44 protein-coding genes (1 of these 44 cut by a window edge) are annotated in these 57671 nt (G+C 46.0%); 20 read left to right on the top strand and 24 right to left on the bottom strand.

Annotated elements, in window-relative coordinates:
* The first annotated feature begins 127 nt into the window (after window positions 1-127).
* The 7 genes from H8698_RS02440 (at window position 128) to spoVAD (ending at window position 9947) form a co-directional block, all read left to right on the top strand.
* Entirely contained in the window at window positions 128-1840 is a 1713-nt protein-coding gene (locus tag H8698_RS02440; RefSeq protein ID WP_249311026.1) for an efflux RND transporter periplasmic adaptor subunit, read from the top strand.
* Window positions 1841-1871: 31 nt separating this feature from the next.
* Entirely contained in the window at window positions 1872-2621 is a 750-nt protein-coding gene (locus H8698_RS02445; RefSeq protein WP_249311027.1) for an ABC transporter ATP-binding protein, read from the top strand.
* Window positions 2618-3799 carry an ABC transporter permease gene (locus H8698_RS02450; RefSeq protein WP_249311028.1) on the top strand — a complete coding sequence of 394 codons (1182 nt, stop codon included), beginning with the start codon at window positions 2618-2620 and terminating at the stop codon, window positions 3797-3799. The genes H8698_RS02445 and H8698_RS02450 overlap by 4 nt, the downstream gene beginning before the upstream one ends.
* A gap of 34 nt (window positions 3800-3833) precedes the next feature.
* Window positions 3834-6599 carry an S-layer homology domain-containing protein gene (locus H8698_RS02455; RefSeq protein WP_249311029.1) on the top strand — a complete coding sequence of 922 codons (2766 nt, stop codon included), beginning with the start codon at window positions 3834-3836 and terminating at the stop codon, window positions 6597-6599.
* Window positions 6600-6856: 257 nt separating this feature from the next.
* Entirely contained in the window at window positions 6857-8278 is a 1422-nt protein-coding gene (locus H8698_RS02460; protein WP_249311030.1) for a uracil-xanthine permease family protein, read from the top strand.
* 18 nt (window positions 8279-8296) lie between these two features.
* Window positions 8297-8842, top strand: coding sequence for a bifunctional pyr operon transcriptional regulator/uracil phosphoribosyltransferase PyrR (gene pyrR / locus H8698_RS02465; protein ID WP_249311031.1), 546 nt, complete (start codon window positions 8297-8299; stop codon window positions 8840-8842).
* 97 nt (window positions 8843-8939) lie between these two features.
* Entirely contained in the window at window positions 8940-9947 is a 1008-nt protein-coding gene (spoVAD, locus tag H8698_RS02470; protein ID WP_249311032.1) for a stage V sporulation protein AD, read from the top strand.
* Between the two features lie 9 nt (window positions 9948-9956).
* Here the strand turns inward: spoVAD and H8698_RS02475 are convergent, their stop codons facing one another.
* From H8698_RS02475 to glmM, 4 genes are read right to left on the bottom strand one after another with little or no spacing between them, the layout of a single operon-like run.
* On the bottom strand, window positions 9957-10964 hold the full coding sequence (locus H8698_RS02475; RefSeq protein ID WP_249311033.1) for a hypothetical protein: 1008 nt from the start codon (window positions 10962-10964) through the stop codon (window positions 9957-9959).
* 55 nt (window positions 10965-11019) lie between these two features.
* Window positions 11020-11880: an RNase adapter RapZ gene (rapZ, locus tag H8698_RS02480; protein WP_249311034.1), complete on the bottom strand. Its 861-nt coding sequence runs from the start codon at window positions 11878-11880 to the stop codon at window positions 11020-11022.
* A 22-nt stretch (window positions 11881-11902) separates the two neighbouring features.
* Window positions 11903-13726: a glutamine--fructose-6-phosphate transaminase (isomerizing) gene (gene glmS / locus H8698_RS02485; protein ID WP_249311035.1), complete on the bottom strand. Its 1824-nt coding sequence runs from the start codon at window positions 13724-13726 to the stop codon at window positions 11903-11905.
* A 24-nt stretch (window positions 13727-13750) separates the two neighbouring features.
* A complete protein-coding gene (gene glmM, locus H8698_RS02490) occupies window positions 13751-15103 on the bottom strand; it encodes a phosphoglucosamine mutase (protein ID WP_249311036.1) in 1353 nt (450 codons plus the stop codon).
* Window positions 15104-15245: 142 nt separating this feature from the next.
* Between glmM and H8698_RS02495 the strand changes: the two genes are divergently transcribed.
* The 4 genes from H8698_RS02495 (at window position 15246) to mnmA (ending at window position 18296) form a co-directional block, all read left to right on the top strand.
* Window positions 15246-15512, top strand: a complete 267-nt coding sequence (locus tag H8698_RS02495; protein ID WP_249311037.1) for a YkuS family protein — start codon at window positions 15246-15248, stop codon at window positions 15510-15512.
* A 95-nt stretch (window positions 15513-15607) separates the two neighbouring features.
* On the top strand, window positions 15608-16786 hold the full coding sequence (gene nifS, locus H8698_RS02500; RefSeq protein ID WP_249311038.1) for a cysteine desulfurase NifS: 1179 nt from the start codon (window positions 15608-15610) through the stop codon (window positions 16784-16786).
* Between the two features lie 18 nt (window positions 16787-16804).
* Window positions 16805-17248 (top strand): Fe-S cluster assembly scaffold protein NifU, encoded by a 444-nt coding sequence (gene nifU / locus H8698_RS02505; RefSeq protein WP_249311039.1) that lies wholly within the window; start codon window positions 16805-16807, stop codon window positions 17246-17248.
* Entirely contained in the window at window positions 17220-18296 is a 1077-nt protein-coding gene (gene mnmA, locus H8698_RS02510; RefSeq protein ID WP_249311040.1) for a tRNA 2-thiouridine(34) synthase MnmA, read from the top strand. Before nifU ends, mnmA begins: the two co-directional genes overlap by 29 nt.
* Here mnmA and H8698_RS02515 read toward each other — a convergent pair.
* Window positions 18291-18650 carry a hypothetical protein gene (locus tag H8698_RS02515; RefSeq protein ID WP_249311041.1) on the bottom strand — a complete coding sequence of 120 codons (360 nt, stop codon included), beginning with the start codon at window positions 18648-18650 and terminating at the stop codon, window positions 18291-18293. The two genes, mnmA and H8698_RS02515, sit on opposite strands and share 6 nt — an antisense overlap.
* A gap of 84 nt (window positions 18651-18734) precedes the next feature.
* Here H8698_RS02515 and H8698_RS02520 point away from each other — a divergent pair, with 84 nt between their 5' ends.
* From H8698_RS02520 to H8698_RS02540, 5 genes are all read left to right on the top strand, one after another.
* A complete protein-coding gene (locus H8698_RS02520; RefSeq protein WP_177677937.1) occupies window positions 18735-19286 on the top strand; it encodes an ECF transporter S component in 552 nt (183 codons plus the stop codon).
* A gap of 41 nt (window positions 19287-19327) precedes the next feature.
* Window positions 19328-20278, top strand: a complete 951-nt coding sequence (locus H8698_RS02525) for an L-lactate dehydrogenase (RefSeq protein WP_177677935.1) — start codon at window positions 19328-19330, stop codon at window positions 20276-20278.
* 138 nt (window positions 20279-20416) lie between these two features.
* Complete coding sequence (locus H8698_RS02530; RefSeq protein WP_249311042.1) at window positions 20417-21085, top strand: carboxylesterase family protein; 669 nt, start codon at window positions 20417-20419, stop codon at window positions 21083-21085.
* Window positions 21086-21097: 12 nt separating this feature from the next.
* Window positions 21098-21646 (top strand): NUDIX hydrolase, encoded by a 549-nt coding sequence (locus tag H8698_RS02535; protein ID WP_249311043.1) that lies wholly within the window; start codon window positions 21098-21100, stop codon window positions 21644-21646.
* Between the two features lie 20 nt (window positions 21647-21666).
* On the top strand, window positions 21667-22587 hold the full coding sequence (locus H8698_RS02540) for an aldo/keto reductase (protein WP_249311044.1): 921 nt from the start codon (window positions 21667-21669) through the stop codon (window positions 22585-22587).
* Between the two features lie 54 nt (window positions 22588-22641).
* Here the strand turns inward: H8698_RS02540 and H8698_RS02545 are convergent, their stop codons facing one another.
* The 7 genes from H8698_RS02545 to H8698_RS02575 form a co-directional block, all read right to left on the bottom strand.
* The gene (locus H8698_RS02545; protein WP_249311045.1) at window positions 22642-26154 is read right to left on the bottom strand and encodes an Ig-like domain-containing protein; all 3513 of its coding nucleotides are present in this window, start codon (window positions 26152-26154) and stop codon (window positions 22642-22644) included.
* A gap of 142 nt (window positions 26155-26296) precedes the next feature.
* Window positions 26297-27541 (bottom strand): FAD-dependent oxidoreductase, encoded by a 1245-nt coding sequence (locus tag H8698_RS02550; protein WP_249311046.1) that lies wholly within the window; start codon window positions 27539-27541, stop codon window positions 26297-26299.
* Between the two features lie 91 nt (window positions 27542-27632).
* On the bottom strand, window positions 27633-30011 hold the full coding sequence (locus tag H8698_RS02555) for a hypothetical protein (RefSeq protein ID WP_249311047.1): 2379 nt from the start codon (window positions 30009-30011) through the stop codon (window positions 27633-27635).
* Between the two features lie 19 nt (window positions 30012-30030).
* Entirely contained in the window at window positions 30031-34260 is a 4230-nt protein-coding gene (locus tag H8698_RS02560; protein ID WP_249311048.1) for an S-layer homology domain-containing protein, read from the bottom strand.
* Window positions 34261-36027: an S-layer homology domain-containing protein gene (locus H8698_RS02565; RefSeq protein ID WP_249311049.1), complete on the bottom strand. Its 1767-nt coding sequence runs from the start codon at window positions 36025-36027 to the stop codon at window positions 34261-34263.
* A gap of 25 nt (window positions 36028-36052) precedes the next feature.
* Window positions 36053-38884: an S-layer homology domain-containing protein gene (locus tag H8698_RS02570; protein WP_249311050.1), complete on the bottom strand. Its 2832-nt coding sequence runs from the start codon at window positions 38882-38884 to the stop codon at window positions 36053-36055.
* Window positions 38885-38917: 33 nt separating this feature from the next.
* Entirely contained in the window at window positions 38918-40996 is a 2079-nt protein-coding gene (locus H8698_RS02575; protein ID WP_249311051.1) for a hypothetical protein, read from the bottom strand.
* Window positions 40997-41179: 183 nt separating this feature from the next.
* On the opposite strand from H8698_RS02575, the gene H8698_RS02580 reads away from it, so the two are divergent.
* From H8698_RS02580 to H8698_RS02595, 4 genes are all read left to right on the top strand, one after another.
* Complete coding sequence (locus H8698_RS02580) at window positions 41180-42037, top strand: helix-turn-helix domain-containing protein (protein WP_249311053.1); 858 nt, start codon at window positions 41180-41182, stop codon at window positions 42035-42037.
* 98 nt (window positions 42038-42135) lie between these two features.
* A complete protein-coding gene (locus H8698_RS02585; RefSeq protein ID WP_249311054.1) occupies window positions 42136-42510 on the top strand; it encodes a GntR family transcriptional regulator in 375 nt (124 codons plus the stop codon).
* A 3-nt stretch (window positions 42511-42513) separates the two neighbouring features.
* Window positions 42514-43362, top strand: a complete 849-nt coding sequence (locus H8698_RS02590; RefSeq protein ID WP_249311055.1) for an ABC transporter ATP-binding protein — start codon at window positions 42514-42516, stop codon at window positions 43360-43362.
* The gene (locus H8698_RS02595; protein ID WP_249311056.1) at window positions 43359-43967 is read left to right on the top strand and encodes an ABC-2 transporter permease; all 609 of its coding nucleotides are present in this window, start codon (window positions 43359-43361) and stop codon (window positions 43965-43967) included. Before H8698_RS02590 ends, H8698_RS02595 begins: the two co-directional genes overlap by 4 nt.
* Window positions 43968-44012: 45 nt before the next feature.
* On the opposite strand, the gene H8698_RS02600 is transcribed toward H8698_RS02595, so the two are convergent.
* The 12 genes from H8698_RS02600 to mfd form a co-directional block, all read right to left on the bottom strand.
* Window positions 44013-44963, bottom strand: coding sequence for a ribose-phosphate diphosphokinase (locus H8698_RS02600; RefSeq protein ID WP_249311057.1), 951 nt, complete (start codon window positions 44961-44963; stop codon window positions 44013-44015).
* A gap of 43 nt (window positions 44964-45006) precedes the next feature.
* Window positions 45007-45651 (bottom strand): UDP-N-acetylglucosamine diphosphorylase, encoded by a 645-nt coding sequence (locus H8698_RS02605; protein ID WP_249311058.1) that lies wholly within the window; start codon window positions 45649-45651, stop codon window positions 45007-45009.
* An 18-nt stretch (window positions 45652-45669) separates the two neighbouring features.
* The gene (locus H8698_RS02610; protein ID WP_249311059.1) at window positions 45670-46671 is read right to left on the bottom strand and encodes an ATP-binding protein; all 1002 of its coding nucleotides are present in this window, start codon (window positions 46669-46671) and stop codon (window positions 45670-45672) included.
* Window positions 46661-47644 (bottom strand): DnaD domain-containing protein, encoded by a 984-nt coding sequence (locus H8698_RS02615; protein ID WP_249311060.1) that lies wholly within the window; start codon window positions 47642-47644, stop codon window positions 46661-46663. Before H8698_RS02615 ends, H8698_RS02610 begins: the two co-directional genes overlap by 11 nt.
* Before the next feature lie 177 nt (window positions 47645-47821).
* Window positions 47822-48085, bottom strand: a complete 264-nt coding sequence (rpsO, locus tag H8698_RS02620) for a 30S ribosomal protein S15 (RefSeq protein ID WP_177678448.1) — start codon at window positions 48083-48085, stop codon at window positions 47822-47824.
* Between the two features lie 175 nt (window positions 48086-48260).
* A complete protein-coding gene (locus H8698_RS02625; protein WP_249311061.1) occupies window positions 48261-49052 on the bottom strand; it encodes a tocopherol cyclase family protein in 792 nt (263 codons plus the stop codon).
* Entirely contained in the window at window positions 49045-50352 is a 1308-nt protein-coding gene (locus H8698_RS02630) for an FAD-dependent oxidoreductase (protein WP_249311062.1), read from the bottom strand. The genes H8698_RS02625 and H8698_RS02630 overlap by 8 nt, the downstream gene beginning before the upstream one ends.
* Window positions 50349-52265, bottom strand: coding sequence for a thioredoxin domain-containing protein (locus H8698_RS02635; protein WP_249311063.1), 1917 nt, complete (start codon window positions 52263-52265; stop codon window positions 50349-50351). The genes H8698_RS02630 and H8698_RS02635 overlap by 4 nt, the downstream gene beginning before the upstream one ends.
* Window positions 52266-52416: 151 nt before the next feature.
* Window positions 52417-54246 carry a WG repeat-containing protein gene (locus tag H8698_RS02640; RefSeq protein WP_249311064.1) on the bottom strand — a complete coding sequence of 610 codons (1830 nt, stop codon included), beginning with the start codon at window positions 54244-54246 and terminating at the stop codon, window positions 52417-52419.
* 305 nt (window positions 54247-54551) lie between these two features.
* Window positions 54552-54719: a hypothetical protein gene (locus H8698_RS02645; RefSeq protein ID WP_249311065.1), complete on the bottom strand. Its 168-nt coding sequence runs from the start codon at window positions 54717-54719 to the stop codon at window positions 54552-54554.
* A gap of 119 nt (window positions 54720-54838) precedes the next feature.
* On the bottom strand, window positions 54839-55930 hold the full coding sequence (locus H8698_RS02650; RefSeq protein ID WP_249311066.1) for a peptidylprolyl isomerase: 1092 nt from the start codon (window positions 55928-55930) through the stop codon (window positions 54839-54841).
* Between the two features lie 43 nt (window positions 55931-55973).
* Window positions 55974-57671, bottom strand: partial view of a transcription-repair coupling factor gene (gene mfd / locus H8698_RS02655; RefSeq protein ID WP_249311067.1) — the 3' portion only. Its footprint extends 1626 nt past the window's final position; the window shows 1698 of its 3324 coding nt (coding positions 1627-3324); its start codon lies off the right edge, out of view — the gene reads right to left on this strand; it ends in the stop codon at window positions 55974-55976.

Below are 57671 nucleotides of genomic sequence, written 5' to 3' on the forward strand. Positions count from 1 at the left end.
ATAAGTAAGGTTGTAAATCGCTGTTAAACAATTGTAATATTTATAATTTGTTCACAGCTTAGACTTATTTTCATTGTATAATGTTAAATAAGTAACGAATTCTATCAGGCAGAAAGGACTGTATGTAATGAAACTAAAAGCAAATTTAAAGAAGTTCAGGCCGAAAAAATGGATGGTCGTGACGGCGGTTATTGTTATCATCTGTGTTGCGGTTGGAATTTTCTTTTCTGCTTTTCGAAAAAATAAAGCCAAGGACGCGATGTCACAACTGTCAAACGAATCGTCGGTTTCCCGCCAGAGCATTGTTTCCTCTATCACCGGTACCGCGGTGGTGAAGCCCAAAGACCAATATTCCATCACCTCTTTGGTGAACGGCGACATTCTGTCTGCCAGCTTTGAGCAGGGCGACATGGTAAACGAAGGCGACGTGCTTTACCGCATTGACGCATCAGACGCGGAAAACAGCATTGAGAGCGCCAACATCGCCGTTGAGCGTTCGCAAAATAATTACAGCAAGGCTGTGGCAGACCAAAGCGATTTAACGGTGAAATCGGACGTATCCGGCATAATTAAAAAGCTTTACATAAAAAAGGGAGACTCGGTGAACGCAGGCGCGCAGATTGCAGACATTTATGACGACTCTGTGCTGCTGCTCACCATACCCTTTAATGAGTCGGACATTCCTCAGCTGTTTCACGGTGCAAACGCTACCGTGCGCATTTCTGGAACCAGCGATACGCTGTCCGGCACAGTAAAAGAAATTAAAGGCGCCAGCTATGCCAAGGCCGGCAATATGCTGGTGCGTGACGTGGTAATCCGGGTAGAAAACCCCGGCACCCTGATGGTGACAGACACCGCTGTTGCCTCCATTGGCAGCATATCCTGCAACGACTCCGGCACGTTTGAATATGTTACGGAAAAAACTGTTACCGCAAAGGCATCGGGCGACGTATCAAAGCTTTACGTCAGCGAAGGCGGCAAGGTGAAGGCCGGCGGCACAATCGCACAGTTATCCAGCGACACGGTTTCTGAGAATATTAAAAGCAACGCTTTGTCGCTGAAAGAATCCCAGCTTTCTAAGAAAAACGCACAGAAAAAACTGGAGGACTACACCATCACCGCGCCCATTTCCGGCACGGTGGTTGAGAAAAATGTGAAAGCCGGCGACAAGTTAGACAATTCCAACGCCTCCACTGTGATGGCGGTGATTTACGACATGTCCAGCTTAGAGTTTGAGCTTGCAGTGGATGAACTGGACATTAAAAATGTTGCGCTGGACCAAGATGTTACCATTACCTCCGACGCATTGGAAAACAAAACCTATCATGGCAAAGTAACCAACGTGAGCGTCAGCGGTACAACTGAAAACGGCGTAACCACCTATCCTGTCACCGTTGAAATTTTAGACTTCGACGACCAGCTCCTTCCCGGCATGAACATTGACGTTGAAATTGAAACGTCCCGGGCGGAAAATGTGCTCTCTGTTCCTGTTGCGGCAGTAAACCGCGGAAATACGGTTTATGTGAAAGGCGAAAAGACAGATGAAAACGACCGCGCGCCAGAGGGCTTTAAAACGGTGAAGGTTGAAACAGGCGTTTATAACGACGAGCTGATTGAAGTCACCTCGGGACTTTCTGAAGGCGACGTGGTTTACGTTCCCCAGCAGGCCTCCAAGGCCTTCAGCATGGAAGACATGATGGGCGGCATGGGTGGTCCTGGCGGAATGACAATGGACGGCCCGTCCGGCGGAATGGGCGGCGGTCCCTCCGGAGGCGGCTCGTCCGGCGGAGGTTCCGGCTCTGGCAGGAGCGGAGGCGCAGGCGGCGGAGGTATGCGCTAAATGAACCCTGCCGAAAGGAGATTTTCTTAACATGGAGAAACCATTGGTTGAATTTAAAGACATTTATAAAATATATGTAATGGGCGACCAGGAGGTCCGCGCCATTGACGGCGTTTCGTTTTCTGTTTATCCCGGCGAGTTCTTGGCCATTATCGGCCAGTCGGGCAGCGGCAAATCTACCTGCATGAATATCATCGGCTGTTTGGATGTGCCCACCACCGGCACCTACCTGTTAAACGGAACGGACGTTAGCAAATTAAATGACAACCAGCTTGCGGAAATCCGGAACGAAATGCTGGGCTTTATCTTCCAGCAGTATAACCTTTTGCCCAAGCTGAATGTGTTAGACAATGTAAAGCTTCCGCTCATGTATAAGGGCCTCAAGGAGAGCGAGCAAACAAAACGTGCCATGGAAGCCTTAGAGCGTGTGGGACTGGCAGACAAATATCACCACAAGCCCTCGCAGCTTTCCGGAGGTCAGCAGCAGCGTGTTTCCATTGCCCGCGCCCTGGCAGGCTCGCCCTCGGTGATTTTGGCCGACGAACCCACCGGCGCGTTAGACTCTAAAACCAGCAAAGAAGTTATGGCATTTTTAAAGGAATTGAACGAGCAGGGCAACACCATTATTCTAATTACCCACGACAATTCCATTGCGGCTACCGCGAAACGCGTTATAAGGATTCACGACGGCAAAATTATTTACGACGGTGAAGCGGAAAACGACGAAATTATCCGTTCCACGGTGTTTGCCCAGCTGAAAAAGGAGGCGGCCGCAGTATGAAGCTAACAAAAACCATGCAGCTGGCCATATCCAGCATTGTGTCGAACAAAATGCGGTCTTTCCTTACCATGCTGGGCATTATCATCGGCGTTGGAGCGGTTATCATTTTAGTCAGCATTATGGACGGCGTAACCGGGCAGGTAACCGACGTGTTTGAAAGTATTGGCATGAACAACATCTCTGTTTCCATCACCTCAAGGGGCAGTACACGGCAGATTTCGCCGGACGACCTGTATGAAATGGTGGACGAACATCAGGATTTGTTTACCTATGTGTCCCCCAACGTGTCGTTAAACGCCACGGTAAAGTCGCCCACAGCTTCAGATAACACCAGGGCCAGCGTAACTGGTGTGGACGAAACCTATGATAAAATTAACACCCTTACCGTAGAACAGGGGCGTTTTCTGCAGTATGTGGACGTGAGCAAAATGCTTAAGGTCTGCGTTATCGGTACCTATTATGAACATGAATATTATGAAAAAGGCAAAGCGCTGGGAGAGACCATGAAAATTAACGGCGAGCCTTACACCATTGTTGGTGTTTTAGAGGAAAAGGCAGACTCTGAGGAAGGTTCTTCCGACCAGTGCATTTACATTCCTTACACCAACGCCTCGAAAATGTCTTGGAACTCCACCATCGGCAGCTACACCATTATGGCGGCCGACACAAATCGGATTACCGAGGCAAAGACAATTTTAGAGCAGACGCTGACAAAAATTTTAGGAAGCAGCGATTTTTATAACATTATTTCCACAAAAGAAATTTTAGACGAAATGACCACCATTACCAACACCATGAAAATGGCCTTGGTGTGCATTGCGGGCATCTCCCTGCTGGTAGGCGGTATTGGAATTATGAACATTATGCTGGTGTCAGTAACCGAGCGTACCAAAGAAATTGGTATTCGCAAATCTCTGGGCGCAAAGAAAAAGCACATTATGCAGCAGTTTGTATTTGAAGCGGGAACGGTGAGCGGCATTGGCGGCGTAATTGGAATTGTAGTTGGAATTTTGCTTTCCTCTGCCGCCGGCAAGCTGTTAGACATTACGGTCACTCCCTCTGTGAGCGCAATTGTCGTTGCGTTTACCGTTTCGGTTGCAATCGGCGTAATTTTCGGGTTCCTGCCTGCGAAAAATGCGGCAAACTTAAACCCCATCGACGCCTTAAGGTTTGAATAACAATTGGCTTTTTTGATAGAAAGGATTGATGAATTTGAAAAAAATAGCTTCTGTAGTGCTTGCAGCGTTGCTGATTACAAGCGGTTTCGGCGCACTGCCGGTTTTCGCCGCCCCAGCTTATTCCGACAATGTTGCTCCGCTGCTTGCCGAGCTGAAAATTATGCAGGGCGACCCTGATGGGAATTTGCGGCTTGACGCTTTTGTTTCCCGGGCGGAGTGCACAAAAATTGCAGTTGCGGCCTCAAAATTCCGGGACACCGTGGCCACAGGCAGCAAAACGTCGCCTTTTAAAGACGTATCTGCCGACCACTGGGCCGCACCTTACATCACCGTAGCGGTGAAAAACGGGCTTTGCAAGGGATATTTAGACGCAACGTTTAAGCCCTCCGACACCGTGACCTATGAAGAGGCATTAACCATGTTCCTTCGGGTTTTGGGCTATTCAGAAGAGGATTTTGGCGCATCCTGGCCGGATGGTCAAATTGGCCTTTCCCAAAATATTGGCCTGAGTGACTCTCTCTCAAAATCGGCCGGGCAAGAGCTCACCCGCCGGGACGTAATGATCATTGCCTATAATCTGTTAAACACGCCGGCAAAGGGTTCAGGCAGCGATTACATATCAGAGTTCGACCGGGCAATTACCGATGACGTTGTGTTGATTGCCTCAAACAGGGAGGACTCTTCCGTAAGTGCGGGCAAGGTGTTAACCTCCGCCGGAACGTTTAAAATTACAGACGATTTTGACTTTAATAACATTGGAAAACGCGGCAGTATTACGGTTCGGAACAACGACACTTTGGTTTCGTTTATCCCGGGCGAGCAAATAACGGAAGAATATATCGTCAGCGGCACAATGGGATCGGATATTCTGTTCGACGGCAATATTTTAGATGTGGACGAGGGAACGCCGGTATATTTTAAATCCAAAACCTACACCTACGAATCTGTAACCCAGGAAATTGAAGCCGGCGACGTGTGCAAGGTGTTTAAAGACAAAAACAATGAAATTGATTATATTTTATTTACCACAAACCCGAAATCTTCCTCATTAACTACACCCAACACAAAGACCTGCGTTGTCACCTCGGTGCTGGGCGACAAAGTTTTAGGCTACATTGACGAAACCCTTTCCGAGGTAACGCTGAGCCAAACGGTTTCCTACTTTGACGGGGACGACACTTCAAGCTACCAGCAAATTTCCTCAAAAATTAAAGCGGGCGACACTTTGACCCTTCGTTACGACAAAAACAACCAGCTTCAGTATATCATTTATAACCGCGTGGACACCAACACCGACGTGGACAATCCCGAAATAAAGCGCCACATCGTCTACTCCATTTTGGGCAACAGCATTATTACCTATAACAAAGGTGCATTTGACAAGGTAGAGTTCACGGCAGGAACGTTATTTTATGAAGACGACACCCAAACCTCCTACTCCGCTGTCTCACAGAAAATTGCAATGGGCGACGTGCTGAACGTGAAATATAAACAAAACGGCGCAATTGACTATGTTATTTATGAGGAGGGCAACACCATTGGCCCTGTGACGGTAAGCGGCACAAGCTGGTATTCCTCCTTTGGCGTAGATCCTGACAGTACCACCATCATGCGTGACGGTGCGAAGACTGCGCTTTCAGACGTTAAGGTTAACGACATTGCCTACTACTCTAAGGATCTGGATATGATTTTAACCTACAGCAAAAAAGTAACCGGCGTGTATGAATCGGCAACGCCGAATAAGGATACGCCGCAAAGCGTAACCGTTTCTGGAATTACCTATGCGTTAGAGGGCGTTGATGCGTTTACCAAGCTTTCGTCGAACGGCAGCTTTAACTTAGGCGACACGGTAACGCTGCTTTTGGGCAAGTCCGGCGAAGTGGCGGACGTTTTAACGCAGGCGCAGCTATCCGACGAGGTATATGGCTATCTGATTGAAACAGGAACAAAAGAAACCACGGTGAACGGAACCGCCGTTACAAAACCGTTTGTGCGGTTGGTGCTGCCTTCTGGCGAGTCCAGCGAATACATTACCACAAAGGACTATAAATCGCTTTTAAATCAGCCGGTTAAGGTGTCATTTAAAGACGGTAACGCCAGCGTTTCTGTTGTAACGCAACAATCAACCGTTTCGGGACTCTTTACCTGGAACAGCAATACCCGCTCGCTTGGAAACAGCAAACTTGATGCATCTTTAAGCATCATAGAGGTTAGCACAACAAATCCGGGGGATTCAGGCAATGCGGCAAACGTGTTCCCCCAACGGCTTAATGGCTTAAACTTAAACGCAAGCGATATTCTTTACGCAGAAAAAAACTCCGATGGAAAAATTATCGAATTAATACTCCGTGACATCACAGGTGACATGCACGAATACGGCGTTGTTACCTCCGCAAGTAAAAATACGGTTGGTATGTCTGTTTCGGGTTCTTATACTTATCTGTTAAATGGTACCTCAAAATCGCTTTCCACAAATGGCGCGGCCTATACCGTTTCCAGCGGTCAACCAGTGAAAATCAAAACTTCAGAAAATGGTGCGGTTACGGGAATGTCCCCCTTAACTAAGGTGAACGGCAGCAAGGTTACTGATATATCCGGCTCTAATATCAATTTTGGCGGAAAAATTTATAAGATGAGTGACGATATTTCAATTTATACCAAGGACGCCTCTTATAACTACTCCATGCTGACATTGGATGAACTGAAAAATACCTTTGAAAACTACAGTATTTCGCTTTATTGTGATAAGGATGACTCCGTAGGCGGAAGAATTAGAATTATTATTGCAACTCCAAAATAAAAATAACTAAAGTGCCGCGTTTTGCAAGAACGCGGCACTTTTTTCTTTCAAAATTTTACAGAATATACAAAAAAACTTGAAAATTCCTCTTTACATTCGTGCATGTGTGTGATACAATAATTTGGAAATAAAAAAAGGTCTTTAAACGCGATGCGGGACATCGGCAAGACAAAAGGGGAAACGACGGAATTCAACTGCCCTGCCCGCAAACTGCGGACAGGGCTTTTTTATTTAAAATTAAAGGAGAGATGTTTTTTATGTCTAACGAAACACAGACCGGAATTTACGACGCACGCACCCTGGGCAAGGGGAAAATGCTTCTGCTTGGCTTTCAGCACATGCTGGCCATGTTCGGCGCAACGGTTCTGGTGCCGCTTTTAACAGGGCTTGACATTGCAACTACGCTATTAATGGCAGGCTTGGGCACGCTTTTGTTCCACCTGATAACCAAAGGCAAGGTGCCCGCATTTTTAGGGTCGTCTTTTGCGTTTTTGGGCGGCTACGGCGCTGTTGCTCCCCTGGCCGGAAACGGCACCATGACAAATGCACAGCTTTTGCCCTATGCATGCTTGGGCGTTGCGTTTGCAGGTTTGGTTTACTTAATTTTGGCCGCTTTAATTAAAATTGTCGGCATTAAGCGCGTAATGAAATTTTTCCCACCTGTTGTTACCGGGCCAATTATCATCTCCATTGGTTTGGGTCTTGCCGGCAGTGCGGTTACAAACTGCACCACAAACTGGTTAATTGCCTTTATCGCGCTGGCATTGGTTATTGTGTTTAACATTTGGGGCAAAGGCATGGCAAAAATCGTTCCCATTTTAATTGGTGTTTTGGGTTCCTGTGCCATTGCCGCCATTTTAGCGCTCACATTAGGCGAAACCATTACAGGGGCAGACGGAAACGCTTATATTACACTGTTTGGAAATCCCAAACTGCAGTTGTTCTCTGTTTCCGCATTAGACCAGCTGAAAAACGCGCCGTGGATTGGAATTCCTGTAAAATGGCACAACACCGTGTTCGGCGGCATTGACTGGAGCAACTCCTCTTTAGTTATCAGCTCTGTGATTGCAATTGTTCCAATATCGCTTGCAACCATGATGGAGCACATCGGTGACATTTCAGCAATCTCCTCCACCGTTGGCACAAACTTCATTGCAAAACCGGGACTGCACAGAACCTTAACGGGCGACGGCCTGGCAACCACTCTTTCCGCCCTGTTCGGCGGTCCTGCCAACACCACCTATGGTGAAAACACCGGCGTTTTAGCGCTCTCGAAGGTTTACGACCCGCGGGTTATCCGCCTGGCAGCAATCTTTGCAGTGATTCTTTCTTTCTCGCCTAAGTTTGCAGCGCTAGTCAGCGTAATTCCCACGGCGGTTATTGGCGGCATTTCCTTTGTACTTTACGGCATGATTTCTGCAATCGGTGTTCGTAACGTTGTAGAAAACAAGGTTGACTTTACCAAGAGCCGTAACCTAATCGTTGCCGCTATTATTTTAGTTTCCGCATTGGGACTGGGCACCGTAACATTCATGATCGGCAAGCTCACCATTTCCCTTTCGGCCCTGGCGGTTGCCTCCATTGCCGGCATTGTGTTAAACGCGATTCTCCCTGGCAAAGACTATGTGTTTGGCGACACACCCGATGAAACGGAAACCGGCGTTAATTTTGAACTTTAATTATTTTGGAGGCCCGCTATGAAGCTGAAATCCCTTCTTTTTGACGAAAAGGCTGTCAGCCGCGCCATTATGCGCATTGCCCACGAAATTGTGGAACGGAACGAGTCGGTAGACAACATGATGTTAGTGGGCATTAAAACCCGGGGCGTGCCTCTTGCTCAGCGGCTTTCGGACTTTATTTATAATAAAATTGAGCCGTCTTTAAAGCTGCCCGTGGGCACGCTGGACATTACCTTTTACCGGGATGACCTGACCAAAATTAAGGAGCGCGGCCCTGTGGTGTCGGACAGCGCTATTCCCGAAAGCATTGAGGGTAAAACGGTAATTTTGGTGGACGATGTGATTTTTACCGGCAGAACAGTGCGTGCCGCATTAGACGCGCTGATTGCTTTTGGCCGGCCTGCAAAAATCCAGCTCGCAGAGATGGTTGACCGCGGGCACCGGGAGGTTCCCATCCGCGCAGACTATGTGGGCAAAAACATTCCCACTTCGAAAAATGAGGTAATTCGAGTTAAGCTTGCGGAAACTGACGGGGTTGACGCCATTGAAATTTGTGAACTTTAAAAAAATAAAAAAGAAACGCAGCAAAATTTTGCTGCGTTTCTTTTTTTGCCGCATAATTTCAATAAAAACACGAAAAATATCCCTGAGGTGTTGCAAATTGAGAACGAAAAAAGAAGGTAACCAAACCGTTGTTTTTGAAAACAGTCCGCATATCATCGCCACAAACGCCATTGCCGGAAGCAAAGAAAGCGAGGGGCCGCTGGGCGGCCAGTTCGACGAAACCGTGTCAGACGACCTGTGGGGCGAAGCCAGCTGGGAAAAAGCAGAGAGCAAATTTATGCAGCAGACCGTTTTGTCTGCCCTGAAAAAAAGCAATCTGCACCCGGCGGACATTGACTATATTTTTGCCGGCGACCTTTTAAACCAGTGCGCCAGCACCAACTATGGAATTCGCGTGTTTTCCATTCCCTTTATCGGGCTTTACGGCGCCTGCTCCACCATGGGCCTATCTATGAAAATGGCGGCCATGGCAATTGACGGCGGCTTTGCCGACAGCTGCGTGGCAGTTACGTCCAGCCATTTTTGTTCAGCAGAGCGCCAGTTCCGCTTTCCCCTTGAATATGGCGGCCAGCGCCCCCCTAGTGCGCAGTGGACGGTAACAGGGTCCGCATGCGTTATTTTGGACAAAGATCGGGGCGATTTAAAAGTAGAATGTGCCACCACGGGTAAAATTGTTGACCGCGGCATTACCGATGCCAACAACATGGGCGCGGCAATGGCGCCGGCGGCCATCGACTGCCTATGCGCCCATTTTGCCGACACAGGCAGGAAGCCCAGCGACTATGACGCGATTTTTACAGGAGACTTGGGAAAAATCGGAAAATCAATCGTCGTCGACCAGATGGGCGAAAACGGCTACGACATGTCGGAAAACTACACCGACTGCGGTGTGCTTATATTTGACGAGTCTCAGGACGTGCACTCCGGCGCCAGCGGCTGTGCCTGCTCCGGCCTGGTTCTGTGCTCGCACATTATTCCAAAGCTGCAAAGCGGCGAATTTAAAAAGGTGTTGTTTGTGCCCACCGGAGCTTTGATGAGCACCACGGCCGTTCAGCAGGGCGAAAGTATTCCGTCTATCGCCCACGCGATCAGCATAATGTCATAAAGAAGCAATTTAAATAAACGGGCGTCTGTCTAAAACCAGTTTTAGCGGACGCTCGGTTTTTATTTTCCCGGGCAGTGCCTGCTGAAGCTCTGCCAAGGCACAAACCGTGCCGAATAGGCCGTGAAGGTCGTTAAACCCGTCGTGGGTTTGCGGGTCGACGGTTTCTAAAAAGTCAATCAACCTGTCTGCATACGTTTCTAATGCCTGTTTGCCGTCGTCGCGGCGATATCCTGTTTGCCGCATAGCGCGGGACAGGCAGTAAATCCAGTCGACGTCGATAAAACTAATTCTTTGCGCCGCAACCTCCCGGAAAGTTTCATCCACATATAAGAGCCAGAGCATGGTGTCAATCATCTTTTCCGGAAAAGGAAGCGGCTGTTTTGCATATTCATGGTTAAACAGATAGTGAAAACTGCCTGCCATATGGTGCCACACAGGCACGCTTCCCTCTTTCACGCAGCCCAATCTCCACAGCCCCGTTTCGGGATCTGCTTCCCGCCTCAGCCAGGCAAAATAGCTGTCTTGCCACTTGCCGTCCACCGCATTTGTAAGCACCAGCGCCGCATAAATCCCTGCGCCGCGGTGGGACTGAGACCACGGGTCATGTTTCCAGTCCAGCCCGTCTAACAGGCCATATAGCGCCTGTATGTCTGTGTATTGCAACAGATCGTGCATTGGATATTTGCAATCTGCGTCAAACAACTCCAACGCTGCTGCGCAGTGAGCCGTAGTATGAATAAAATGATGGGTTGGCTCTTGAAAAAGGCCTGTCTTTGGATTTTGAAAGTTTTGCAGCGTCTGCACCCAGGCGCTGCGTTCCTCCGCATCCTTTGGAAATTCCCCGATGGTATATAAAATGTTTGCCGCGTCAGCACAGCCATATTCGCTGGGCAAAAGACTGCGGCGTTTTTCTTCGTCCTGCCAAATCCAGCGGGCATATTGCCCTATGCCTTGATTGTGCGTTTTTAGAACATATTTAATATTATCAATGATGCCGCCGATATCGCGTTGTCTCATAATTTTATTCCCTTCCATAAAAATAGGGGCTGCTGATACAGCCCCGCGTTAATCGCTATTCGTTTCCCAAATCCCGGTGGTTCACCGAGGTTAAATAGTTTTTCTGGCTCAAAAATTTTGCCAAATGCTCTGCCACAGCCACAGAACGGTGTTTGCCGCCGGTGCAGCCAATTCCCACCACCAAAGACTGCTTGCCCTCCTCGGCATAAAGCGGCAGCAGGAAAGTTATCATATCCTCCAGCTTGCGCAAAAATTTCTGGCTGGACTCGTTTGCCATGGCATAGTCTGCCACCCGTGCGTCCTTGCCTGTAAAACCTCTCAGCTCGTCGTCATAAAACGGGTTGGGCATAAAGCGCACATCAAACATCAAGTCGCAGTCTAACGGAACGCCCCGCTTAAATCCAAAGGACACCACGTTTACTGAAATCGGCTCATATTTTCTGGTGGACGATTCAAAAATCGTCAGCAGTTTTTCTCGCAGTTCTTTGGTTAACAGCTTCGACGTATCCACCACAATGTCTGCACGGCTGCGGATTTCAGAAAGCAGGGCGCGTTCGAACTTAATGCCGCTTTCAATTCTGCCGTTGGCGGCGTGGGGGTGTTTGCGGCGCGTTTCTTTATACCTTTTGATAATGGTTTCGTCATCTGCGTCTAAAAACACTACGGCGCACTCGTTTCCGCGTTTTTTAAACATGTCAATCTCGTCGGCTAAGTGCGTCACCAGCTCTCCGCTTCTGGCGTCTACCACAAATGCAATTTTATTCAGCGCAAAATTCGAGTTCTGGCAAAGTATAATAAAGTTTGAAATTAATGTCGGCGGGATATTGTCTATGCAGTAGTAACCAATATCTTCTAAAATGTGTACAGCTGTAGATTTGCCCGCTCCGGACATGCCGGTTATGATAACTGTCTGCATAAATAGCCCCTTCTTAAAAAATTTATTCTACAGTAACAGATTTTGCAAGGTTCCTCGGTTTGTCAACATCTAATCCCTTGTGCAGGGAAATGAAGTATGCAAACACCTGAAGCGGAATGACCTCTAATGCCCCTGCAAAGCACCCTTTTGTTTTCGGCACATAAATGACGTAATCTGCCTCTTTTTCAATGGCGGTGTTGCCCTCCTGGGCCACGCCGATCACATAAGCGCCCCTTGCCTTAACCTCTTTAATGTTGCTGAGCATTTTTTCAAACAGCTGGTCTTGGGTTGCTAAGGCCACCACCAGCGTGCCGTCTTCAATCAGCGAAATGGTGCCGTGCTTTAATTCCCCGGCCGCATAGGCTTCTGAGTGGATGTAAGAGATTTCTTTCAGTTTCAGCGAGCCTTCCATGGCAATGGAATAGTCAATTCCACGGCCAATGAAGAACACGTCTTCTACGTCTTTAAACTTTTTGCCTAACGTTTCTAAATATTCAATATCAGAGAGCTGGCCTTTCACTTTTTCCGGTATAGACAGCAGCTCATCGACAAGTTCTGCACGTTCCTCTTGGGTTATTTTTCCCTTTATTTCTGCAATGTAAAGTCCCAGCAGGAACAGCACTTCCATCTGTGTACTGTAGGCCTTTGTGGTAGCAACGGCAATTTCCGGGCCGGCATTGGTGTAAAGCACGTCGTCAGACTCTCTGGCAATGGAGCTTCCCCGCACATTTACAATGGAGATAATTTTCGCATTGTGCTGTTTGGCATACCGCAGTGCCGCTAACGTGTCGGACGTTTCGCCGGACTGGCTGATGATAATTGCCAAATCACCGTCGTTAATCACCGGGTTTCTGTAACGGAACTCAGAAGCCAAGTCCACCTGGGTGTCTACTCTGGCGATACCCTCAATGATATTTTTCCCCACAAGCCCCACGTGATATGCGCTGCCGCAGGCAATGATATGCACCTTGTTTAAGCCTTTAAAATAGCTTTTGTCTAACGACAGCTCGTCAAGCACAATTTCATTGCCCTTAATTCTGGGGTGAATGGTGTCTAAAATGGCTTTGGGCTGTTCCATAATTTCTTTCATCATAAAGAAGTCGTAGCCCTCTTTTTCCGCGGCGGAAACGTCCCAGTTCACCTCAAATATTTTTTTGTCAATGGGGTTTTTGTCCTGATCCACAATTTTAATTTCATCCGCTGTCACAATGGCAAACTCGCCCTGTTCTAAAAGATACACATCCTTCGTTTCGGAAAGAATGGCCGGAATGTCCGACGCAATGTAGTTTTCACCCTTTCCCAGCCCTGCAATCAGGGGGCTGTCTTTTCTTGTTGCGTAAAGCGTATTTGGCTCATAAGTGCTTACCAGCCCCAAGGCATAAGCGCCCTCAAGCTTTGAAACAACGGTTAAAAACGTATCGAACACGTTGCCGTTATAGTAATACTGCATGAGCTGGGGAATGACCTCTGTGTCGGTGTCAGAAGCAAAGGTAAAACCTTTTTCAGCTAAAAATGCCTTTAAATCCAGATAGTTTTCAATAATTCCGTTATGTACAATGGCAAAGTTGCCGTCATTGGAAAAATGCGGGTGCGCGTTATATTCCGTCGGCGCGCCGTGGGTCGCCCACCTGGTGTGGCCAATTCCCGTTGTGCCGCTTAAGTCCATATTCTTTGATTTTTCCACCAGCTCAGACAGTCTGCCCTTTGCCTTGCAGCTTTTTAAACCGGTTTCGTCTGCAATGCAAATGCCGGCGGAGTCGTATCCTCTATATTCTAATTTTTCTAACCCTGAAAGCAGGAAGGGTTTTGCCTGGTTTTTTCCAACATAACCTGCTATTCCGCACATAATTTAAAACCTCCAGTTCTTATTTTATACAAGCCTTGCCTCAATGAGTTTTGCAAGATAGTTTGCTTTTTGGGTAATAATTCCCTGCTCCGGCCCCTCAATCATAACGCGGACACAGGGCTCTGTTCCAGACGGGCGTATCAGCACCCGGCCATTTCCGGAAAACTCCTCCTCTACCTCGCGGATTGCTTCCATAATTACGTCGTCGTCCCGGTAAGTTTCCTTTTTGGCATTGGAAACCTTGGCATTCACCATAACCTGTGGAAGCGGCACAAACACAGATGAAAGCTCACTTAAGCGCTTGCCGGTTTTCTTTAAAATTGAAAGCAGCAGCAGCGCAGAGCATAGACCGTCGCCTGTGGTGTTAAAGTCTAAACAGATGATGTGGCCAGACTGCTCTCCTCCTAGGGTGTAGCCCTTTTCCAACATTTCCTCCAGCACATAGCGGTCGCCAACTTTTGTCTGCACAATTTGAATGCCCTTTTCCTTTGCGGCGTTCACCAGTCCCAAATTGGTCATCACCGTTGTTACCAGCGTATCTTTCGAGAGCATTTTGTGCTCTTTCATATAGTCTGCGCAAATCAGCATAATTTTGTCGCCGTCAATTAACGCACCGTTTTCGTCCACCACCAAAAGCCGGTCTGCATCGCCGTCAAAAGAAAGTCCTAAGTCTACGTCAATGTTTTTCACATATTCGCAGAATTTATCGGTGTGGGTTGAGCCGCATTTTAAATTGATATTGGTGCCGTTGGGGTGGTTGTGCACTACAAAAACCTCTGCCCCCAGCTCAACCAACGTTTCAACGGAGCTTAAATAGCTTGCACCGTTGGCGCAGTCTACTGCAATTTTCAGACCATCTAAGCTTTCACCCTTTAAGGTTTCTTTCACAAAGGCTTTATAGTCTGAAAGAGCGGTGTCGCACTTGGAAATGGTTCCCACTGCATCGCCTGTGGGGAGGTCTAAGCTGGCGCAGTCGTTTTGAATAATTTCTTCAATTTCGTCTTCTATGTCGTCGCTCAGCTTATATCCGTTACCGTTAAAAATTTTTATCCCGTTAAACTCGGCGGAGTTGTGTGAGGCTGAAATGACAATGCCTGCGTCTGCGTCGTATTTCCTGGTTAAATATGCCACGGCAGGCGTGGGAATTACGCCCAGCGAAATAACGCCTGCGCCCAAACTGCAAAGACCTGCAGAAAGCGCCGCCTCCAGCATATCGCCGGAAATGCGCGTGTCCTTCCCAATTAATATTTTAGGCTTATGCATGGTTTCTTTTGTCAGCACATGCGCCGCAGCTTTTCCTATTTTCATTGCCAGCTCCACGTCGAGTTCTGTGTTGGCAACGCCGCGCACACCGTCTGTCCCAAATAATCTGCCCAAATGATAACCTCCTTAATTGCTCGTATATAGAATTTTAATACAGTTATTATTATTTTAACACAATTTTGTCAAAAAGTAAAAGTTTTTTTTCAAATTGTACATACTAAAATTAACAAAAATTTACGGTTAGGAGAAATGTGAAATGGTAATAGCGGTGGAAAAGGGATTAGATGCAATGAAAAGTTATTTAAGCAAACGGGGTTTTCAGGTTGTAGACCTTGACAGCTCTCAGGTTTTTGACGCTGCAGTTTACGAAAACCTAGGCTTTTTTAACATTCCCACGCCAAATCAGGTGACGGCAAAAGCAGGCACGGGGCAAGCAGGCACTTTTTTGGTCTGTGCCCGGGGCAAAACGCCCCAAGAGGTAGAAACCATGCTTCGCCAAAAAGCCTACGGCAATCTCTTTTAAATTTGGTGGATTTTGTTGTTGAATTCCATACCTTTTTGGTGTATAATAGAAATAAAGTTAAATTTAACAAACTAACCATTACAGGAGTGTTAAAAATGGAACCATCAATTTATCTTGATAACAGTGCCACAACTCCGCTTAAAAAAGAGGTTCTGGATAAAATGATGCCGTATTTAACCGAAAACTACGGCAACCCGTCCTCTATATACAGTATCGGAAGGTCTGCAAAAGCGGCAATTGATGCGGCACGCATACAAGTGGCCAATGCCATTGGCGCTCAGCCCGCTGAAATCTATTTTACCGGCTGCGGTTCAGAGGCAGACAACTGGGCTATTAAGGGCATTGCCCGGGCAAAGGAGAAGAAGGGAAAGCACATCATTTCCTCTGCCATTGAGCACCACGCGGTGCTCCACACCCTAAACTATTTGGAAAAGCAAGGCTTTTCTGTAACGTATCTACCAGTGGACGAGTTTGGCAAAATCAGTTTAACCGACCTGGAAGAAGCCATTCGCCCCGACACCATTTTAATTACCATTATGACAGCCAACAACGAGGTGGGCACCATTGAGCCCATTTCTGAAATCGGCGCAATTGCAAAAAAACACAACATTACCTTCCACACCGACGCGGTTCAGGCCGTGGGCGCAATGGAGCTTGATGTGAAGAAAATGAACATCGACATGCTTTCCATGTCGGCCCACAAGTTCGGCGGGCCAAAAGGTGTTGGCGCACTTTATGTGAGAAACGGTGTGCGGCCGGAAATCTTTATGCATGGCGGCGCGCAAGAACGCGCACGGCGGGCCGGAACAGAAAACGTGGCCTCCATTGTGGGAATGGGCGAGGCAATTGCTTTGGCAACCCGAAATATTCCCGAAAAGGCGGAAAAGCTTTGTATGCTGCGGGATTATTTGATTAAAAATATTATGGAAAAAATTCCTTATGTAAAATTAAACGGCCACCCAACCGACAGGCTTCCAGGAAATGTAAACTTTTCGTTCAGCTACATTGAGGGAGAATCGCTTCTGTTAATGCTGGACTTAAACGGCATTGCAGCCTCCTCCGGCTCGGCCTGCACCAGCGGGTCGCTAGACCCCTCACATGTGCTGCTGGCTTTGGGCCTGCCCCATGAAACGGCACACGGTTCGCTGCGCATTTCCATTGGGGATTATAACACAAAAGAAGAAATCGACAAGGTGATTGCGCTTTTGCCGGGCATTGTGCAAAGGCTTCGTGATATGTCGCCATTATATGAAGAAGTGAAAAACAAGCAATAGCAGAAAGGACGGTTTACTATGTATAGTGAAAAAGTAATGGACCACTTTTCAAACCCCAGGAACGTTGGAGAACTTCCCGATGCCAACGCTGTGGGACAGGTGGGCAACGCCAAGTGCGGCGATATTATGAAAATATACATGAAAATTGAAAATGATGTGATTCAAGACGTAAAATTTAAAACCTTTGGCTGCGGCGCCGCGGTTGCCACCAGCTCAATGGCCACGGAAATGGTGAAAGGAAAAACTATAAAAGAGGCGTTAGAGCTTACCAACAAAGCTGTGATGGAGGCGTTAGACGGGCTTCCGCCGGCAAAGGTGCACTGCTCTGTTTTGGCGGAGGAAGCGATTAACGCTGCCATAGCGGACTATTACAAGCGTCAGGGCATTGAGCCGGACATGGAAATCCGCTGTGCGGGCTGCAACGGCGAGTGCCATGTTGACAGCCATCACCATGGAGAATAAAATGCGCATTATGTTAGGAATGAGCGGCGGCGTGGATTCGTCCGTCGCTGCTCTTTTGTTAAAACAAAGCGGTGCAGATGTTGTTGGCGTAACCCTTAGGCTCACCGAAGACGACGACGGAACAAACGCCGAGAACGCCAAAAAGGTAGCAGACGCGTTAAACATTTCCCACATCACGGCAGACATGCGGGCTGAGTTTCAAAAAAACGTTACGGACTATTTTGTTCAGGAATATAAAAACGGCAGAACACCGAATCCCTGCGTTGTGTGCAACAGAACCATTAAGTTTGGAAAAATGCTGGATTTTGCAGAAAAAAGCGGGTGCAGCCATGTTGCCACCGGGCACTATGCACGGGTGGAACGAAATCCTGCCACGGGGCTTTATGCGTTAAAAAAAGCGGCTTACTTGGAAAAGGATCAGACTTATTTTTTATACACCTTAACACAAGAACGCCTTTCAAAAACACTGTTTCCGTTAGGGAGCTACACCAAGCCCCAGGTGCGGGAGCTGGCTGAGCAGTACGGCCTGGCCAGCGCGAAAAACCGCGACAGTCAGGACATTTGCTTTATCCCCGACGGGGACAAAAACCGCTATTTAAAACAGTTCTTAAATGAACAGCCAGGCAATTTTACCGATGCAGACGGCAACATTTTAGGAACCCACAAAGGCATTTTTCACTACACCGTCGGCCAGCGCAAGGGGCTGGGCACAGCCTTTGGAAAGCCAATGTTTGTGCTTTCCATCAACACGAAGGACAACACAATAGTGCTGGGCGAAGCCGGAAGCGAGTTTTCTGAAGGGTTTTATGTGGAAGACTGTAATTTCCTGCCCTTTTGTGCTGCGCCGGATGGGTTTGAATGTCTTTGCAAGGTGCGTTACAGCGCGCCCGATATGCCCTGCCGGCTGGAAAAAACGGAAAATGGATATTGCGTTCGTCTCACCGCGCCCGCCAGGGCCATAACGCCGGGGCAGGCGGCGGTGTTTTATTCAAGCGACGAGTTAATCGGCGGCGGAACCATTATAAAGTCGTTTTCAGGCAAGCTATAACGTGGCGTTAATGGCCTCGGCGGTTTTAATTTTGTCAGGCAGTTCTTCAGGGAGGGAAACAACCACGTTGTCGCTTTCATCGGTTAGACGCCACAAAATCATTTTTTCGTCGCTGTCTAAAGACAGATCGACAATCACCAGCGCACATCTTAAGTCGCAGCTCCGTTTCATTGCCAGGCGCACGTCGCACTCAAGGCTTTCTGCTCCGTGTTCTAAAGGCAGCACAATGCAGTCTTTCGGCCTGTAGCGCGAGAAACGGTTCGTAAAAAATTCGCCGACTTCATAAAAGATATTAATAATTGCATATGCAATTAAAAATATAACCACTGCATCAAAAAATACATTCCCAGTCATACTATGTAACCTCCGAATCTCTTTTTGATACATAGTATGGCGGAAGTGTGATTTTGGTGAAAGAAACAAAAATGGAGGGTACATATGAATAAAACAACATTTAATGCAAAAGATATTGCTATAGCGGCGTTACTTACGGCCCTTGCAATTTTAATTCCGATGCTCATGCCGTTTAAAATTGTGCTGGAACCAATTTTTTCGGCCACCTTTGCTTCTCACGTTCCCGGAATTTTGGCAATGTTCGTTGGGCCTTTTGCTGTTATCGGCACGGCCATCGGCAGCGCGGTTGGGTTCATCTTTTGCGGCCTGGGGCCCTGGGTGGCAGCCCGGGCATTTCTGCACATGGTGTTTGGCTTAATTGGCTACCAGCTGATTAAAAAGAAGTATAACATTTTTTTGGTTGTGCTTGCCACCGGGTTGATTCACGCTGCAAGCGAAATGCTTGTAGGACTGATATCATTACCATTTGTTGTAACGCCTGCACGCGGCGCCTTGTTTTACATTGTGGTGTCCATTGGCTGCGGAACATTTATACATCACTGCATTGACTTTGCGGTGTCCTTAGTGATTTTGGGCGCATTAAAATCGGCAAGGCTCATATCCGGCACGGTGAATTACAAGTCGCTGAAGCAATAGAAATTTTATTTATTCTGAAATAAATTTATCGGAGGTTATTTATGAGGGACGAGAAACAAAAAGTTGTTTTAATTGGCACAGGGTTTGTGGGCATGAGCTTTGCCTATGCCCTTTTGAACCAGAACGTGTGCAACGAGCTTGCACTGATTGACGTAAACCGCGACAAGGCTCGCGGTGAGGCCATGGATTTAAACCACGGTTTAGCATTTTCCGGCGCCAACATGCGTATTTATGAAGCGGACTACGACACCTGCAAGGATGCAGACATTGTTGTAATCTGTGCCGGCGTGTCGCAAAAGCCGGGCGAAGATCGGCCTGCGCTGCTCCAGCGGAACACCGCAGTGTTTAAATCCATTGTAGACCCGGTTGTGGCTTCCGGTTTTTCGGGCATCTTTTTGGTAGCCACCAACCCGGTGGACGTGATGACCCACGTAGTGAAAACCCTTTCCGGGTTCGACAGTCACCGCGTTATCGGTACAGGAACCACGCTGGATACCGCAAGGCTGCGCTTTTTGCTGGGAGAATATTTTAATATTGACCCCAAAAACGTTCACGCCTATGTAATCGGTGAGCACGGCGAGAGCGAGTTTGTTCCCTGGTCGCAGGCCATGGTGGGAACCAAGTCAGTTTCGCGGATTGTGAACGACTATGGCGACCGCTTTAAAAAGACCGACATGGACGAAATCGGCGCCAAGGTGAAAAATGCCGCCCAGGAAATTATTGCGGCAAAGCAGTCTACCTACTACGGAATCGGCATGGCCTTAGTTCGGATTACCAAAGCCATTTTTGGTAACGAAAACAGCATTTTGACCGTGTCCTCCTATTTAGACGGCGAATACGGCCAGAGCAATGTGTATGCAGGCGTTCCCTGCGTTGTTGGCAGAAATGGCGTTTTAGGACAGCTCACTTTAGAGCTTACCGACGAGGAGCTTTCTAAAATGCAAAATTCCTGCGACATTTTAAGGCAGTATTATAAAGAAACAAATTTATAACCTCTGTTATAAAATAAATGTAATTTTGGACACAAAAACCCGGCATGGCCCGAAAAGCCATGCCGGGTTTTTGCCGGATTGACTTTATCGCGCGCACATGATAAAATAGGGATTACAGAATGAAAGGTGTGTGAAAAAATGGAATTTATGAACTTTGAAGACTTAAACTATATTTTCATCAAACCCAAAGAGTTTGATGAAACAAAACAATATCCGGTGATTTTGCACCTGCACGGCGCAGGCTCCCGCGGCAGCGATTTAAATCTGCTTTCTGATAACCCTTTTTACCATCACTTAAACACATATGAATCGTTTCCTTTTGTGGTGTTTGGCCCCCAGTGCCATTTAGACACTTGGTTCGATTTGTTCGAACAGCTGCGCAGGTTTTCGCAGTACATAGCCGGGTTAAACTTCACCGATGCCTCTCGGATTTATTTAATGGGCGCCAGCATGGGGGCATATGCAACCTGGCAGCTTGCCACTTCCCTGCCTGAAGTGTTTGCTGCGGCTGTGCCCATTTGCGGCGGCGGAATGTATTGGAACGCCGGCAGGCTGAAAGACGTGCCGGTTTGGGCGTTTCATGGTGCAAAAGACGACACTGTTTTTTGCGAGGAAAGCAAAAAGATGGTAGACGCGGTGAACAAAAATGGCGGCTGTGCGCGCCTTACAGTTTATCCTGAAACCGGCCATGACTCGTGGAATGAAACCTATGAAACTCCTGAGGTTTTTTCCTGGCTTTTAGCACAACAAAAAGATAACGTCCAAACGCCTGAGGTAAAATGCTGCGAGGGCAAACAATTTGGCTGAGGGAGCTGTTTTATGGAATTTTTAGATGTATCAGACGAAAACGGGAACCCGACAGGAGAAACTGTGGAACGAACTGTTGCCCATGAAAAAGGGATTTTGCACAGAACCTCTCACGTGTGGATGCTGCGCCGCCGGGGCAAAGCAGTTCAGGTGCTTTTGCAGAAACGGTGTGAAACGAAAGATTCTCACCCCGGCTGCTTTGACATTTCCAGCGCTGGGCACATTCCTGCCGGGTCGAATTTTGTGTCCTCTGCCTTGCGGGAACTGAAAGAAGAGCTGGGCATTTGCGCACAGGAAAACGAGCTGATTTTTTGCGGCAGGCGCAGGCTTTTTTATGAAAAGGAGTTTCACGGACGAACGTTTTGCGACAATCAAATCAGCAACGTATATGCCCTGTGGCGGGATATTGAGGCAGAGGATATTTCGTTTCAAAAATCGGAAATTGCCCTTGTTTGCTGGATGGAGTTTAACGAGTTTGAACGCAAAGTGTTAAACAATGAAATTCCCCACTGCATTGTGGCGGAGGAGATTGAAATGCTGAAACAAAACGCAATTACATAAATTTAAGGAGGAACACGAAGATGTATAACATTGAGCTTGGAAAAACGGGCCTGATTGTGCCCACGCTGGCCGTGGGCTGTATGCGGATTAACGGCCTTACAAAACTGGAGGCGGAGCGGTTTATCAACTCTGCCATTGAGCAGGGGGCTTACTTTTTCGACCATGCGGACATTTACGGCCGGGGAGAGTGCGAATCGCAGTTTGCCGAAAGCTATGGCATGACGGCTGAGAAACGCGAAAAAATTCTTTTGCAATCTAAGTGTGGCATTGTGCCGGGTAAAATGTTCGACTTCTCCAAAGAGCACATTATTTCGTCTGTTGAGGGCAGCCTGAAACGTTTGAAAACCGATTATTTAGACGTTCTGCTGCTTCACCGTCCCGACGCGCTGATGGAGCCGGAGGAAATTGCCGAAGCTTTCACGGCGCTTAAGAGAAGCGGAAAAGTGCGCCACTTCGGCGTGTCGAACCAGTCTCCGGGGCAGGTAGAGCTCATTTCCCGCTATCTCGACATGCCCATTGCGGCAAACCAGCTTCAGCTGAGCATTACCAACTGCACCATGATAAAAGCCGGCTTAAACGTCAACATGGAAATTGATCCCGCAGTAAACCGCGACGGCGGCGTGTTGGATTATTGCAGGCTAAACGGTATTACCATTCAGCCCTGGTCGCCTTTCCAATATGGATTTTTTGAGGGTACTTTCATTGATTGTGAAAAGTTTAAACCTTTAAACGACTGTTTAGAAAAAATTGCAAACAAATATGGTGCGGACAAAACAGCGGTGGTTATTGCCTGGCTTTTGCGACACCCCGCCCGTTTCCAGCCGGTTACGGGAACTATGAACGAGGGCAGGTTGAAATCGTGTATCCGCGGCACAGAGATTAAGCTCACCCGGGAAGAATGGTATGAAATTTATTTGAGTGCAGGCAACAAACTGCCGTAAGCGATAAACAAAAAAAGAACAGCTGTTCAAAAAGCTGTTCTTTTTTTGTTTGTTTTAACTGCAAACAATATCAATTTGCACAAACCGATACCAATCACCATCAAGATAGCACGCACGAATATTGCATATGCCGCTGCCCACAGCAGTGACACGGCCAAATTGGTCAACGGTAGCTACGGCTTCATTAGTGGAATAAAACGTAATATTTTCATTTGCCGTCGAAAATTCCTCAAGTTTTCTGCCCATTGCCGTTGCCTGTAAGGTAACGTTTTCACCTGTTTGCAGGCGATACTGAGAAGTGTTATTTAAAAGTTTCAACCGTTGGGGTGTGCTGCCGAATTTTTCAACATATTCCGGTTCCAGTCCGGCGTTTTCGATAATGCTTTTAGCCTTATCCGGAAAATTGCCGTCCGCAAAAACTTGTGCCGGCTCAAAAATATTGACTTCTTCATTAAACTTTCTGCACGCAGAGGTGGTAGAAAAATTATCGTGAATATAATTGTTTTGAATGGTGCCTGCATGAATTACGAGCCATTCCAGTTCATGGCCATTTCTATACCGTCTGTTTGTTACCGCAGGGCACTCTCTTGTATCCACCACGTTGTTTGCAATTTCCCAGTAGGTTGAGCCTTCGTCCGGATAAATTGCCGCCGGTGTGCCGCGCATGTTTTCAAAATAGTTATAGCATATCTGATTATAATTGTCCGCACTGCCGCCTGTAGCTCCTAAGGTATAGATACCGCCGCTGTCACACAGGTAATCCTTCGCAGTGTCGTGAATATAATTAAAGCGGATATCCACGTTAACCATGCCTGTCCCGCTGTCGGCATATGCATCCCAGCCCCACCCTATGTGCATACCGGAATAGTTCACATTATAAATTTCGTTGTGAGAAATAACGCTGTCCCGTATCCAGGATACGCCAAGCCCAACACAGCTTCGGTAGTCAATTCCCACATCGTGAATCAGGTTGTTTGTCACGTTGTTGCCCGAGCGGAAATATATTTCATCGGTGGGATTTCGAAATTTTTCAACATTGCGTGCTTCAGCGCTTGCACAGCCAAGATTAATTCCCGTGCCAGATATATCGTAAATGTGATTTCCAATTAAATCGCAATTGCGGAATGTTTGACGAAAATTAATCCCCGCACCGCCAAGCTTGGTGAAGACGCAATCGATAAAATCTACGTTTTCGGCATCTGCCACAATTACTGCGGCATCTTCAACATTGCCTGTAAGTCTCCCGTCACCCGCATATCCGCTCAAGTGATTTGCCTGACTGTCACGGTAGGAATTTTGCGCTGTAGACGGCCAGAGCCACGTGAACATCTCAAAACGCAGACCGCGGAACTGAATATTTCGAATCATGGTTTCGGTGCCGTCACCTGAGATGGTAAATGCGCGCTCCAGCATCGGAACAGAAGCAATCATGGTTTTAGGATTTTCGCCGGCGCGGGGTTTGTAATATAGGTATCCATCTGTTTTGTTTAAATACCATTCTCCTTCAGCATTTAACAGCTCATAGGCATTTTCAAACCACATTGGAAATGTGGTCGGGCAGTTGTTTGAAGAAATTCCCATCTTCCACGATGTGGAATTCATGGTGATAACGCATTTTCCTTCCTCGTTTAATGCAATGTTTTTTACTTTGACGCGAGGGTTTGTCCAGTACTCATAATAAACCGCCTCCATGTCGCTTTGGTTCTGAAAGCTGACATACTCGGTGTCGTCACAGATGTAGATGCCTTTTTCTGCATCCACCTCAGCGTTGGTTAGAATGCCGGGACCGTCTTTACCGTCTGCTGTAATGTAGTTTTGCCGTACAACGTCATTTCTCGCTCTTATTGCCCGGATTCCGTTCACATATACCTGCCTTGCCGTTATTCCTTTGCCCACAAAGGTGCGGTATATATTTTTTTCTTCATCATACAGCGAAAAATCACCATATTCCCTACCGCCTGAAATAACGGGCGTTTCATTACCCCAGGCAGAATAGATGACGTTATAACCGTTTTGTCCCGAATCTGCGGCAGAAAAATTGACTGTGTCTTGCAGACGATAGGTTCCGCCCTTTATATAGACATAAATATCCTGCTGCATGGTTGCAAGATAAGGCTGTACCATTGCGCGGACGGCCTCAATGGTTTTCAAAGGAAATTTTTCCGTGCCGTCGTTTCGGTCGTTTCCATCCTTTACATCCACATAAAACGAAGTCCTTGCTTCCCCCTTTGGAAAATAAACCATTTTTAAATTATTCTTAGGCTTTATTTCCTCAAGATCGTTCCAATAATACACCGCAGCATATGACGCCCGCGGATGGCTGATCGCACCCTCCGCTGCAATCCGCTCTGTTCCGTTGCCAGCCGCAACAGGCATTAAACGGAAGTCAATCAGACGACGTGATTCGTCATATAAAGCAGCGATTAAAGCCGACTGTGCTGTTTCTCCAAAGACGTGTAAGCCGTAGGTAAGCGTTCCGTTTTGGTCAGCTTGGGCATATGTTTCAAACGTGCCGCCTGTTGTAAATCCAAAATCAGCAAGCACTATATATTCTCCGCAAAATGCATCTTCCGCATTGACAAGGGTTAGAATAAGATGTTTCCCCCACATGGCGCGGGTAACAATAAAGCCAAACGCACCTTCCGAATATCCGACCATCACAGGCTGTCCATCTGCCAAAACAACAGCCTTTTCCCTGTGTGCTGATGGGGAGTTTTCAAGCGTATAAGTCACATTTACGGAATCGCCCAAAGTCAGCCCTTCTTTTTTGCTGATTTCCACATTGGCAGGCACAAAGTCGCCAGGGGGCGTACCATTTACCGCGCAAAAATATCCTTCTAAATTATCAAGGAGAAAATCTACATAAGGCGTTATTCCCCGCTCTGTGCACTCGTCTAAATATGACTGCTGAAAAAAAGCGGTAGTTGCCTGAAACGCATTGCCGGCAAAAGGCCGAAACCACATATCCACTGATGCATCCCGCATATCCACATACTTTCCTGTGCTGTGAAGCATAACCGGAGCAAATGCCAGTTCAATGGTGTGCCATTTTCCGTCGTAAAGGCTTTTTCCTTCAATATCGGTTTCCGTCTTCAAATGCACAAATCCCCCCTCTGCATTACCGAAATAATCGGTACATTCCGGGTCGTTATAGAGTTTTAACCCTGCAAGGTTCGTTAAGAATACGTCGATGAAGCATTTACTTTTCACAAGCTGCTCAAAGTTTTCATAGCAAACATCGCCGCGAATTTTCATGTTTTTGTCCTCCTGCATGACAATTCCCCTCACACCGCTGCAGACCGCCGCTGAACCTGCCTCAATTTTCATTTGCAAAAGACCGGAATTGTTTCCACTGGCCGACTGCACAAACTCCACCCGTTTGTCATTTTTCAAGGTGCACCTTGTGCCCTCACCCGACTGAACAAAGGGGTAAAAAAAAGAGCCGTCACTTTCTTCACAAACTGTGTTTAAAGAATTGTGCGGCTCCGTCCCTCCAAAAGCTGCGGTAAAAAGTTCAGCTGCGCATAGGAAAAAGACCGTCAAAAAACTGATATATAGTTTGTTCAATTCATTTCCTCCTTTACGTTTACAAAAAGCGGACTACTATGTGGGTAGTCCGCTGTACAAAGCTCGTTTTTAACGCGATGGACGGAGAGAGAAGAGAAAGAAATATCCAAAATATGTTAAAAACGAGAGGAATAAAGCGTTTTTAACCCACGAATGCACCCTTTTTTATTAATTGAGAACGCAGTTCGTCACAATTGACTGCTGCAGGCAAGATATTCTCCTTTTTTGCTATAGAAACAGCGGTGCCTGCTGCTTCACCGATGCAGCATACAACAGGCATAATACGGCAAGATGCCTGCGCCTCGTGAGTTGAGGAAATACATCTGCCTACCACCAATAAGTTGTCTGCCCTTTGCGGAAGCAAACAACGGTATGGAACGGTATAGTATTCCCCTTTTGGCAAAAACCAATGATATGTTCCTGTACCGTCAGGATTGTGAATATCCATATCATAACAGCAGGCAGCAATGCCGTCAGGAAATTTTCTGCAAGCCATAATATCTTCTTTGCTCAAGGTATATATCCCGTCAATCATACGGCTTTCTCTGGTGCCGATACGAATAGCGGTAGAGAGAAGCTGGGCGTGTTCAAATCCGCAGGCGTGTTTTTTTAAAAATGCAAACAGCTCAAAAACCTGCTCCCGCGCTTCGATCTCTGCACGGGTTATATCCTCGCCGTTTGTTGGATCCAGTTTCACTACTCTCGTGGAATTAAAGTGCAGCACGCCGTTTACCGGTGTTTCAAAGGTCAGCACATCCTCACGGAGATTTCGAATTTTTCCCTCTGTCTGAAGCTTTTTATATGTTTTGTTTAAGTTTTCTTTGTCTGCAAAATAAGCCTGAACATCGGCATTTGCCACACGGAAACACAGCGTCATGGGCTGGCACAGCCCGTCTTCACGGCCTACATGAAAGGGACAGTCTGCAGAAAACGCCACATCGGCATCCCCTGTTGCGTCAATATAATAGGCCGCCTCTTTTGAAAACACTCCCGATTTATTGACAAACTCTAAAGAGCGGATTGTCCCCCCTTCTTTATTCGACCTTACAAACGTTGTATTAAAAAGCAGCGATACTCCGGCCTCCAGCGCCATGCGCTGCAAAACAAGCTTTAAATATTCCTCGTGAAATTTGCTTTTGCCCGGCAAGCCGCTCACTTTTTCAACACGGCCGGTAATTTCTTCAAACAGCCCGCGGCTTAGCACAATTGGGTTATCCCCCTGCGTGCGGTAGCCCATAAACGGTGTTACTAAATTGATTTGTGCCGCGCCGCCTAAACAGTTTGACTGCTCCACAAGCAGTACCGAACAGCCGTCTCGGGCGGCGGAAATTGCTGCGGCAGTGCCTGAAAATCCGCCTCCTACAATAATTACATCATATTTTTCCATTTCAATTTTTTCTCCATTCAAATAGGTGCATATGCCAACTTTTTTAAGCGGCCCATTTATTTTAAACTGCAATAATATAGTATTAGATATTCTATTTGGTTCGTGTAACCACTTTAGAATATACGGTTTTTCCAGTTTCAGCAAGCACGCTGCCACTCCAGACATAAAGCTTAGCCTTCGCTGCTTCCGGTGGTGCCGCTAAAATTACTCCTGTATTTACGGAATCACTTGGGCCAAATTCCGTCTGCACTGTTTTATAACCTACCATTTTGTTTTTTGCATCATATACTGCAAGAATAATAGTAACAGGCTGTTCTTCACTGATTTGCGCACGGTTGGTAATGGTGACCGCCGCGCTGATTTCACCTGTATTTTCATCCCATTTTGTGATTTCCGATACAACCGTAACACAAGGGGTTACCGTGTATTCACTAAAATATAAACTGCCAATGGTTTGTCTGTCATCAATAGGCACCAGCTCCACCCGAATGGTTTCGCCGGCAAGCCCTACAGGAATTTGTATGGTTTTTTCTGTTGTCGCGCAGATGAAAACTTCGCCCTCGTCTGTTTTTTGAAACATGCGAAGAAGGGTTTGGCCCTCGTCTGCTCCGCACAGGCTATGAAAATTATACCGTACACTGATAGCACCCGTTTCGTAAGAGTTCCCTGCAAAAGAAACATCTGTGCAATAGGGATGAGCGTTTTCCATGTCCGTATCCGTTTCCGGGTCGTACTCTCGAATCGTAATATCATCTAAATAATAAACTGTACCCGAGCTATTTCCGTCTACGTTAAAGGAAAGAAACGGAAGTCTGGGAATAGTGTGTTCATTCGGGGTTGTCAGGTCATCTTTTAGCGCAAATCGGTTTGATATCAAACATTCATAATACGTCCAGTCGCCTGTTAAACGCCAAGTTCCCATGGAACCGTCGGTGTTTACTTCCTGCTTACCTGTATAATATTCCACCTCCGGCACAAGATAGCTTTCCTGGTCACCGCCGGGTTTTGATACAGAACGGTCCAGTACCAAAGAAAAGGGAACGCCCTCTTTATCTTCTGTTTCACCCTTTGCCCAGAAGCTAATTTTATAGTCGGTGTCGGCCTTGTCAAGTCCAATACCTTGATATGCATAGCCGCCATCCTCTAAAATACTGACACACATGCTTTGTTTTCCAGTACTTGCAGGACGAATGTCTGCAACAAGCTGAGTTTCTACTTTTTCTTCATTCCAGCCAAGCACGTTCTGTTCTGTTTCTGTCACCTTACTTTTGTTTAATTCTCCGGTAGGATTTAAAAACTTTTGAACCGTGTGATCGTTTGACTCAAACCCGCCGTTAGCAACTGCACCCATATCCACAATTTTTATATCATCAATTCCAAACAGACCTGTTGATGGCGTGTCCTTCATACCGTGAGGAAAAACTCTAAAAATGGTGTTAAACTGCTGGTTGGTAAAGGTTTTAAATTCAAATTGGTAATAAAACTCAATCTTATGCCACTGTCCGTCTACAGGGAACTCCGGTATTACGTATCCGGGCAAGTCGGTGTTGTAACTGTTGGTGTCCACCACACGGCTTCTCGCCGACTGTAGCATATAAACCCCTGCAGTGTCTACCGCTTCGCCCTTGCCGTTAAAAGCTTTTTCTCCTTTAATCCAATAAGAAATGTAATACATATGGTTTGCGGCAAAGGTCAGCTCTTGTGTAATCTGCATCCATCCTGCCGTAGTTGCTTCTATTTTTGCATATTCTCCACCTTCGGGAGCGTCCTCTGATTTTACAACCGCACATGTTCCGCCCCAGCTGCTTTTTCCGTCTGCAAAAGTACTGTTTTTAACAATATTTATACCTTTTTCGGCTGCTGCACCATGCACAGTGGGTTCAAAAATAATATCGTCAATATCGTAGGTAATAGATTCACCGTCCGCCGCGTCTACCTTAGTATTGCCCGTACCAATGCGCACTTTTAAATATATGGATTGCGTGCGGTCGCATATTTCTCCGTTCGTGAAAACACCGTTCCAAAATTCTGAAACAGTCACATACGTCCACGTGTCAACAGCTAAATCTGGGTACGACACAAGGTCGAATGAAGCCTCCTCACCGTTTAAAGTTGAACCGCACAGCATAAATATAACCGTTTTATCAGCAGTTTCCGTTTTCAGGCGAATCCATGCCCCGGCCCTTAGATTTTGTCCTGGGGCAAAGCCCGCGCTGTTTAGCGGAATTTTGAGTTCGCCGCCTATTTCCGTTACTGTGTGACGAAGCGCATAAGCAGTATCGCCTGCACCAGGCGTTACGGTCATAATTTCACCTGTATCCGCGGCAATGGAAACATTATTTTTATTCCCGTCCTCAAAACTCTCACAGACATACGGGTAGCTGTTATCAGACGCTGATGTCTGTATGGGGAGCGACCAGTACATTGTCAGCAATAAAACAACCATAAAAAATGTTTGAAATCGTTTCATTTTTATCCTCCCTTAACGCTTAGTCATCCGAAAACTTTTGTCCTGTGTAGGGCTGCAGTAAAAAGTCACCCTGAAAAGCATATACGCCGAACAAACCGCCGCCTGTTACATGCCCCTCGCCCTTATCAAGATAATCAAAAATCGGTTTGTCGTTTATAATCAATATGATTCTGGTGCCGTCTTTTTCATCTATAGTACCCACGGTTACAGAATACCGCTTTCCATATTCGAACATGGTCTTGCCGTTATCAAGTAGATTGGGATAGCCCGCTCCACCGATTGGCGTATAAGTGCTATCACCGTAAATCATGGTGCGCACGCCCTTGTTAAAGCGCTGCAGTTCTATAATATCAGGCTTAAATCCGATTAAATATGTATCGCCGTTGGTGTAGCTCCAAGCTTCATTTTTAATGCCCAGCGCCAGCGACGGCCATGTGTTCGGATTGTTAATCGTCAGGTCGAAGCTAATCACCTCATCTTTCAGCGCGTTCAGATAATAAGACGGTTTTGACGATGCTATCGACACGCCTCCGCTTTTTAAGAGCGCACCGTCGGACCATTTATTTGCTGAAAAGAATGGACTGTTTTCCGTAAGCTTTATCGAAGAATCCAAGAAGCTTATGGTGTCATCCTTCACATAACGGATAACATGCACCGGAATATCCATCTCTTTCTTTACCCCGTTCATGTCAAACGCCGCATGGATTGTGGTGCTGCCGACGCTGAGACCTGAAATAACACCGTCTTCACTCACACTTGCAATTTCAGGGTCTGCTACGGTATATGCTGCGTTTTCGACAGGAACCTTTAAACCGGAAAAGGTAACTGCACTTGCTCCAATATCCGCCGAGGCATCCTGCAGAACATAATATACATCCCGCTTGGTCTCAAAATCCACGGCAACGTCGTCACAGACAAGCTCAATATAAACATCGCGGTACACATCGCCGTCTAAAAACTGTGCATGAATGTTGCATCTGCCGGAACCAACACCTGTAATCACACCGTTTTCATCAACGACGGCAACTGTTTCATCTGTGGAGTAGAAATACAGCTGATTATAAGGAATTTTCACCTCATTCAGTTTCCGTTTGTAGCCCACAATGTCAACCGTTAAGGTGTCGCCGGATTTAATGCTGTATAAGTTTTCACGGTTCAGCACACGCAGGCGCTGAATGGAATCGGGAAACCGGGTATGATATGCTTCAGGAAGTCCTGCTTCGTCAATAATTGCACGGGCTTTTTCCGGCCAGTTTCCATCAGAATATACCTCAGCATTTGTAAAATCGTTATAAGTACTGTTTAAGCGATATTTTTCTGTTGTTGCAAAATTATCATGAATCCAGTTGTAGCGGATGGTGGGCTGGTGGATACAAAGCCATTCCAGGCTCCAATCGGTATATTTTCTGTTGTTCATATTGGGAACTTCCCGAATATCTACCACGTTATTTGCGATTTCCCAATAGGTGGAGCCTTCATCGGGATAAATTGCCGTTGGTGTGCCCCGCATATTTTCAAAATAGTTGTTGCAAATTTTGTTATAGTTGCCTTCCCAGCCTCCTGTGGCGCCTAATGCGTAAATACCTCCGCTGTCGCAGACAAAATCTTTACAGGTGTCGTGAATGTAGTTGTGCGTCAAATTCAGTCCCACGGTTGCACTGCCTGAACCGGCGTAAGATCCCCAGCCCCAGCCGATGTGCATGCCGGAATAGTTAATGTTATAAATTTCGTTGTAGGACACGTCAGAATTTTTTAGCCAGGAGATGGAAAGCCCGACACAGCCGCGGTAGTCTAAGCCGCAGTCGTGAATGTTATTATTTAACACGTTGCAGTCGGTTCGAAAATATTTATACTCCTTGGGTTTTCGAAATTTATTGACATCGCTTGCTTCAGCACTTGCGCAGCCAAGATTAATGCCGCCGCCTGCCGTGTTATACACATGGTTTCCAATTAAATCACAGTGCTGGTAAATTTGACGGAAACCAATGCCTGCGCCGCCCACATTACGGACGGTGCAGTTCGTAATATCTACATACGCCGCGTCGGCCAGCGTCACAGCCGCGTCTTCCGCAGTTCCTGTAATTCTGCCGTCACCGGGATATGATAGTGTGTTCAGCTGGCTGTCCCGATAGGCTGCTGCCTCAGTTGAAGGCCAGTTCCAGGCAAAAGACTCAAATGTTAGTTGGTTAAACTTTAAGTTGTGAATTTTGTTGTCGGTGTCGTCACCTACTATTAACAGTCCGTGATTTAGCACCGGAATTGTTGCCGTCATGGTGGCAGGGTCTTCATTTTTACGGGGTTTATAATACAAATACCCGTCATTTTTATTTAAATACCACTCGCCCTCAGCATTTAACAGTTCATAGGCATTTTCAAGCCACATAGGGCCGTTGGACGGATGTGTAGCCGAGTTTGTAGTGTGAATAATTTTCCAGGATTCGGGTGTGAACGTGATAACGCACTTACCCTCATCATTTAGCGCAATGCTCTTTATTTTTCCCCGGGGGTTGGTCCACTCCTCACAGTAAACCGCCTCAATATCGGTTTGATTGGTAAGCGCTGCAAGCTCAGGATTGTCACAGGTTACGGTGCATGCGTCCACATCCTTAACTGGATTTTTCAATACGCCGTTTCGGCTTAAATAGCCTTCCCGGCTTTCATCATTTTTTGCACGGACGGCACGCACTCCGTTAATATAAACTTGCCGTGCTATGGTGCCTGCGCCTACATATGTTTTATAAATGTTTTTTTCTTTATCGTGCAGAATAAAGTTTTTATATTCCCTGCCTCCGGAAAATATCGGTTCTTCATTTCCCCATGCGGTGTAAATTACACTGAAGCCGTTGCTGCCCGAGTCTACAGTGGAAAATCTTATAGGCTGTGTTAAAAAATAGGTTCCGCCTTTAATATACACATAAATGTGGTTCTGCATTTCGGTGAGAAAGGGCTGAACCAGTTTTCTTGCCGCCTCAACGGTGGCGACGGGGCGTTTTTCGGTTCCATTGTTTTCGTCGTTCCCTTGTTCACCGTCGACATACACTGCTAGTCTGCTGTAGCTTTCGATTAGCCTGTAAAGCATGGATGCCGCCTCTCCGCGGGAAATGCTGTCAGCTGGACGGAAGCTCCTGTCCGGATAGCCGGAAATGATACCGTACTGTGCAGCGTTGGCCACCGCGGTTTTTGCCCAGGAAGGAATTGCATCTTTATCTATAAATACAGGTGCATCTTCTTTAGGCTGTGCACCGCGTTGTATTGCAATTTTCTCCAAAATATATGCTGCCTCTCCGCGAGTTATGGGCTGGTTTGGCAGAAAATTATCCCCAGCCGTCATGACCGGATGAATAAAACCCATATTATACGCACTTTGCAGGTTTCCTGCAAACCAGTCAGAGCTTTTAACGTCTTTATACATACCCCGGTATGGCAGAGGATCTAACCGCATCAGGTTCATGGCAAGGGTAATAAACTGGCCGCGGGTAACTGAACCGTCCGGCTGAAAACTTCCGTCACCCATGCCAGACACAATGCTGGAAGCAGCCAGCATATTCACCGTTTGCTCGGACCAGTGCCCGGCAATATCAGAAAACGTCGTGCTGTTTATCGGCCGCTCCGTAGCAAAGCCATCGTCTGCCGGTATCACGTCGCGTGAGGCTGTATCACTTACCCCGTTAAAGCTTTCCCAGTCATACTCTACCGTTTCGCGGGGCGTCACCGTCAGTTCGTCCATAAAATATGTGTTTCCGACCAATCCTTCACCACGCAGACAAAACAAGCGAAGCGCGTCCTGTGTGTCGGTTCCGTCATTTTTTTTGCCGTCACTGATATATGTAAAAGAATATTTCTTCCAGCTTGTTGAAAGTGTACTTGACAAAAGTGTTTTTCCGTATGTTTGGTCTTCAAACCGCAGCGGCACACTAAAGGGCTGCGTACCCGAGGCAACCTTTGCGTAAAAGGAAATATCATATGTTTCACCGATAACATTGGGCACATCAACACACGCATAGCCATATATGTCTGAAATTTCCACCTTTATTGCACCACCGCTGCCGCCGGGTGCACCGTTCTTTTCCCATGAAACCGTACCGTTTCTTGATTTAATCGGAGACAAATCTTCTTCCGTGTTAAAGGAACCGAAGTTCTCTAATATATTAAATGTTTTTGTCTCTACCGGACGTTTCACCGCGTATGTTGAAACAGATGTCAACAGCATTAACACCATAAGGAAGGTGCAAATCAATTTTGGTTTCATTTATTTCATCCCTCCGTTCGCCATGACAAGTTCATAAATGATTTTTGCGGCCTGTGCACGGGTAACAGCGTCTTTCGGTGCAAAAAGCCCGTTTCCAACACCATTCACGATTCCCGTGCCTGCAAGATGAGATACCGCATTTTTTGCATAGTCGGAAATTTCATTTTCGTCACTGAATGCTGCTGTCCCGCTTAGTTCCAGTTTCATGCACTGTGCAGCGCGGAATACGATAACCGCCATATCCTGTCGGGTAATAAATGCCTCAGGCGCAAATTTCTGCTCCGAAACACCGTTGATAATTGCTGCGGCAACACCGCTTGCAATATAAGGATAGCTCCAGCGGCCGCACTCAACGTCGGTAAAGCCTGTCTCAGCGCTGTCATCTAAAATATGCAATGCCAGGGTAATCATTTTTACAAATTCTTCCCGTGTTACCAAATCATCGGGGTAAAACAAGCCGTTTTCCCTGCCGTTTAACACATTCTTGTCTGCTAGGTAGCAAATTGCCTCCTTCGCCCAGCTAACAGTATTCAAGTCATGGAATGCTTCAGTTATTACCTCGTTGGTATTTTCAGACGGAAGCAAGTCATTAGTAACCGCTCCGCTTACGTCGTTGCGGTTGGAATTTCCTCTCCCCGAGCTGCTGCCACCGCCTGAACCGCCTGAACTTCCGCCGCCGGTTTCTTCTTTGTTTTTTTCGGTTTCAATTTTTTCTGCAATTTCATCGTATTTTGTTTCTAACTGCGAAGCGTTTTTTATGTTAGATGCTACTTTTTTCAGTTCACTGCTTAAATTGTTAAAATCCACATCGTCAAACTCTTTTGTATGTTTATCACTTAAATTGACGCATTTCCCGTTGTAATAGTCAAGCGCCTCGGTTACAAAACCGTAGCTTGCCGTGTCCAGCATCGCCATTAGCACCGCAAAGTTAAACGTATTTTGCACTTGATAGTTCTCTAAATTGTATGGAAGCACGTCCTGCATACGCGAATGTACCGCCGCGGGTGAAAGTTTTAACTTTTCGTGGTCATAAAATTTCAAGTCGAGATTTAACTCGGTTGCCTGTTTCACAGCACTGTCAAAACCGGTGCTGTCTGCCGACAAAAAATCTCCGGCTGCCAGCAGACGTGCAAACTCTTCTTTCAGCAGCGTCTCAAAAAAACGGATTTCTTCGTCTGATGCATCATCTGAAAGCACCGGCAGTTCAAAACTTGCAAGGGCGGTGTTAAACGCCGTCTGGATTTTGGTACTATAAGAAAAATAATTGCCAAGGTCAAAATCAACCAGACCGTCATCTGCGCCAGATTGAAGTAGGGTGTTTAGTTCGCTTTCCGCCGCAGCAGATATTTGATTGTAGAAGACAATTTTATCCTGTTTGTTAATGAACGAAAATTCCTGTGAGGCGCTGTCGCCCACCACAGCAAGATATTTGCCCGATTTTGACATTACATCCAGTTCAAAGGGATCAAAGGTGTAGGTGTAAAGAGTAATTACACGTTTGTTTTCCCCCTCACCCACAACTTTTTCCCAAATAGCAGGGGCCGATTCGGTCTGTCCCATATACACCGGTTCCGATTCCGGCTCGCCGTTTACCATACGATACACCTTAAGCGGATAATCCCCTTTTGCATCTGCAGTTGCACGGATTGTTACGGTATAAATATTAACATCTGCCACAATTTCTGTCACACTTGCCGCAGTGCATACGGTAACCGGAATCAACGCAATGAGGCTAGACATGATAACGATTAAACATTTTTTCAGCATTTCTTTTCTCCTTTCCGCTTTGGTGCTATCTGAGAATTAGAATTTGAGCCGCGCTTGCATCGTAACCCGTTTCCGATCTGATAAGAACGACATCGCCCTCCATTAATGATGCGCTGGTTGCCGGTTCCCCCTTTAAGCTATCTGTACGGAACAATTCAAAGGACGCTTTATCCACCGCAATTTGATAGGATTTTTCAGAGTCTTCCATATCGAACAGCATGATGCTGTTCTTTATATCAATGTCGATAAATCTTCCAACAGCCGCGCCCTCACCATCGTTGATGTTAAATTCCATGGAATAGGAAGGAAACGTAAGCCACGCAAGCTCTTTTTTTGCAATGTCGGGTTGATAGGTGCTCTTTATGTCGCTCTGATCCGCGCGATATACTACATTGATCGCATTGATATAACCATTTGAATCAGTAGAAAACTGAAACACGTCTCCAGGACACAATTCAACATTGTTCAGCGGGACAAGATCGCCAGCCGCATTCCCAGCCCGGGTATAGCTGTAGCGGACTTCATCGTGAACCAGACAGCTTCCCTCCTCGCCGTTTTCATAATAATACGCCCGCTTCATATGTACTCCGTCTGCATCAAGGGAATCGGTAAACTTTGTAAATACATGAAAACGGGAACTTCTGGAAAGTCCAGAAGCGCCTGTGCCGCCTGCGCCCCGCAGCAAAAGACAGGTCGAAATGCCGACTTTTGTGTCTTCAAGATTATATGCTGCAAAATACTCAATGTTTTGTCTGGTTGCAGTATTCTGATACTGTCCGTACAAAAGCTTTGATGTGTTCAGTTTTTTCGTAACAGCATACTCGTCGGTGTCTTCCAGCAGCTTATCCATGCTTGGCGTTGAAAAAATTACTGTTTCATTCGATTTCACCACAAATTTATTTTGCGAAGGATCCGTTCCGTGACACATACCATTTCTCGCTCTAAATTCCGATCCACTGGCAATAAGATTTAAATTTCCTGCATCCCCCAGTGGATTTTCTGCTACTGAATTCGGCGCGGGTGTATCAATATAGTTCACATTTTCACCGTTCATGGAAAAGATGATAATGTCGCCTACCGGAATGAGCGGCAGCACTTTTTCTATTTCGGATTTGTTGCTTAAGGTATAGCGCTTACCGTCCATATTTAAATTTTTTGTAGTTTTAACATCAATGATTTTCCCCTCGTCGGTAAACAACTTTAAGCTGATAGCATTTGCAATGGCTCCCGTAACTTCTGTTCCCATAACAACGGCATACTGTCCTTTAATTTGCGCCGCGTCACGGTCGTAATAACCAATTCTGCCTGCCAAATCCAGATAAAATGCTGCCGTCTGCCCAACCTTAGGTGCTGCAACCAGACCTTGGGAAATATATTGCTTCATATTATTAGCCAGCTCATAGTAAGTACCGTTAATCAGGTATTTGTCTCCTTCGAATATTTCGTCAAGCTGCCCTGCAACACTTTTGGAATTAATTGTGACAGTAATCAAACGATAACCTTTGGAATTTTCTGTCTGCATAAAGCTGATAAACGTGCCGCGGACAAGTTTGTCGATTGTCGCCGCACTGCCGTCCGCATTATAAATTCGCAAATCGTCCTCCGCCGGGTCTAAACGCAGCGGCTCTTTGGTATATTTTTCATAATAAGTATTGGTGTAAGAATCGTAGCTATCAATAATAAAGTTTTGAAACTCGTTTATAAACAGCACGTCCGATATTTGGTCGCCTGTGTTGTCCAACGCAGTGAGATATCCATTTTTTGGGAGTATGTCGGAAAGGGCACCGTATCCCGTGTGACTTTTGCCGTTATAAATTACCACAAGATTTGCAGCATCTAAGCTGATATGTTTTTTGCTGTCATTTTTATCCGTATAATAAATTTTGCTGCCAGTAGTTTCAGAAAATAGGATATCCGCTGCATCAAGCCTATATTCTGTGTTCTTTTTCGGAATTTCTTCTAAATAAAGAACGTCAAATTCCCCTTGTTCGTTTTTCTTAAGATACGCATAAACTGCTTTTCCTAAAAATTGCGCGTATTCTGCATCGGGCGTATTATAAACCGTACGGTCTATTTCAATTTGATATTGGCCGATGCCTGTTGAATCGGACGAACGCAAGCGGGTGTTTTCGTTACCTGTAACAATGCCCGCAGTCTTCGTAATGCTATAACGGTCTTCTAAAATGGTTCGTTCTTTGTCTAAGGTGAACTCTGCCTCACCATCGCCGGTATAATTTGTAACAACCACAGCATCTGCATCCATTGCATGATTTAAAATTCGGCAAACATCATACCACACAATGGGGTCGCTGCCCTGACCGGTAAGCCCGTCTAACAGTTTGCAGACATTTGCCGTGTATAGATACCCAGAAGGATATCCACCGTTTCGCATGGCAAACAGCTTGTAACCCATTATATTAATAACAAGTGTAACTGCTTCGTTATATGTTAACAAATCGTTCGGGCGGAACATTCTGTTTTCGTCGCCTGTAATATACCCCTGTTTGTATAGCGTACTATATGCGCCAATTTGCTTGTCAAATGCGCTGATGTCAAGAAAGGGCGAGGTAACGGCGCTGGTTTCAGCGCCGTTGTTCAAGCCGGCTAATTCCATGAGCAGTGGAATAATTTCAAACCGCTTAATTGTATTTGTAAGTGTTTGCGTATCAAATTCGTCAATCACACCCAGCTTGGTCAACTTTTCTGCAATGGCTGTATCCTCCGCTTTTGCCGCAGACTGTTCCCCTGCAGCAACTTCGGTTTCTTCTTTCGCCTGAGCAGTCATACTGAGTGCGCATGTCCCTGAAATCATAATGAATGTTAAAAACCATGAAATGATTCGTTTGGGCCAAACCATTTAGAACCCTCCTTGAAAATAGGCCATTTAGTTTTATTTTAATATGGTTACTGTTAAATTTTTTTGAAGCGGTTTCGCGCTTTTTTGAGATTCCCAACGAAATACTTTTCCTTTTACTGCCGTGTCATCCGTGAGCGTATTCTGATACGTTTGCCCTGAGGCAATATTTACAATTTCGCATTTCACCATCATGCCCATTTCATCATAAAGCGCCACGATTACAATTGAATCTTCAGTATCCTTTTCTGCGTCATAGCTCCAGCTTATACCGCTGCCGGACTGTTGTGCCGTTAGCGATATCTTATTCACAGTACCAAAAGAAATGACGTGCTCCGTATTGCCGTAAAATGTGCCGACAGCCGGAATGATTGTGACCGTCAGTTCCTTTCCGGCAGCATCTTCCGGCACAATAAAATCAAACGCTCCCTGTGTTTTTCCGGCTGCAACAATTCTGCCGTCTAACATAACATATGCACGAGAGTTTCCCTCTGTATAGCCGTCTGTAATGGTATAAGATACGTTGATTGTATCTCCTGCAAAAATATTTTCTGTTTTCGAAATATCTTCCGCTGTTACGCAAAAATCTTCCGGATAAATCTCACCATCTTGCACGCTCTTAATACTAAAATTATCAAGGGCATACTGCAAATACGGATTTGTCTGTGTTTTATCCGGGTCTGCCACCCAGGTAGTTTCATTTTCAAGCATGTAACCGCAGTTTATTAAATATTCATCTGTAAATATCTTGGAATTCACGGAAATGGTTGAAGTATTTACGCCGCCGTTTGCCACACGGAACCAAACGGATATCTGTGAAACCTCCCAGGGTTTGATATATACCGTCTTTTTCGCACCGTCAGTGCTGACGCGTTTGATGGATGATTTGTAAACCGTAGTGGTATCAAAATCCTGAGAAAAGTGTACCCAACCGTCGGAAGAAATTCCCTTTAAGATGGTTGCGGAGTGACAAATGGCGTTGCCGCTGACCGATTCGCACGGAATTGTGCACGCCTCGTCTTCATAAAAGCCGGCAGGGCTGTTTGTGCTTCCGCCGTTTAAAATCAACAGTGCATTTACGTTCACATTTTCTGTTGTTAAATCTTTCGCGTTCATCAGAGCAATATCGCCTGACACCCGTAGTTTTTTTCCTTCCGTCGCGGTTATATTCCAAGTTAGCGTATCCACATTGCCAATTTCGTTTTTCAGCGTCACAACGCCTTTTTGGCCTAAATACTCCTCCTGAAAAGCTCTATTTGCCTTTGAACCAACAAACGCCGTTGTGTCAGGCGTGTCCGAGGCACCAAAGGGATTAAAAATTGTTTTCCCGTCATTTTGATATCCGCCTGTATCTGTATTGGAAGAAAAATATCCTTCAAAATCATCCAAAAGCACGTCTACGTATGGGGTTTCACCCGTCTGCGCACATTCATCCAGATATTCCTGCGTAAAGTAAGATGTGGTTGCACTAAATTCATTCCCATTGTAGGGGCGGAACCATAAGTTTACCGTATGCCCCGTTAAGTCTATGTAGCTTCCGGTGCTGTGCTTTGCGCCCTTTGTGGGGAACGACAGTGTAAACGTATGCCAGGCCCCGTCACCAAAGGCTTTGCCATTTTCATCTGTCTGTACGTTGGCTTTTACAAAGCCGCCCGCCGCCTCGCCGGCAGATACCGTGCACGCGGCATCGCTGTAAAGCGGCGCGCCCTTTAAGCCGGTTAAATAACATTCTACATAACACTTGCTTGAAACTAATTTGTCATAATTTGCATAACGGATTTCGCCCCGAATTGTCAGGTTCTGCTCCTCCTGCATGGTAATACTGTTCACGCCGCTGGTGATTGGCGAAAGGCCTGCATAGGGCTTCAGTTCTAACATTCCGGAATTGTTTATGCCATCCGTCTGCGCAAACGACACCCAATCACCGTTTGCTATGCTCAGTTTCTTTGACCAGTCGCCTTCCGAATTAAATGGATAAAAAAACTGTCCGTCTGAACTTTCAAAGTATGACGGCAGTGGTCCTGCGTCAGCCGGGACAACTTCCGCGACCACATTGAAACCTGCTGAAAGAAGAATGAAACAGCACACCAAAAATGCAAAAAGTTTGTTTTTCATTTTTATCCCTCCATTTTTATTTTTAGTTATTACACATAACTTTGCTTTCATTATAACAATCGTCTTAATAAAAAGCTTACAAAAAGGAAACAAAATAATTGCACAAACGAAACAATATAATTTTAAATTACTTGCATATAAGAAATAATTATGATATAATTTTAACGAAATGAGGTGTAATAAATGCAATTTTCTCCACTTTTAGATGTCATCACCCTATTGCTGGACGGAACCAACCTCTCATTCAACATTATGACAACCTCTACCATCTTGAATTCAAACATAATGTATCTTCCTCCAAGTTATTATCTTCATGCCAATACCTACTGCAGTGCAGCCAAAACCACCTTAAAAGGCTTAAACACCTGTTTGCTTTGCAAAAAAATGACAAACGCAAAATTGTTCAATAAAAAAAAGCCCTTTTGGGGCTACTGCGCCTACGGAATCATGGAATATGTTTATCCCATTATCATAGACAACAACGTTAAATGCATTTTTTATATTGGAAACATAGTTGCAGACAAGTCACGTACGATAGAAAAAATACGACACAGGTGTCATCTGACGAGTGTTTCATCAGAAAAAATGATTTCTGCTTTAAAATCCTGTGAAATTAACGCAGATTTAAACAAGGTGGAAAAAATAGCTCAGATTATTGACAGCTATATTTGTCTGCTTTCCAGCAAAATTACATATGACAATGACAACTTGCATTGGGCTGTTCTAGACGCAAAACAAACTGCTGAGACACTTTACAGTGAACCGCTCACGCTAAAACAATGTGCCGACAAGGTTTTTATTAATGAAAAATATCTGGGACGCATTTTTAAAGAACAACTGGGAAAAAGCTTTCACGAATATTTAAACGAGGTACGCCTTCAGCGTGCAAAATCTTTGTTGACCGACACTGTTTTAAGTATTGCCACTATCGCTTATGAATGCGGTTTCTCTAACATTCCCTATTTTAACCGCACTTTTAAAAAGCGCTTTGGCGCTACCCCTAGCTACATTCGCAAATCGAAAAGCCGCCGTTTGAATTAACGGCGACTTTTTTATTTTAAAATATTATTGACAAAATTGTTTATACTGTGTATAATGTCTATATACAGTATAAACGCATTGAAAGGGGGACAGATTGTTTGAACATCTCTATCAGCAATTCCAGCGGGAAACCAATTTACAGCCAAATCAGCGAGCAGATTAAATCCGCCATTATTTCAGGCGCATTGGAAGAAGACGAAATGCTGCCCTCCATTCGACTGCTTGCAAAGGAACTGCGCATTAGCGTTATTACCACGAAACGGGCCTATGAGGATTTGGAGCGTGACGGGTTTATTACCTCTGTTCCCGGCAAGGGCAGCTTTGTAGCCCGTAAAAATCTTGCAATTATCCGCGAGGAGCAGCTTAAAAAAATTGAGGAACTGCTGCGAGCCGCATCTGACCTGGCCGCTGGCTGCAACATCAGCTTAGATGAGCTAATTGAAATGCTCACGCTTAACTTTAAGGAGGATTAAACCATGGGCAATGCCTTAGAAATTAAAAACCTGACTAAAAAATTTAACGATTTTCAGTTAGACAATGTGAGCCTCACTCTGCCCGAAGGCTGCATTATGGGCTTTATTGGGGAAAACGGCGCTGGAAAAAGCACTACAATTAAACTGATTTTAGGCCTTTTGCACCGGGATGGCGGCGATATTTCCGTTTTGGGCAAGGATTTTAGAAAAAGCGGCGCCGGTTTGAGGGAAGAGATTGGCGTGGTGATGGACGAGAGCAACTTTCCTGCAAACCTCTCTTTAAAAGACGTGAACAGCATTATGAAAAACTGTTACAAAACCTGGAACAGTGAAAAGTTTTTGGCTTTTGCTCATCAGTTTAATCTGCCGGACAAAAAAACCGTGAAAGACTATTCCCGCGGCATGAAAATGAAGCTTTCCATTGCGGTGGCGTTATCACACGCAAGCAGGCTTTTAATTTTAGACGAAGCCACCAGCGGCTTAGACCCCATAGTGCGCGACGAAATTTTAGACGTATTTTTAGAGTTTATTCAGGACGAAAAAAACAGTATTTTTATTTCCTCCCATATCATCAGCGACCTGGAAAAAATTTGCGATTACATAACCTTTGTGCATAAGGGCAAAATTATTTTCAGCGAAACGAAAGAGGATTTGCTGGAAAAGTATGTCATTGTAAAGTGCACCAAAGACCAGTATGAAACCATTGACAAAAGCACGGTGATCGGCGCCCGGAAAAACAGTTTTGGCGTGGAGGCGCTAATGGAACGCTCCGCCTCTTGCAAAGGGTTTGTAAGTGACCAGCCGACCATTGAGGACATTATGCTTTATTTTGTGAAGGAGGAGCAGAAATGAAAGGCTTAATATTAAAGGATTTTTATGCAATGCGTCAGCAACTGAGAATTTATTTCATTATTTTGGCGTTCTGGCTTTTTTTAGCATTTCAGGACAACAATGCCTCATTTTTCGGGGGTGTGACGGCATTTTTCTCCGTTATGATCCCCGTATCCGCCATTGCGTATGACGAACAGGCCCACTGGGATAAATATGCCCTGACCATGCCCGTGTCGAGAACGCAGATGGTGGTTTCAAAATATTTGCTGACCATTTTGTGCATTTTCGTGTGCGGTGTGCTTTCTTTTGCAACCAGCTGCATCATCTCCAAAAACGTTTCTGAAAGCGTTATGACAACACTGATGTTCATGTCGATTGGCCTGTTCTTTGCTTCCATCATCTTCCCTGCTATTTTTAAACTGGGCGTGGAAAAAGGCCGAATGGTTTTAATCGGCATTGCCGTGCTGCCCACCCTGCTTTTAACTGCGGTCTCCAAGCTGGACTTTCCAAAACCCGATCCCGCATTGGTAGAACGTGCGTTTTATCTGGCTCCAGCGGTTTCCGTTGTGGTTTTAATACTCTCCATTTTGCTTTCAGTGCATATTTACAAAAACAAAGAGTTTTAATAGAAAAAGCGCGGCCTGCCGGCCGCGCTTTTTCTATGTATTCAATTAAAACAGTTCGCTCACGGAACCGTCGCAATAAATTCTTCTGATTGCCTCTGCAAACAGGGGGGCAACCGATATGGTTTTAATTTTCTCAATCATTTTTTCTTCGGGGATTGCAATGGTGTCTAACGTTACCAGCTCTTTAATGGGGCTGTCTGAAATGCGTTCCATTGCCGGGCCGGACAGCACGCCGTGGGTACAGCAGGCATAAACCTCTTTTGCGCCGCGCTCGGCGAGCGCTTTCGCGCCGTGGGTAATGGTGCCGGCAGTGTCAATCATATCGTCCACCAAAATAACTTTTTTATCTTTAATATCACCAATGATATTCATAACCTCTGCCACATTCGGCTTTGGCCGCCGTTTATCAATGATGGCAATGGGTACGTCAAGCTTAGAGGCAAAGTTTCTTGCTCTTGTCACGCTGCCTAAATCGGGCGAAACAACCACCAAATCACTGCGCTGCGGGAACTTTTCAAGATAATACTGCGCAAGATAGGTTCCGCCCAGCAAATGATCCACAGGAATGTTGAAAAAGCCCTGGATCTGCGCCGCGTGCAGGTCCATTGTCAAAACACGGTCTGCTCCGGCGGCCGTAATTAAGTCCGCAACCAGCTTGGCTGAAATGGGATCTCTGGCCTTTGATTTCCGGTCCTGTCTGGCATAGCCAAAATAGGGCATAACTGCGGTTATTCTGGAGGCCGATGCGCGTTTAAACGCGTCAATCATAATTAAAAGCTCCATCAGGTTGTCGTTCACCGGGTTTGAGGTCGACTGAACAATGAACACGTCGGAACCCCGGACTGTTTCATAAATGTTTACCGAAATCTCGCCGTCAGAAAACATGCTCACTTCGGCGTTTCCAACCTTTAAGTCCAGCTCCTTTGCAATTTTGGCCGCCAGATTTGGGTTGGCGTTGCAGGCAAAAATTTTTACATCCTTACCGTGGTTTATCATTTGTGATACTCCCCTCTTAAATCTTTTAGATATTAAAATAAAATTATTTGCGTTTCCAGTTGTCTTTAATCACCTGGCGCGCCCGTGCAATTGCCAGGGTGTCTGCCGGCACGTCCTCCGTTATGGTGGAGCCTGCGGCGGTGTATGCATTTTCACCTACTGTTACAGGTGAAACAAGATTTGTGTTGCAGCCGATGAACGCGCCGTCTTCAATCACAGTTCTATGCTTGTTTTTCCCGTCGTAGTTCACCACAACCGTGCCGCAGCCAAAGTTTATATGTTTGCCAACGTCGGCGTCGCCCACATAGGTTAAATGGGCAAGCTTTGTTCCGTCGCCAATGTTGGAGTTTTTAATTTCCACAAAGTCGCCAAGCTTTACATTTTCACCCACACAGCAGTTGGGACGCACATAGGCGAAGGGGCCAATGTTGGTGCCTGCTCCGATTTTGCTGTCGGTTAAAACCGAATGCTTCACGGTAACGTTATCGCCGATTTCGCAGTTTGCAATGTCTGAACAAAAGCCAATCAGCGCGTTTCTGCCGATTTTTGTGCTGCCCGTAATGCGCACATTAGGCTCAACCACGGTACCATCTCCTATGAGAACCGTTTCGTCGATATACACGTTGTTTTCATCAACAAACACAACGCCGGCGGCCTTGTGCTTTTTGATAATATCTTCTCTTGCCAAAAAAAACGCCTCCAAATTTTATTTTAAATCGTTTACCGATTTTTCCAAACGAATGTCGCTTCCGATAAAGTGAAGCATCAGAAAGTGCCCTATAATTCTCGACGCAACGCGCTCGGAATATTTATATTCAAACTCTGCAACAGACAGGTTTGTGTTAATTACCGTTTTTTTGCCGGAAATCAGCCGGGAGTTTAAAATATCGAACAGAGCCGCGTTGGTATACTGTGTGGAAAACTCGCTGCCCAAATCGTCTAAAATCAGCAAATCACAGGTGTATAGCTTGTCGACCTTAAACTTCAGTTTGTCGTAGTCATCCGTCCGTTTAAACTTTAGTTCCTCCAGCATGGAAAAGGTTTGATAAGCCGTTTCGTATATGACGGAATAGCCCTTTTTAATCAGTTCCTTTGCAATGCAGGTGGAAAGAAACGTCTTTCCCAGCCCCGGTGCGCCCCAAAACAGCAGGCTTTTGTCAGTTTTGCCGAAGTTATTGACAAAGCCCAGGCAGGTGTTTAAAATCCCTTTCATATGCTCCCTGGGGGAAATACCAAAATCTATGCTTTGTTCATCGGAATAAAGCGACAAATCAAAGGTTTTAAAGCTCTGGTTTTTCAGCTGGGAGGATAGGTTCGACCGCTCATAGGCCTTTAGCACCAGCTTGCGTTTATAACAGTCGCAAAGCTCTGTTCCCACAGCCCCGGTATCGCGGCATTTGGCGCACAAAAACCGTTCAGAAAGCTCGTCAGTGGCATATCCGTTTTCAACCAGCAAAGCGTCACGCTTGGAAAGCAGCTGTTTTTGCTGGGTGCGCAAATTTTTTACCTGCTGCTGCACATTCCCGCCGGACAAGGCGATTTTATAAAGCTTTAGGCCCAACATTTTAATTTCGTTGTCCACATCGAACGCTTCGGGCACGTTTTTAAACACGCGCTCCCGGCGCTCTGCCAAATCCACCTCATTCTGCCGTCTGATGTCTTCATACTCCGCTTCAATTTCCCTGTAGAGTTCCGCGTCATAAGCCATTGGTTTCACCGCCTTTTCGGGTTACGTTTAAAAAGGTCTTGCGCTCAATTTCTTCGTAATTATATCTTGATTTTTTTGGAGCAGCAGGCTTTGTTTTTAAAATTGGCTGCTCCTTTATGCCGGTTTCCCGCTCTTTTTTCCAGCTTTCCAAAATTTTATTCATGTAGCCAAAGGCCACCTTGCCGGTGTTTTCCACCGTAATTTCATAGGCTTTTTTAATGTCCTCCGCCTCACACTGAAACTCCTGCTGCCACCTGTTGATATATTCTAACTCCTTAGTGGTGAGCTTGCGCTCGTTGGCTCCGATAATGCGGCGCACTGTTCCTGCAAAGGAAAGCAATTCCTCCCGCTTTTTTATAAATAGGTTAGCTTTTGCCACCGAGTCAATTCCATTTTCAGACCATTTCTGCGCCTCACGCTCCAGCTTGCGCATGGTGGTTTTGCCCTTCGACGCAAAATATTCCACCATAACCACAATAACCTCCGGTGTGAGGCCGTAATAGTCGTACATGGAATATAGCAATTCAATGTCAGAAGACGAAAGGGTTTTGCCCAAAATGCCGCTGACAATTTTGTAGGTTTGCGCCAGCTTTGAGTTTTCTTCCATCCGTTTGCCGATTTCACCGCTTTTGTAGTGGGGCTTAAAGTCTGATTGTTTTGCTCCGCACGGAACATCGAAGCAAAACTCCACATCAAACTCCCCGTCGCCCACGCTGGTGAAATTATGTATGGCCACTAACCCTTCCGAAGCGCAAAACAAAAACGCGTTAACGACGTCTATTACATTGATATGCAGGCAGTCTGCGATAAATCCGTTTGAAATGTCTGTTCTGCCTTTATAGAACTGTCCCAGCGCGTACATATATACGGCAAGATAAACGGTGTTTCCCGTTTTTATTAACTTTTCGCAGGCCGCGTCAGGCACTTTAATAAAGCCTTGCTCCGGGCCGGAGGAAATGGGGTTTAAAATCATTTATCTCACCAACGCTTTTTATCATATAGGACATATTATACCACAAGAAACCGGTTTTGTAAACAAGATAAGACCAGTTTCGAGAAAATTTGATGGGGCTTAACCGCGAAAGCGGCGCAAAAAATGCCACGTCAGCGACTTAGGCAGTAACGTGGCACCTTGAAAACTAATTTTAAATTATTTACGCAGTCCGAGTTTTTCGATAATTGCGCGGTAACGTTCAATGTCAATCTTCATTAAATAGTTTAACAGACCTCTGCGCTGACCAACCATTTTTAAAAGTCCGCGTCTGGAATGATGGTCTTTCTTAAACAGCTTTAAGTGCTCGTTTAAGTGGTTAATACGTTCTGTTAAAAGCGCAATCTGCACTTCGGGGGAACCTGTGTCGCCCTCATGCAGCTTATACTTTTCAATAATTTCCTGTTTTACTTCTGGTCTCATGAAAAAAATCCTCCTAAAAAAATATTTAAGCCGAAAACCGAGAGAAAGGTCTAATTCGAGGCGACGCCCAACCCCCAGTCTTGGTAACAGAAAGTATTTTACCACAACCAGTTGTATTTGTAAAGGGTTTTTTTAAATTTTTTTAAATTTTTTGTAAAGAAAATGAAATATAACCTCAATATTCATATTCAAAGCTGGTGTGGTCGGAATTAAAGTCAAACACAAGTTTGTCCTCAAGGTAAAATTTAAAATTGGCAAAGCAAGAGGGATTTTCTAAAATGGTTCTGCTCATCTCCCCCTTGTCCGGCGCGGCAAGCTTTAGCCCGGCATCTGGCCGAAGCCAAATTTCAAGCTGCTGTTTTCCCTGTTTTAACACAATTTGGTTTTCAGTGCAGGCCAGCACTTTTGCGCCCAGATATGTGGCAAAGCGGTATTCCCTGCCCTCATAAAGCACCAGTGCAATGGTTCCCACAAAGTGAAAAAACAGAAACGGAATGGTGGCAACTGAAGCAAACACCGAGCAAGGCTCTTTAAAGTCATTGCTCTGCACCCAGATATACGATTTGGGAAATGACCGTCCGGCATCCATTTCAATATACCCCAATCCGCCGGAAAAGTCAATGGTTTTTCCGTTTAAAACTACTTCACCGAACAGCGTGTGGCGCATGCTGATAATGCCATGCCTGCACTCCATAGGCAAACGGGCAAAAGGGCCCATAATGTCATATTTTATGGGAGCAAGCTCCCCATAGGAAATTTCACCGGTCAGCGTTACGTTTTCGCTGTGAATGTCCAGCTTCACACCTTGTTTCGAAAATTGATTGTTCCCGATAAAGGGAACCTGATAAACCGCGTCGTTGGTTAATATTTGAATAAACTCCTCGGATTTAGACCGTCCCACAATGAAGCACAGGGTGTCGTTGTTTTTTTGGTGCTTGTAATAATACCCTTCAAAATAGTTATTCAATCTTTGCACCGCCCGTCGCAGGATTGTCGATTAAATCTCCGTTCTCCTGAAAGCGTGAGCCGTGGCAGGGACAGTCCCACGTGTGCTCCGCCTTGTTCCACTTTAACGCGCATCCCAAATGGGGGCAGCGCTTTGTTGTAGGCGTGAGCAAGTTTTTCACCGCCTCTGCGCCATTTACAAAAAGCTGGGGCTTTAACATGCTTCTGTGGGGTGAAAACGCCTTTGCAAACTCGTTTTCTTTTCCCTGCACCATGTCGCACAAAATCTCTGCCGCAACCATAGAAGTCGTCATGCCCCACTTGTTAAAGCCCGTGGCCACAAACAAATCCGGCGTCTGTTTGGAATAATTCCCTATATAGGGGACGGAGTCCAGACTCATGCAGTCCTGGGCAGCCCAGGCATAGCACTCCTCTGCTTTGGGATAGTGTTTCTTTGCAAAGGCGCGCAGTTCTTCCCAGTTTCCTCCCTGTTTGCCGGTTCTGTGTCCGCCGCCGCCCAACAGCAAAAGATCCCCGTAATTCCGGAACGAAAGGCCGTTTTCCTCCGCGCCCAGATACATGCCGGAAACATCTTGGGCACTTTTCAGCGCCAGCACATAAGACCGCTGCTGGTACATCTTTAGAAAATAGCTCCCATGTTTGTTGATAAAGGGAAAGTGGGTGGTTACAATAATTTTGTCCGCCGTGATGCTGCTCCGCTCCGACCATGCCTTGTGCGGGCTGATGTCTTTTATAAACGTGTTTTCATATAAGCGCAGGCCGCCTGCCACGGCGGACAAAAACTTTAAGGGGTGAAACTGCGCCTGGTTGGGAAATTCGATTGCGCCTTTTATGGAAAACGGCAGGGGCAGAGTTTCTGAAAACTCCGCCTGAAAACCCAGCATGCGCACTGCCACCACTTCCCGCTCAATTTTCTCTCGGTCGGTGAGGGAATAGATATAAGCGCTTTTGGTTTCAAAGTCACAGTCAATCGACTCGCAAAGCGTGCGGTAGTGCTCCACGGCTTTCTGGTTTGCCCAAAAATACTGCATGGCCGCGTCCGGCCCTGAAGTGCGCATGAGCTTATCGTAAATCAGCCCGTGCTGGGAGGTAATTTTGGCTGTGGTATTTTTCGTAATACCAAGCCCGACACGGTTTGCCTCAGCCACCACACAGTCAACGCCGGCCTGGGTTAGGAAATGGGCGCACAAAATACCGCATAGGCCGCCGCCAATGATTAACACGTCGGTTTTAATGTCTTTGTTTAAGGTTTCAAACCGCGGCATCCTCGCCGTGGCTGTCCACACGGATTGGTGATTCATAATACGTCCTCCAAATTGTTAGTGGGCGGCAGACAACTTTTGGCGTTGCAAACATAATAGGTGGTTCTGCCGTTTATTATGGGATACTGCGGCTCTTCCCCGCTGTCAACAAGCCTTACTGCGGCGTTTTGCGGAAATTTGGCAAGATATGCGTCCTCATCCTTGCGGACACAGACTATCCTTACCGGGGGATTTAAATACTCCAACAGCGCCAGCAAAAAGAAGCTGTAGCCCATTGGGTAGTCCTCCGCCACGGCGGACATAAACGCAAGCTGCCTTTTCGCCTGTTGCTCTAATTTTGGGTCCTGGGTGATTTGCGAGAGCTTCACCAAATTATATGCCATAACAGAGTTGCCCGAGGGCATGGCCCCGTCGTAGGTTTCTTTCGGCCTCAAAATCAATTGTTCCGCATCGGCACCATAGAGGAAAAATCCGCCGTTTTCCCCGTCATAAAAATTGTCTGCCGTTTTTTCTGTAAGCCGCAGCGCCTTGTTTAAATAGTCCTTTTCGAGGGTCGCTTCATATAAGCTGATGAGTGCCAGAATTGTGTTGGCATAGTCGTCTAAAAAGCCGGGGGTTTTACTTCTTGTGTGCCGGAAACTGACAAAAAGCGTGCCGTTTTCCATTAAATTCTGTTCTATAAAGCTGTATGCATCTTTGGCAGTTTCTAAATATACCATATCGCCGACTGCGCGGTACATGCGGGTAAAGGCGCAAATCATCAAACCGTTCCAGGCAGTTAAAATTTTGTCGTCTAAATGCAGCTGCGTCCTTTTTTTCCGGTAGTCTAAAACTGCTGGAATAAATTTGCTTGTTTCCCTGCTTAGCGTTTCCTGTCCCAGCAGGTTGGGAATGTTTTTCCCCTCAAAGTTGCCTTCTTTGGTAATGCCAAAATATTCATTAAAATTGCTGCCGTTTTTTTCGCCTAAAAGCGCGGTCAGCTCCTCATAGGTAAAGGTGTAAAATTTGCCCTCTTCCCCGTCACTGTCGGCATCCTGGGCAGAGTAGAAGCCTCCGGCAGGGTCCGTCATCTCCCTTAGAACATAGGTGGCGGTTTTCACTGCCACATCTTTAAAAAGCTCGTTTTTTGTAATGTGGAAAGCCGTAATATAAGCCATCATTAACAGCGCGTTGTCGTAAAGCATTTTTTCAAAGTGAGGGACTAAGAAAAAATCGTCTGTGGAATAGCGGGAAAACCCAAACCCAATGTGGTCGAACAGGCCGCCCTTATACATTTGCGTCAAAGTCTTTTCGGCCATTTTAAGCACCTGTTTATCGTTTGCAGTTTGCCAGCGGCTAAGCAAAAACAGCAGGTTGTGGGGCGAGGGGAATTTTGGACTGCTTCCAAACCCGCCGTTTTTTTCGTCAAACGCCTGTGCAAACTGGTGTGCCGCCATATCCAGCAGATGATTTGAAACGCTTTCATTCCCAGCCGCAGGCGAACTCAGCGCACTGACGATTTCCCTGCCGGCGGTTAAAAGCTCCTCCCGCTGTGTTTCCCAAAGCTGGGCAATGCGGTTAGCCAGGCGGCAAAAATCTGCCTTTGAATAATAGGTGCCGGCGAAAATAGGCGTTTGGTCCGGCGTTAAAAACACCGATGTGGGCCAGCCGCCGCTGCCCGTAAACGCCTGGCATACCTGCATATAAATGCTGTCGATGTCCGGCCGTTCCTCTTTGTCTACTTTAATTGAGACAAAGTTTTTGTTTAAAATGTCTGCCACTTCGTTATTTTCAAAGCTTTCATGGGCCATTACGTGGCACCAGTGGCAGGTGCTGTAGCCAATGCTTAAAAACACCGGCTTGTTCTCTTTTTTTGCTTTTAAAAACGCCTCGCCTCCCCAGGGATACCAATCAACCGGGTTCTCAGCGTGCTGCTTTAAGTATGGGCTTGTTTCATTTTTTAAATGGTTCATCTATTTACCACCTCAACACTATTATTCCAATTTTTGCCCATAATAAAACAAACGGAAGAAAAAAAGCAGCGAAAACGGCTCATATCCGTTTTCGCTGCTTTTTCCCAATACAAAATTGACGCACGATACCAAATTCACTATTTGCAATCGCTTATTGCTTCCATTTATCTTTTGAGATTTCTTCTATCCCCGTAATCGGCTGTAAATTACCGAAGCCATCCCACGCCATTATCTTAATGACATCAACATCTGCATGAAATGTTATTGTTTCTATTCTTTCCGCGGAAGATACGGTCTCCAAGACTTTCAGCTTGTTATTTTTGTAGCCTGCGGCAATGAGATTACTTCCTTCTGGAATCGAAAACAGCTCCACATGAACCGCTACGCCTCCTGCCTTTTGTTCTGCAACACTTTTGGTGTAAGGAATATCTTCTTCGTTAAAAGTAACGCGGTACATTTTTTGAAAATCCTTGGAAAATGCAATCACATACTGTCCGTTTGTACCGACAACTACCGGAAAAACGCCAAAATGCGAAATATCCGCAATACGGTTTATGTTATTTAGCTTCACGCCGCCTATATAACCTGCCTGCATGTCCCATTCGTATGTATAGGGGTTTGTAAGCTCATATTTCGGCGCCTTTTCGTTTTCCGTTTCATCATTTTTTGGCACAATTTCATTATTTTTATTAATGTTAATTTCTATATCATCCTCTGTCCAAACGGTTGCCACTCCGTTTGAAAAACTGCCTGCATAAGAATACAGAAATGGAATAACAACAGTACCTGTTTTATCAATGAATCCATATTTTCCGTCTTTGCTCACCGCCGCCAACCCCTCTGAAAAACCATATGCATAATCATAAATAAACGGTACGGCAATCGACCCTGTTTCATCAATATAACCATATACAGAATCGCCCCTGTAAATCTGCGTCAGACGAACACAGTACATATCTTCCGCAAATTCGACATGAATTTCTGCATACTCTATCGGCATCACAATATTATTCTCGCAGTCAACCAAACCATATTTGTTTTCCCAATAGTTTTGTCCTTTTTTGCAAACAACGGCAAGACCGTTACCGATATAATTGACTACATAATCATATAGCGAAGCATCCGGCTGAAACGTTGTTAGCGTCTCGCCGTTTACGTTTAAATCGGAATAAACATCTCCCCGTTGCGCTAAAAACAAATCACCGAAATGCTTCAATTGATCATATTCGCACGGAATGATTTCTTCGCCCAAGGCGTTGATTGCGCCGCGCTTGCCATCTCTTCCTATAATACAAATCCCGTTGATAAATTTATCAAATATGCCATCCGCATATGCAACCACATCGCCGTTTTGGTTGATTATACCAATCGACTCATAATTATACGCCGTTTTTCCTATGCCAAATTGATATAACCCCTCACCCAAATATCTTCTCACTACCGGGGGCTTTAACGGGTCGGTATATTGGCTGTAATCAAGGTTTGCCGCGTTGCCGATAACCCCGTCATTGGAAATAAAGTGCAGCTTTTCATCGGAAGCCAGTGTAACAAATCCGCCCGCTTCCGAAAACCGGCCTGCATACAGCATCAGATTATCATTGGCAAGCTGGCAAATCTCCTGTTGTTTTTCCAAATCAAAAACAACGATTCTTCCGTCTTGCTTTAAAACTACCAAATCGGAATATTCCGAAAGTGGATTTATGGCTTCCAAATTGTCGTAAACAAGTATCCCCGTTGCAACGTCCATCAGTGCTGTTGCGTCAGGATATTCCGCTGACGGAACCTCTAAATATGTTTGTTCCCCCACGTTATAGCCCGGACAATAGATTTCGCCAAAATCATTCCATCCAGCGTCGACCGCATAATCATACGCCGCCAGTTCTGCGGTTACGTTCTTTGTTTCATATGCGGCTGCCGAACCGGTAAACAAGTAAAGCATTAATAAGAGAAACGCCGTTTGTGTTGCAAAATTTTTTTTCATTTTTGTCCCCTCCGTTAATGTAAGTTTTCATTTGTCAATTTTGTTTTGCCATAAGTTTTTGCAAATTAAAAAAGTGCGCCAACCGAAGCTGACGCACGAAAAACACATTGCTCCGATTGTCGCCAAACAAAATCCTACACTAACACAATAGTATGCAGAAATAGAGCATGTATTTTTACCGAAAGGCACAAAAATACACACTATCGTGTTAAAAGCGCAATGATTCGATTTTGTTTGGCAATCTCATTATAGCACAAACAAGCTCCTTTTGCAACAAATAATTTATACGGATGCGGATTATAGTATTAACCCTGTGCACCATGACCTGCATCAATAATGACAGTTTTGTTTTCCGTGGGCAAAAACGCACCCTTTGAGCGAAACATTTGATAGCCAGCGCCGGTAAGCCCCGCGCAAAGCGCCAACAGGCAGGCAGCGGCAATTACCTTTTTCTTCTTAAATACCATAATCATAAAAATGCCTCCTAAATCAATCCAATTGTGTTTATTTTTATTTTATTCCCCTATCAAACCTTTTAGCACAGAGGGCAAAAAGAAAAGCCCCTCCGCCAAAGCGGAGAGGCCTGCATTTTTTATTTTACTTTAATTTTGTTGTAAATTTTTTCGTTAATAGTAATGTTCATGCTGTCTTTCAAGCCGTCTAAATATTCGGTGTATTTGTCGGACATGATGGAGTTAGACGCAGTGGATAAAATTTTTGTTAAGTCTTCGCCGTCCTCCGGCAGGGGATAACGCTTAATGATATGCCAGCCGTAGGTGGACTCAATCAGGTTCGGGTTCACTTCGCCGGGTTTTACGGCAAACGTGCCGTCGGTGAACTCCTGAATCATGCTACCCGTGCCGTCCAGCGTTGCGCCGGTTTCGTCAATCACATAGCCGTCAGGGCTGGTTTCCATACCTGGGTCTTCGCCATATTCCTTAATCAGGTTTTCAAAATTGTCGCCCTTCACGGCCTTTGCTAAAACCTCTTCTGCTTTTGCCTTGGCGTCAGCCGCATATTGCTCTGTGTCCACTTCTTCAGCCGGCTCTGCTGCACCGTCTGCCGCAGCTGCTGCGTCCTGCTGAGGGGTATTCGAAATTAAAACGTGTTTTACCACGGCATATTTTTCGTTGGCCGCGTTTTTCACAGTTTCATCGTCCGGCTTAATAGGGGAATTTTCCTGCTGAGAAAGGGACTGATAGTACGCACTAGATAAAAATGTCTTTTCCATAATGTCCGCAATTTGATACTTGTCCGCACCAGTTTTCTTTTCTAATTCTTTCAGCTGTTCCTTTGTCGCAGCGTCATCTGCATTCACAATGGAGCGTGCGTTTGAAGCCTGCTCCTGGGTTAATGTCACACCCGCTTCCTTGGCTTTAACAACTGCGGTTTCAACGCGGATTAGCTCGTCCATTGCCTTTTCTTTTGCCACTTCAGATGCTTTTTTCCCGTCAATATCAGAATTCCAGTAATCGTCCCCGGCGTTTTCTCCGGCTTCTGAAATCATCTGGTCTTTTATCATTTCTAAATAATACTTATACTCTGCCTCCGTTACATCATTACCGCCCACCGTTGCGATTTTGCGCGAAACGGAAAGACCGTTGATGCTTGCTAAGAACACCGCTACCGCGCATATGATTACGATTGCGGCAATCCACTTAATTGTTGCCTTTAATGCGTTCAACAAAAAACACTCCTTTGTTTAATTGTAATAAATGTATTATACACTATTTAACATTACTATGCAAGAGTTTCTTGTATTTCTGTAATAAATTTTTTACAGAAAGAAGCAAATTTTCTTCTTTTTTCCTGTCAATTTTCAACACCATATAGGGCTTTGTGCCGGCTGAAACAAAAAATTTGCTGCCAAATTCCGACACCAGCCCCGCAATGGCTTCCAAGTCCATTTGCGTTTTAAAATAGCACAGAATGCTGTCGTCTTTCACTGTAATTTCGCTCAGTCCGCAGTTCTTTGCCATATATTTCACTTCGGCAACAGCTACGAGCGCGGCCACGCTGACCGGCATGTCGCCGAACCGGTCGCAGATTTCGCCCTCCACGTCCAGTTTATCCCCGTCGCTCTCAATGGAAGCAATTTTTTTATAAATATCTAACCGCTGGGCGTGGTTTTTAATGTAGCTGGGCGGAATGTAGGCCTCCACGTTAATATCCACTGCGGGCTGCCAGTCCTCTTCCTGGGGTATGCCTGAAAGCTCGCTTACGCTCTGGGAAAGCAGCTCGCAGTACATATCGTAGCCCACCGTGTCCATATGGCCGTGCTGCTGGGCGCCTAAAATGTTGCCCGCGCCGCGAATTTCCAAATCGCGCATGGCAATTTTAAAGCCCGAGCCGAACTCGGTAAATTCTTTAATGGCGCGAAGCCGTTTTGTTGCGTTTTCGTTTAGCACACGGTCGGGGCGGTAGAGCAGATAGGCAAAGGCACGCCGGTTGGTGCGGCCTACCCTGCCCTTTAACTGGTAGAGCTGGGAAAGGCCCATCCTGTTTGCGTCTTCAATAATAATAGTGTTCACGTTTTGAATGTCCAGTCCCGTTTCGATGATGGTAGTGCACACCAAGATGTCAATTTCACCCTCCAGCATTTCCATCATAATTTCCTCTAAGGGCTCTTCCTCCATTGCGCCGTGAGCCACAGAAATTTTTGCATCGGGAAACGCCTTTTGCAGTTTTCTTGCCACGGAGTCGATAGAAGAAATGCGGTTGTGAATATAGTAAACCTGGCCTCCCCGGGAAAGCTCCCTGCGAATGGCGTCGTTTGTCACCGCGTCGTTTTGTTCCATTACCACAGTGCGCACGGGGAACCGGTTTTCCGGCGGCTCGGTTAAAACGCTCATGTCGCGGATGTTAATCATAGACATGTGCAACGTTCTGGGGATAGGCGTTGCCGAAAGCGTCAGCACGTCCACATTGTGTTTCATTTCTTTAATGCGCTCTTTGTGCTTCACCCCGAAACGCTGTTCTTCGTCCACCACCAAAAGCCCCAGGCTTTTAAACTCAATGTCCTTTGCCAAAAGCCTGTGGGTGCCGATAACAATATCGATTTCGCCGCTCTTTAGCTGTTTTACAATTTGTGCCTGCTCCTTTTTCGTTTTAAACCGGGAAAGCTCCGCCACCTTTACGGGGAACTTTTTCATGCGGTTTGTAAACGTGTTAAAGTGCTGCATAACCAAAACTGTGGTGGGGGCTAAAATCGCCACCTGTTTCGAGTCCATCACTGCTTTAAAGGCGGCCCGCAGGGCAACCTCCGTTTTTCCGTAGCCCACGTCGCCGCAAAGGAGCCGGTCCATGGGGCGCACGCTTTCCATGTCCTGCTTCACTTCTGCAATTGATCGAAGCTGGTCGTCGGTTTCCACATAGGGGAACTCCTCTTCAAAGGTCTTCTGCCACTCGCTGTCTGGCGAAAAGGC

It is taken from the genome of Congzhengia minquanensis, from assembly GCF_014384785.1.
GTDB lineage: Bacteria > Bacillota > Clostridia > UBA1381 > UBA9506 > Congzhengia > Congzhengia minquanensis.

What these genes read in the sequence shown, in the direction of transcription:
- nifU (WP_249311039.1), top strand. Translation starts at nt 16,805, where the DNA reads ATGTATAGTGAAAAAGTAATGGACCACTTTTCAAACCCCAGGAACGTT.
- H8698_RS02440 (WP_249311026.1), top strand. Translation starts at nt 128, where the DNA reads ATGAAACTAAAAGCAAATTTAAAGAAGTTCAGGCCGAAAAAATGGATG.
- H8698_RS02615 (WP_249311060.1), bottom strand. Translation starts at nt 47,644, where the DNA reads ATGATTTTAAACCCCATTTCCTCCGGCCCGGAGCAAGGCTTTATTAAA.
- H8698_RS02565 (WP_249311049.1), bottom strand. Translation starts at nt 36,027, where the DNA reads ATGCTGAAAAAATGTTTAATCGTTATCATGTCTAGCCTCATTGCGTTG.
- H8698_RS02640 (WP_249311064.1), bottom strand. Translation starts at nt 54,246, where the DNA reads ATGAAAAAAAATTTTGCAACACAAACGGCGTTTCTCTTATTAATGCTT.
- glmS (WP_249311035.1), bottom strand. Translation starts at nt 13,726, where the DNA reads ATGTGCGGAATAGCAGGTTATGTTGGAAAAAACCAGGCAAAACCCTTC.
- H8698_RS02610 (WP_249311059.1), bottom strand. Translation starts at nt 46,671, where the DNA reads ATGGCTTATGACGCGGAACTCTACAGGGAAATTGAAGCGGAGTATGAA.
- H8698_RS02450 (WP_249311028.1), top strand. Translation starts at nt 2,618, where the DNA reads ATGAAGCTAACAAAAACCATGCAGCTGGCCATATCCAGCATTGTGTCG.
- H8698_RS02540 (WP_249311044.1), top strand. Translation starts at nt 21,667, where the DNA reads ATGTATAACATTGAGCTTGGAAAAACGGGCCTGATTGTGCCCACGCTG.
- nifS (WP_249311038.1), top strand. Translation starts at nt 15,608, where the DNA reads ATGGAACCATCAATTTATCTTGATAACAGTGCCACAACTCCGCTTAAA.
- mnmA (WP_249311040.1), top strand. Translation starts at nt 17,220, where the DNA reads ATGTTGACAGCCATCACCATGGAGAATAAAATGCGCATTATGTTAGGA.
- rapZ (WP_249311034.1), bottom strand. Translation starts at nt 11,880, where the DNA reads ATGCAGACAGTTATCATAACCGGCATGTCCGGAGCGGGCAAATCTACA.
- H8698_RS02445 (WP_249311027.1), top strand. Translation starts at nt 1,872, where the DNA reads ATGGAGAAACCATTGGTTGAATTTAAAGACATTTATAAAATATATGTA.
- H8698_RS02555 (WP_249311047.1), bottom strand. Translation starts at nt 30,011, where the DNA reads ATGAAACGATTTCAAACATTTTTTATGGTTGTTTTATTGCTGACAATG.
- H8698_RS02515 (WP_249311041.1), bottom strand. Translation starts at nt 18,650, where the DNA reads ATGACTGGGAATGTATTTTTTGATGCAGTGGTTATATTTTTAATTGCA.
- H8698_RS02520 (WP_177677937.1), top strand. Translation starts at nt 18,735, where the DNA reads ATGAATAAAACAACATTTAATGCAAAAGATATTGCTATAGCGGCGTTA.
- H8698_RS02475 (WP_249311033.1), bottom strand. Translation starts at nt 10,964, where the DNA reads ATGAGACAACGCGATATCGGCGGCATCATTGATAATATTAAATATGTT.
- H8698_RS02635 (WP_249311063.1), bottom strand. Translation starts at nt 52,265, where the DNA reads ATGAACCATTTAAAAAATGAAACAAGCCCATACTTAAAGCAGCACGCT.
- H8698_RS02460 (WP_249311030.1), top strand. Translation starts at nt 6,857, where the DNA reads ATGTCTAACGAAACACAGACCGGAATTTACGACGCACGCACCCTGGGC.
- H8698_RS02580 (WP_249311053.1), top strand. Translation starts at nt 41,180, where the DNA reads ATGCAATTTTCTCCACTTTTAGATGTCATCACCCTATTGCTGGACGGA.
- H8698_RS02645 (WP_249311065.1), bottom strand. Translation starts at nt 54,719, where the DNA reads ATGATTATGGTATTTAAGAAGAAAAAGGTAATTGCCGCTGCCTGCCTG.
- H8698_RS02560 (WP_249311048.1), bottom strand. Translation starts at nt 34,260, where the DNA reads ATGAAACCAAAATTGATTTGCACCTTCCTTATGGTGTTAATGCTGTTG.
- H8698_RS02595 (WP_249311056.1), top strand. Translation starts at nt 43,359, where the DNA reads ATGAAAGGCTTAATATTAAAGGATTTTTATGCAATGCGTCAGCAACTG.
- H8698_RS02600 (WP_249311057.1), bottom strand. Translation starts at nt 44,963, where the DNA reads ATGATAAACCACGGTAAGGATGTAAAAATTTTTGCCTGCAACGCCAAC.
- H8698_RS02525 (WP_177677935.1), top strand. Translation starts at nt 19,328, where the DNA reads ATGAGGGACGAGAAACAAAAAGTTGTTTTAATTGGCACAGGGTTTGTG.
- H8698_RS02495 (WP_249311037.1), top strand. Translation starts at nt 15,246, where the DNA reads ATGGTAATAGCGGTGGAAAAGGGATTAGATGCAATGAAAAGTTATTTA.
- H8698_RS02570 (WP_249311050.1), bottom strand. Translation starts at nt 38,884, where the DNA reads ATGGTTTGGCCCAAACGAATCATTTCATGGTTTTTAACATTCATTATG.
- H8698_RS02630 (WP_249311062.1), bottom strand. Translation starts at nt 50,352, where the DNA reads ATGAATCACCAATCCGTGTGGACAGCCACGGCGAGGATGCCGCGGTTT.
- H8698_RS02575 (WP_249311051.1), bottom strand. Translation starts at nt 40,996, where the DNA reads ATGAAAAACAAACTTTTTGCATTTTTGGTGTGCTGTTTCATTCTTCTT.
- H8698_RS02590 (WP_249311055.1), top strand. Translation starts at nt 42,514, where the DNA reads ATGGGCAATGCCTTAGAAATTAAAAACCTGACTAAAAAATTTAACGAT.
- H8698_RS02550 (WP_249311046.1), bottom strand. Translation starts at nt 27,541, where the DNA reads ATGGAAAAATATGATGTAATTATTGTAGGAGGCGGATTTTCAGGCACT.
- H8698_RS02530 (WP_249311042.1), top strand. Translation starts at nt 20,417, where the DNA reads ATGGAATTTATGAACTTTGAAGACTTAAACTATATTTTCATCAAACCC.
- H8698_RS02535 (WP_249311043.1), top strand. Translation starts at nt 21,098, where the DNA reads ATGGAATTTTTAGATGTATCAGACGAAAACGGGAACCCGACAGGAGAA.
- pyrR (WP_249311031.1), top strand. Translation starts at nt 8,297, where the DNA reads ATGAAGCTGAAATCCCTTCTTTTTGACGAAAAGGCTGTCAGCCGCGCC.
- rpsO (WP_177678448.1), bottom strand. Translation starts at nt 48,085, where the DNA reads ATGAGACCAGAAGTAAAACAGGAAATTATTGAAAAGTATAAGCTGCAT.